The sequence below is a fragment of the Nocardia niigatensis NBRC 100131 genome (assembly GCF_000308655.1).
Taxonomy (GTDB): domain Bacteria; phylum Actinomycetota; class Actinomycetes; order Mycobacteriales; family Mycobacteriaceae; genus Nocardia; species Nocardia niigatensis.
Genome location: NZ_BAGC01000063.1, coordinates 1 through 57,144, shown reverse-complemented (window position 1 = coordinate 57,144; position 57,144 = coordinate 1). Strand labels below are relative to the sequence as shown.

The following is a 57,144-nucleotide window of genomic DNA, read 5'->3' as shown; positions in this document are numbered from 1 at the left end:
TTCGGCGGACTACCAGGCCGCCGCCGAGGCCATGACCACCAAGCTCACCGAGGTGGAGGCCGAGTACGCCAAGAACATCGCGGGCGGCGGCCCGGACAAGATGGCGCGGCACCGCAAGCGCGGCAAGCTGACCGCGCGCGAGCGCATCGAACTGCTCATCGACGAGGACTCGCCCTTCCTGGAGCTGGCCCCGCTGGCCGCCTGGGGCAGCGATTTCCATGTGGGCGCCAGCGTGATCGCGGGCATCGGCATCGTCGAGGGCGTCGAGTGCATGATCGTCGCGCCGGATCCGACCGTGCGCGGCGGCACCTCCAATCCGTGGACGCTGCGCAAGAACCTGCGCATGAACGACATCGCGCTGGAGAACCGGCTGCCGGTGATCGGCCTGGTCGAGTCCGGTGGCGCGGATCTGCCCACGCAGAAAGAGGTGTTCGTTCCCGGCGGCCGCATGTTCCGGGACCTGACCCGGCTCTCCGCGGCCGGAATCCCGACCATCGCACTGGTTTTCGGCAACTCCACCGCCGGCGGCGCGTACATCCCGGGCATGTCCGACTACACGGTCATGATCAAGGAGCGCTCCAAGGTGTTCCTCGGCGGCCCGCCGCTGGTGAAGATGGCCACCGGCGAGGAGTCCGACGACGAGTCGCTGGGCGGCGCCGAAATGCACGCCCGCACTTCGGGTCTGGCCGACTACCTGGCCGTTGACGAGCAGGACGCGATCCGCTTGGGCCGATCCATCGTGAAGCGCCTGAACTGGCAGAAGCAGGGGCCGGCGGCTCGTCCGGTCGATCAGATCATCGAACCGCTGTACGACCAGGAAGAACTGCTCGGCATCGTGCCGGGCGACCTCAAGATCCCGTTCGACCCGCGTGAGGTCATCGCCCGCGTGGTGGACGGCTCCGATTTCGACGAGTTCAAGCCGCTCTACGGTTCCAGCCTCGTCACCGGCTGGGCGGAGCTGCACGGCTATCCGGTCGGTATTCTCGCCAACGCGCGCGGCGTGCTGTTCTCCGAGGAAGCGCAGAAGGCCACCCAGTTCATCCAGCTGGCGAACCAGTCGAACACGCCATTGCTGTTCCTGCACAACACCACCGGCTACATGGTCGGCAAGGAGTACGAGCAGAAGGGCATCATCAAGCACGGCGCGATGATGATCAACGCGGTGTCGAATTCGAAGGTGCCGCACATCTCGCTGCTGATGGGCGCTTCCTACGGCGCTGGCCACTACGGCATGTGCGGGCGCGCCTACGACCCGCGCTTCGTATTCGCCTGGCCCAGCGCCAAATCCGCCGTCATGGGCGGTGCGCAGCTGGCGGGCGTCATCTCCATCGTGGGCCGGGCCGCCAACGAGGCGCGCGGTATTCCGTTCAACGAGGAGCAGGACGCCGGATTGCGCGCCATGATCGAGGCGCAGATCGAGGCCGAATCGCTGCCCATGTTCATGTCGGGCCGGCTCTACGACGACGGCGTCATCGACCCGCGTGACACCCGCACGGTCTTGGGAATGGCCCTGTCCGCCATCCACAATTCCCCGATCAAGGGCGCCGAGGGCTTCGGCGTCTTCCGGATGTGAGGCCAGAAATGACAGTATCGCGAAGCGATTTCCACCGGGGTGGCGGCGGAGCGACGGGTGGGCTCACCAACGTTCTGGTCGCCAACCGTGGCGAGATCGCGCGGCGCGTGTTCGCGACGTGTCGTCGGATGGGTATCGCGACGACCGCCGTCTACTCGGACGCCGACGCGAACGCACCGCATGTGGCCGAGGCCGACGCCGCGATTCGCCTGCCGGGCAACACACCTGGCGAAACCTATCTCCGCTCCGAGCTGATCATCGAGGCCGCGCTGGCCGCCGGTGCCGACGCGATCCACCCCGGCTACGGATTCCTGTCCGAGAACGCCGAATTCGCCAAGGCAGTGCAGGCCGCCGGGCTGACCTGGATCGGTCCGCCGGTCGCGGCCATCGAGCAGATGGGCTCCAAGGTCGAGTCCAAGAAGATGATGGACGCCGCCGGCGTCCCCGTCCTGAAGCAGCTGGATCCCGACGAGGTCACCGCCGACCTGCTGCCGGTGCTGATCAAGGCGTCCGCCGGTGGTGGCGGTCGCGGCATGCGCGTGGTGCGTGAACTGTCCGAGCTGACCGGTCAGATCGAGGCCGCGCAGCGGGAAGCCCAGTCCGCCTTCGGCGATCCGACCGTCTTCTGTGAGCGCTACCTGGAGACCGGCCGCCACATCGAGGTGCAGGTCATGGCCGACACCCACGGCACCGTGTGGGCGGTCGGCGAGCGCGAGTGCTCGATCCAGCGCCGTCACCAGAAGGTCGTCGAGGAAGCGCCCTCGCCGCTGGTCGAGAAGATCGACGGGATGCGGGCGCGGCTGTTCGAGGCGGCCCGGCTGGCCTCGGAGGCCATCGGCTACGAGGGCGCGGGCACCGTCGAGTTCCTGGCCGACGAGCAGGGCGACTTCTTCTTCCTGGAGATGAATACCCGTCTGCAGGTGGAACATCCGGTCACCGAGCAGGTCACGGGCCTGGACCTGGTCCGTCTGCAGCTGCAGGTGGCCGCCGGTCGCCCGCTGCCCGCGCGGCAGCCGGAGATGCGCGGCCACTCCATCGAGGTGCGCCTCTACGCCGAGGATCCGGCCCACGACTGGCAGCCCCAGTCCGGCCCGGTGCACAAGCTCGACATCCCCGGCACGCTGGGCGAATTCACCGTCCTGACCGAGCCGGGCGTGCGCCTGGACACCGGCGTGGTGGACGGCTCCGTGGTCGGCGTGCACTACGACCCCATGCTGTCGAAGGTCATCTCCTTCGCCGAGACCCGCGACGAGGCGGCGCATCTGCTGGCGAGCGCGTTGCAGCGGGCCAAGATTCACGGCCTGGTCACCAACCGCGACCTGCTGGTCCGTGTGCTGCGGCACCCGGCCTTCCTGGCGGGCGAGACCGATACCGCCTTCTTCGCCACCCACGACCTCGAAAAGCTCTCCGCGCCTCTGGTTTCCGAGGCGGACGAGCAGCTGTCGATCGTGGCCGCCGCGCTCGCCGACGCCGCTGCCAATCGGCGGGCGGCCCGGGTCGGCCGTGGCCTGCCCAGCGGCTGGCGCAACCTGCCCTCGCAGGCCCAGTCCAAGTCCTACGAGTCGCGCCTGACCGGCAAGCACGAGGTGCGCTACCGCCTCACCCGGGCGGGTCTCCAGGTCGAGGGCCTCGAGGGGCTCGAATTGCTGGAGGCCACACCGGATCTGGTGATTCTCCAGGTGCCCGGCGAGCGCGGCCCGGTGCGCCGCCGCTTCGAGATCGCCCGCTACGGCGACCTCGTGACGGTGGACTCCCCGCTCGGCCCGGTGGCCGTGCGCCGGCTTCCGCGCTTCGAGGACCCGGCCGACCAGGTGGCCGAGGGCTCGCTGCTGGCCCCGATGCCGGGCGCGGTCATCCGCGTGGGCGCGGCCGTCGGCGACCGGCTGGAGAAGGGCCAGCCGATCCTGTGGCTGGAGGCGATGAAGATGGAGCACACCATTGCCGCCCCCGTCGCGGGCGTGCTCACCGAATTGAACGTTTCCGCCGGCCGCCAGGTCGAGGTCGGCGCGGTACTCGCCGTGGTCCACAGCGAAGATCAGGAGTAGGCAATGAGTTTCATCGAGACCGACGAGCAGAAGGCGCTGCGGTCCGCGGTGGCCAAGCTGGCCGCCAAGTACAACTTCCGCGACTACGCCGGTCCCAAGGCCCGCCGCAACGAGCCCTTCGACGAGCTGTGGGACGAGGCCGGCAAGCTCGGCTTCCTGGGCGTGAACCTGCCCGAGGAGTACGGCGGCGGTGGCGCGGGCATCTACGAACTCGCGCTGGTCCAAGAGGAATTGGCGGCGCAGGGCTGCGGCCTGCTGCTCATGGTGGTGTCCCCGGCCATCTGCGGCACCATCATCACCAAGTACGGCACCGAGGCGCAGAAGCAGCACTGGCTGACCAAGCTGGCCGACGGTTCGTCGAAGATGGTCTTCGGCATCACCGAGCCGGACGCAGGCTCCAACTCGCACAAGATCACCACCACCGCCCGCCGCGACGGCGAGGACTGGATCCTCAACGGCCGCAAGATCTTCATCTCCGGCGTGGACCAGGCCGAGGCGGTGCTCATCGTGGCCCGCTCCGAGAACGCCAAGACCGGCAACCTGCAGCCCGCCCTGTTCATCGTGCCCACCGACACCCCCGGCTTCGTGAAGACGAAGCAGGAGATGGACATCCTGGAGCCGGACAACCAGTTCACGCTCTTCCTCGACGATGTGCGACTGCCCGCCACCGCCCTGGTCGGCCAGGAGGACGCCGCCATCGCGCAGCTGTTCGCCGGCCTGAACCCCGAGCGCATCATGGGCGCGGCCATGGCGGTCGGCATGGGCCGCTACGCCATCGACCGGGCGGTGGCCTACGCCAAGGAACGCGCGGTGTGGAAGGGCGCGCCGATCGGCTCGCACCAGGGCATCTCGCATCCGCTCGCGCAGGTGAAGATCGAGCTGGAACTGGCCAAGGTCATGATGCAGAAGGCCGCGTTCCTCTACGACTCCGGTGACGACTTCGGCGCGGCCGAGGCCGCCAATATGGCGAAATACGCTGCGGCCGAGGCCAGTATCAAGGCGCTGGACCAGGCGATCCAGACCCACGGCGGCTCCGGCCTGACCTCCGACGTGGGCCTGGCCGGCATGCTGGCCGCCGCCCGCATCGCGCGGGTGGCCCCGGTCAGCCGCGAGATGATCCTCAACTTCGTCGCGCAGCACTCGCTGGGTCTGCCGAGGTCCTACTGATGGCCGACGCGCACCAGGGGCCGTTCGTCCGCTACCAGGTGGCGGACGGATTCGCCACGCTCACACTGGATTCCCCGCACAACCGCAATGCCCTGTCGTCGAAACTGGTGACCGAGCTGCTGGCGGGCCTGGAGCGGGCGGCGTCCGACGATGCCGTGCGCGGCGTGGTGCTCACCCACACCGGCAACACCTTCTGTGCCGGAGCGGATCTCAAGGAGGCGGTGGACGCCGATCCGGCGGCCGCCGCCGATATGCGGACCCGCTGGATGATCTCGGTGCTGCGCGACATCCTCGTCATGCCCAAACCCGTGGTGGCGCAGGTCAACGGGAATGTGCGCGCGGGTGGCATGGGCATCATCGCCGCCTGCGACCTGGTCGTCGCCGGGCGGGACAGCAGCTTCGGGCTCACCGAGGTGCGGATCGGGCTGGCCCCGTTCATGATCTCGCTGACCCTGCTGCCGCGCATGTCCGCCCGGGCGGCGGCGCGCTATTTCTCGACCGGCGAGACCTTCGACGCCGCCGAGGCCGAGCGGGTCGGGCTGGTCACCGTGGCCGCCGACGATCCGGCGGCCGAAGTGGCGCGCCTGCGCGCGGAACTGCGCAAGGGCGCCCCGCAGGGCCTGGCCGAGGCCAAGCGACTGGTCAATGCCGAGCTGCTGGCGGCCTTCGACCTGCGGGCCGAGGAGCTGGCCAAACGTTCGGCGAGCTACTTCGGCACCCCCGAGGTGATCGAGGGCATGACGGCCTTCCTGCAGCGCCGCCCCGCGAGCTGGGCAGAATAGGCAACCATGGCGACACCCCACGAACCCAAGCAGGACCGCAGCCGGGCCACCCGGCAGCGGCTGCTGGAGGCGACCATCGACTGTCTGGCCCAGATGGGCTGGGCGGCCGCCACGGTCGCCGTGGTGGCCGAGCGGGCCGGGGTGTCGCGTGGTGCCGCCCAGCATCATTTCCCCACCCGGGAAGATCTGATCACCGCCGCGCTGGAGTACATGTTCGAGGCTCGGATGGACCAGTCCAAGGCCGACGCCCTCGCGATCGCCGAGGTGGCCGAGGGTGTCGCCCGCACCGAGGCGGTGGTCGCGGGTCTGGTCGAGTCCTACACCGCCCCCATCTTCAAGGCGGCGCTGCAGGTGTGGACCCACGCCGCCGCCGACCCGGTGCTCCGCGAGCGCATCGTCCCCATGGAGGCCCGCTTCGGCCGCATCTCCCATCGCATGGCGGTGGAAGCCCTCGGGGTGGACGACGCCGACCCGGTGGCCCACCACCTGGTCCAGGCCACCCTGGACCTGGCTCGCGGCCTCGGCCTGGCCGACGTCCTCACCGACGACTCGTTGCGCCGCAAGGAGATCGTCCAGCAGTGGGCCGCCACTCTCCACACCGCCCTGTCCGCGACCCGCTGAACGCGGTGATCGCTCAGCGGTAGCCGATCGATCTCAAATTCTGACTCACGTTCATTTCGGAATTGGGTCTGCGGGGGGCTCGATCGTGATGTAATGCTCGCCGATCGGTGTGCCTCAGCGCCTCGGCGATGACGTCGAGGGACACCCCGTGAATGTGGGAGAAACGATGCTCGACAACAGAATTCAGCGGGCGGGCGGCGCGGTGGCCGCGTTCGCGGCGGCGGCCGGTTTCGCGATCGCGGCGATGCCCGGCACGGCGACGGCCGCGTCGGGAACGGTCACCTGGACCGATGGGAACAGCAAGTTCACCCGGACCGTGTCGGACACCAATCCGATCGCAGGCGAGGTCGTGACCGTCTCGACGATGTTCGAGCGGACCGGCATCCCGGTGGAGTACATCTACTCCATCCAGGACCAGCATCCGGCCTGCCTGACTCCGGTCGCGGGCTCGGCGAAGATGGGCGGCGACCAGGTCCAGATCGACACCTCGAACCCGACCGCGGTCAGCGCCTCGTTCAGCATCGTCAAATACCCGGTCTACCCGAACATCTCGCCGAAATCGCAGACCTTCGAGGTGCAGTACACGGTGGGCGTCAACTGCGCCCGCGACACCGCGCTGCCGACCTCCATGAACTACAGCGGCTCCCTCGGCAGCGGCAACTACACGGACAAGGGCCCGGCCATCACGGTGTCCAGCGACGCGGTGTCGACCACCGTGCTCACCGATGTGACCGGAGCCCAGGTCGGCAAGGCCGTCACCTTGGAGGCGACGGTGTCACCGGCGGCGGCCGGCGGCACCATCCAGTTCAAGGCGGGCGACCAGGTGCTCGGCGATATCCCCGTCGCCGCGACCGGCAAGGCCACGATCGTGTGGACCCCGGGTGCGGCGGGCGCGTACACCATCGGCGCGAACTTCTCCGGCCGTACCGGCGTGGCCGCCTCGTCGACCACCAAGGTGGTGAACGTGGCCGACGTGTCGACCGATCCCGGAACCGGCGGCGGCAAGCCCAGCACCGGATCCTTCGGGTTCTGACCTGCTGATCAGAAGCCGAAAACCTCTGCCAGACGGATAGATTCGTCGTCCCAGCGGCGTTCTATGGCCTCACGTTCGGCGGCCGGCAGGATCGGATCCCATCCTGCCCGGCGCCAGAAGGCTTCTCGATGCTCATCGCTGAGGGGATGCGGCGTGCTCATGGCGGATTCCCTGAATAGTGACGATCGTCACATCGATGGTAGCGAGAAGCGCTGTGCCGCATACGGAAAGCGCGGTGCCATCGTGTAAAGAACCGAGCGCTCGGTCCCTATCGGGTCCGGGCGCTCGGTCCTGTGGTGGCGGTGGCAAGCCTGCCGGTTATGTGGTCTTCGGTGCGGTCAGGTCGTAGAGGGTGATGCCGTCCACGTCCTGGGAGTTGAAGTGCTCCTTCACCCACGCCGTGATCTGTGAGCTCTGGCTCTGGGCGCCGCCGTCGCCGCCGCGATCACCGCCCATCTGACTGCCGGCGATGAAGTAGTGGATCCGGCCGACCTGCACGTACTCCTGGAACTGGGCCAGCGTCGGCGACGGGTCGCTGCCGTTGAACCCGCCGATCGGCATGACCGGCAACTGGGTCGCCAGCTGGAATCCGGCCGCCGAGTTGGAGCTGACGGTGGCCGCCACCCAGGTGAAGTCGGAGCCGTCGGCCTTCAGCAGCGCGGTGACCTTGTCGCTCGGGTTGCTCGCCATCATCATGTTGCCCGCGGCGCCGCCGAATCCGCCCGGACCGCCCTCGTTTCCGGTGGCGCCGCCGGCCGGGGTGTCGCCGTGATTCATGCCCATGCCGTGCTGGCCGCCGCCCGGCTGCCCGCCGGGCATGCCGTTCCAGTTGCCGTTCCCGGCGCCGGGCCGCCCGCCCGGCCGATCACCGCCGCCGTGCGGGCCGCCCGGACCCCAGCCGCCGCGGACCGCGGGCCCCGCCGAGGGCATCGGGCCCTGATGCGCGGTGGCCAGTCCGTTCACGGTGTAGGCGATGGGTCCGCCCAGTCCGACCAGGACCGCGGCCCCCGCGGCGACCAGTGCGGCCTTGCGAGGCAGGCGGATCAGCAGCAGCACGGTCGCGACGATGCCGCCGACCAGCACCACCCAGCGCAGCCACGGCACGAAGGATGTGCTGCGGGACAGGAAGATCCACGCTGTCGCGGTGGTCAGGCCGAGTGCCAGGGCCGCCGCCGGGCGCACCCACAGCCGGTCGCGGTGCTGCCAGGCGAGCACCGAGCCCGCGCCGATCAGCGCCGCCACCGCCGGGGCCAGCGCCACCGTGTAGTAGGGGTGGAAGATGCCCTTCATCAGGCTGAACACCAGCCCGGTGCCGACCAGCCAGCCGCCGAACAGGATGAGCGTGGCGCGCTGCGGATCGGTGCGGGTCAGCTTGCCGCGCAAGGCGATTCCCGCCACCAGCAGCACCAGGGCGGCCGGGATGAGCCAGGCGATCTGACCGGCCTGCGCCGGTTCGAACAGCCGCCCGATGCCGGGCGTGCCCCACATGCCGCCGCCACCGGCCGGCATCTGCTCGCCGCCACCGCCGCCGAAACCGCCGACGCTGCCGCGCTCATTGCCGTCGAGACGGCCCAGGCCGTTGTAGCCCAGGGTGAGCTCGATGATCGAATTATGCTGCGAGCCACCGAAGTACGGGCGGTCCGAGGCCGGCCACAGTTCGGCCACCAGCACCCACCAGCCCGCGCCCGCCACCATGGCCGCGGCCGCGCCGAACAGCTGCGCGATCCGCTTGCCCAGTTCGGGCGGGCCCGCGATCAGGTAGGTCAGCGCCAGCGCGGGCACCACCAGCAGCACCTGCAACTGCTTGGCCAGGAAGCCGAGCCCGATGAACGCGCCGGTGAGCAGCACCCAGCGCCAGCGGCCGTCGGCCACCGCGCGGGTCATGGCCCAGGCCGCGGCCAGCATGAGGAACACCAGCATGGCGTCCGGGTTGTTGAACCGGAACATCACGGCGGCAATGGGAGTCACCGCCAGCACCAGGCCGGCCGGCAGGCCGGCGCTCGCGCCGAAGTTGCGGCGCACGATGGCCCACAGCAGCGCCACCGACGCCACGCCGAGCAGGGCCTGCGGGAGCAGCATGCTCCAGCTGTGCAGGCCGAAGATCCGCACCGAGATCTCCATGGGCCACAACGACAGTGGCGTCTTGTCCACGGTGATGGAGTTGGCCGCGTCGGAGGACCCGAAGAACATGGCCTTCCACGACACCGAACCCGCCTGCACGGCGGCCGCGTAGAAGGAGTTGGCCCAGCCGTTGGCGGACAGGTTCCAGAGGTAGGCGAGGGCGGTGCCGATCAGCAGGGCCGCCAGCGCCAGGTACTCCCGGCGGCCGGTGCGGGCCGCGGGCGCCTCGGCCGGGGGTGGGGCGAGCCGGGGCTCGGTCAGTGTCGCGGTCATCGGTCGCCTCCTCGGTCGGCTCGATCGGTGTGGATGTCGGCGGGAGCGGTCCAGAACGGCAGGTCGCCGTGTTCGGGGTGGCAGCGGCCGCGAAAGTCGACCCGCACCAGCCGGAAGCCGTCGTTCGGAAGCGCCTGCGGCGCAGGGAAGATCACGGTCATCGGACCGGATCGGGCACGGGATGCTTGCCGGCGTTGCGGAACACCCAGCGCAGGCCGACGAAGCGCAGCAGGGTGGCGACCAGGTTGGCGATCACCAGCACCAGCAGTTCCAGGTGCACCGCGGCGTCGGGCGTCCAGTGGTGCAGCGTGTAGAGCGAGCCACTGGTCAGCGCCAGGCCGACGCCGAAGATGATCAGACCCTGGAAGTGGTGCGACATCGCCTGACTGGACCCGCGCACCCCGAAGGTGAAGGCTCGGTTGGCGGCGGTATTGCCGATCGCGGTGATCAGCAGGGCCAGGAAGTTGGCGGCCTGTGCGCCCGTGATGCCCTGCAGCAGCACGTAGAGCACCAGGTAGGCCAGGGTCGAGGTGATGCCGACGATGCCGAATCGGACCAGCTGCCCGACCATGCCCAGCGGCACGCCCTCCATGAGCGGCTCGCGGCCGATGGCGGCGCGCAGCTCGTTGATGGGCAGCCGGCCGGTGGTCAGCGCGCGGCCGACCCGCCAGATGCCGAGCAGGTCCTTGCGGGCGGTGTCGACGATGTCCACCCGGGAGTCCGGGTCGTCGATCCAGTCGACCGGCACCTCGTGGATGCGCAGCCCGATGCGCTCGGCCAGCACCAGCAGCTCGGTGTCGAAGAACCATTCGCCGTCCTCGACCAGCGGCAGCACCAGCTTGGCCACCTCGCCGCGCATGGCCTTGAAGCCGCACTGCGCGTCGGAGAACTTGGCCTGCAGGGAGGTCCGCAGGATGAGGTTGTAGCAGCGGGAGATGATCTCGCGCTTGGGTCCGCGCACCACCCGCGAGGAGGAGGCCAGTCGGGTGCCGATGGCGACATCCGAGTGGCCCGACACCAGCGGTGCGACCAGCGGTAGCAGCGCGTTGAGGTCGGTGGAAAGGTCGACGTCCATGTAGGCGACGACCTGGGCGTCGGAGGTCTGCCAGACTTCGCGCAGGGCGCGGCCGCGGCCCTTGCGGTCCAGGTGCACGACGCGCACGCCGTCCAGCTGGGACGCCAGCTGCTTCGCCACCTCGAGGGTCCGGTCGGTGGAAGCGTTGTCGGCGATCGTGATTCGCGCCGTGAACGGGAAGTTCAGCGTCAGGAAGGCGTGCAGTCTGCGCACGCAGGGGCCGAGGTCGACCTCTTCGTTGTAGACCGGAACGACCACGTCCACAACGGGCGCGGTCACTGCTTCTGCGGGTTCCGCCTCCCGGACGGCGGTCACGGTGTCGTTCATGGTGACCAACTTCGATCACCGAACTCACATCAGGCTGCGGCCTACCTGGGAGCTTCCTGGGAGACGAGATCCGTGCTAGTTCGATCCGAGATGCAGCCGCCACAGCGGAGAGACCGGTCCGTGTCCCGCGCCCAGGTCATAGGACGCTTCCAGGCAGCGGAAGGTCCACTCCTTGGCGAAGGCGACCGCGTCGGGCACCGAGTAGCCGTGGGCCAGCGCGCAGCAGATGGCCGCGGCCAGGGTGTCGCCGCCGCCGTGGTCGTTGCCGGTGGCGAGCCGCTGGGCCGGGAGCTCATGGAAGGTGTCGCCGTCGAAGAGCAGGTCGGTGGACTGCTCGGAGGTGCGCAGGTGCCCGCCCTTGACGATGGCCCACTGCGGTCCCAGCGCGATCAGGGCCTCGGCGGCCTTGCGGGCCGAGGCGTCGTCGACCACATCGACGCCGGTGATGAGCCGGACCTCGTCGAGGTTGGGAGTGACCACGGTGGCCAGCGGAATCAGGGTGTTGCGCACCGCGTCCAGGGCCTCGGCGTGCAGCAGGGCGTCGCCGTGCATGGAGGCGGCGACCGGGTCGACCACCAGCGGGATGCCGCCCTGGCGTCCGATGCCGACCTCACGGCAGACCCCGGCCACCGCCTCGATGATGGCGGTGGAGGCCAGCATGCCGGTCTTGGCCGCGCCGATTCCGATGTCGCCCACCACGGTTCGCACCTGGTCGGCCACGATCTGCGGCGGGATCTCGTGGAAACCGTTGACGCCGAGGGTGTTCTGCACGGTGACCGCGGCGACGGCCACGCACGCGTGCACCCCGCACAGGGCCATGGTGCGCGAATCGGCCTGGATGCCCGCGCCGCCGCCGGAGTCGGTGCCCGCGATGGTGAGGGCGCGAACCGGGGTGGTGCCGTTCGGGGCAAGCGGTAGGAGTTCCACGTCACAGACCCTAGTTGGGCGGAATCGCACGCCGGAAACGGCCCTGAATGAAAAGGATTCCTATTAGCGCGGGGCCGGTTGGACGGTCGCCGCGGTCGCCGGTGTCTCGAGGTCGTCTCGGATCTCGCGGCCCATGCCGGGGTCAGCGATCGCACGCTCATTCGGCGGTTCAACGAGCAGGTCCGCATGACGCCGAACGAATGGCTGCGGACGGTCCGGGTCCGGCAGTGTCGGGAGTTGCTGGAGACCACGGGCGCCACCATCGAGAGCATCGCCAAGCAGACCGGGTTCGCCTCGGTGGCGGCGTGGCGCAAGGCGTTCCGGAAAACGGTTGGGGTGACTCCGCAGTCGTACCGGAAGGCCTTCGAATAACGCTGCCCATAACCGGACCGCCCGCATGTGCGGGACCCGCTGAACGCCGCGCTGCTCACCGCCACCGAGCTGGCGGCCGGGCCGCAGGCCTGGCTGCGGTACCCGGGTCCTTCCCGTCCTGGGGCGCAGCGCACGAGCACGCCTGACCCCGAATCAGCCCAGGCTCGCGAAGAATTCGCGAATATCGGCGACCAGGACGTCGGTCGCCTCGTGCGCGGCGTAGTGCCCCGCCGCGTCATTGGCGCCGGTGGAGCGCATCGAGTTCACGTCGTACGCGTGCCAGCTCACGATGTTCGCGTGATCGCGCTCGGCGAAGCGGCGGATGGACTGGAAGTCGCCCTCGAACATCGCCAGTCCGGTCGGGGTGGTGGTGGGGCCCTGCGGCACGTCGGTGGCGTGAGCGTCCTCGTAGTAGAAGCGCATGGACGAGGCGGCGGTGCCGGTCAGCCAGTAGAGGGCCACATTGCCGATCACGAAGTCCGCGTCGGCGCTCTCGGGGAACAGCTGGGAGTTCCAGCCCAGCAGGCCCACCGGCGAATCCGCGAGGGCGAAGGCCAGGGTCTGCGGCTGCTGGCTCTGCAGGGTGTTGAAGGCCATCTTGTTGTCGTAGAACCACTTCAGGTGCGCCAGCCCCGCCTGGTCCGCGGCCGACAGGCCATCCATCTCCGCCGGATCGCCGGAGGGGAACGAGAACAGTTGCGTCACATGGACTCCCAGCACCCGGTCGGGGGCGATGCGGCCCATTTCGGGGGAGATCATGGAACCCGCGTCATTGCCGATCGCGCCGTAGCGCGCATAGCCCAGCCGCTCCATCAACTCCACCCAGGCGCGGGCGGTGCGCCAGCGGTTCCAGCCCGTGGACCGGGTCGGACCGGAGAATCCGAAGCCCGGCAGGGACGGGATGACCAGGTGGAAGGCGGGATCGTCGGCGGATTCGGGCTCGGTGAGCGGCGCGATCACGTCGAGGTATTCCAGGATGGAACCGGGCCAGCCGTGGGTCAGGATGATCGGGGTGGCATCGGGCCGTGGGGACCGCACGTGCAGGAAGTGGATGTCCTCGCCGTCGATCCGGGTGGTGAACTGCGGGTAGGCGTTGAGCTCGGATTCCAGTGCCCGCCAATCGAACTTCTCGAGCCAGTACTCCGCGAGGCCGCGCACCCGGTCGCCGGGGACGCCGTAGGCGTCGCCCACGTCCGGGAGCTCGTCCGGCCACAGTGCCCGGCGCAGCCGCTCGGCCAGATCGTCGAGCTCGGCCTGGGGAACGTCGATGCGGAAGGGGTGGATCGCGGTCATCGTTCTCTCCTTGTTTGGAACGGAATGTTTTGTTCTGTTCCAAACGTAACGGAACGGATCATTCCGTTCAAGTGGTAAGCTCGGATTCATGCCGAAGACAGCCGAACCCGCAGCTCAGCGCGCCCTCCCCGGCCGCAAGGCGCAGGCCGCGCGCAATGACGAGCTCATCCTGGCCGCCGCCCGGGACGTATTCCTGGCCGAACCCAAGGCCCCGATCGCGGCTGTCGCCGAGCGCGCCGGGGTCGGCATCAGCGCGCTCTACCGCCGCTATCCCGGCAAGGAGGACCTGCTGCGCACCCTCTGCTACGACGGACTGCGCCGCTACAACGCGGAAGGCGAAGCGGCCCTGGCGAACTCCGATGGCTGGGCGGCCCTGGTCGATTTCCTGCAGCGTGTGGTCGACGCCGACGTGCACTCGCTGACCGTCCATCTGGCCGGCACCTTCACCCCGGACGAGTCGATCCTCCCGGACATCCAGCGCTCGGCCGAACTCAATGACGAACTCCTGCGCCGGGCTCGCGAATCCGGGCGGCTCCGGCCCGGAATCACCACCGCCGACCTGGGCCTGATCCTCGAAGCCTGCGCGACGATTTCCCTACCCGACGCCGAACGCACCGCCCAGCTCCGCCGCCGGGTGCTGGCCTTGCTGATCGACGGCCTCACCGCCACCGGCGATCTGCCCGGGCCGCCACCGGTTCCCGGTGAATTCGCTCAACGCTGGCAGCGCCGTGACCAGTGAACGGTAGCGTTCGGCCCGACCACTCCGACATTCGTTCGTCACCGTAATCGACTCGAGGAGTTGCCATGTGCTGGATCCGACCGCTGCTCGCCCTGCCGCTGGCCGTGGGCGCGCTGTTCGCCGCCACCGGTACCGCCGTCGCCGATCCGGTCACCACCTTCACCCCCGCTTACACCGCCGGCGGCGGTGCGTTCCCCTGCTTCGGGCAGATCCAGGCGTTCCACGACCCGCAGAACACCTACCTCGGCAAACAAACCGTCTGGGTGCGAGCCGATTTCACCTTCCTGCCCGTACCGTCCGGAATGTGCAGTGCCACCGCCACACTCAGCTGGCGGAATCTGGATAGCGGCGCGAGTGGCAGCTTTCCGCCGGTCTGGCTGGGCGACGCCACGCCGTTCGGGCCAACGAACGCCCTGTGGGTCCCCGAGACCCTTCCCACCGGCCCCGGCCGGGTGGAGGTCACCATCGATACGGACTTCCCGCACCTCGCCGGCAAGGGGACGTTCTACTCGCCGGAGTGAGCGCGGCGGGGCGGGCGGCCAGAAAGCCACCCGCCCCGAATGGGATTCGGTGTCAGGAGACGACGGGCAGGTACACCTTGCTGCCCGCGTCCGCGAACTCCTGGGACTTCTCGGCCATGCCCGCCTCGATGGCGTTCACGTCGGTGAGCCCGTGTTTCTCGGCATACTCGCGCACGTCCTGCGAGATACGCATGGAACAGAACTTCGGACCGCACATGGAACAGAAGTGGGCGGTCTTGGCGGGCTCGGCCGGGAGGGTCTCGTCGTGGTACTCGCGGGCGGTGTCGGGGTCCAGCGAGAGGTTGAACTGGTCGGTCCAGCGGAACTCGAAGCGGGCCTTGGACAGCGCGTTGTCGCGGTCCTGGGCGCGCGGGTGCTGCTTGGCCAGGTCGGCGGAGTGGGCGGCGATCTTGTAGGTGATCACGCCGACCTTCACGTCGTCACGGTTGGGCAGGCCCAGGTGCTCCTTGGGCGTCACGTAGCAGAGCATCGCGGTGCCCGCCTGCGCGATGATGGCCGCGCCGATGGCCGAGGTGATGTGGTCGTAGGCCGGTGCGATATCGGTCGCCAGCGGGCCGAGGGTGTAGAACGGAGCCTCTTCGCAGAGTTCCTCCTCCAGCCGCACGTTCTCGACGATCTTGTGCATGGGCACGTGGCCCGGGCCCTCGATCATCACCTGCACGCCATGGGATTTCGCGATCTTGGTGAGTTCGCCCAGCGTGCGCAGCTCGGCGAACTGGGCTTCGTCATTGGCGTCCGCGATGGAGCCGGGGCGCAGGCCGTCACCGAGGGAGAAGGTGATGTCGTACTTGGCCAGGATTTCGCACAGCTCGGCGAAGTTGGTGTACAGGAACGATTCCTGGTGATGCGCCAGGCACCACGCCGCCATGATGGAACCACCGCGCGAGACGATGCCGGTGACGCGCTTGGCGGTCAGCGGCACGTAACGCAGCAGCACGCCGGCGTGCACCGTCATGTAGTCGACGCCCTGCTCGGCCTGCTCGATCACGGTGTCGCGGTAGATCTCCCAGGTGAGCTTGGTGGGATCGCCGTTCACCTTCTCCAGCGCCTGGTAGATCGGCACGGTGCCGACCGGGACGGGGGAGTTGCGCAGGATCCACTCGCGGGTCTCGTGAATGTTCTTGCCGGTGGACAGGTCCATGATGGTGTCGGCGCCCCAGCGGGTGGCCCACACCATTTTCTCGACCTCCTCGGCGATGGAGGAGCTCACGGCCGAATTGCCGATGTTCGCATTGATCTTCACGGCGAACTTCTTGCCGATGATCATGGGCTCGGATTCGGGATGCATGTGGTTGGCGGGTATCACCGCGCGACCGGCGGCGACCTCGTCGCGGACCAGCTCGGCCGGCACGCCCTCGCGCGCGGCGATGTAGCGCATCTCGTTGGTGATGACTCCCTGGCGGGCCCAGTTCAGCTGGGTCGGCGGGCCGTCGACCTGCGGCTTGTCCCAGGTGTCGCGCAGCTTGGGCAGCCCCGCGTCGAGATCGATGGTGGCGGTCTCGTCGGTGTACGGACCGGAGGTGTCGTACGCGTCGAAGTGCTCGCCATTGGTCAGGTTGATGCGCCGCACCGGAACCCGCAGGGTCGTGCCATCGGCCTCGACCTGCTCGTAGTGCTTGACGCTGCCCTCGATGGGACCGGTGGTCACGGTGTCGACCGGTGTGGAGTTGCTCGGGACGCGACTGGATGACATGGGTGAATCCTCCCTACGCCGGCATTACCCGGTCAGGTTCATACGGTCGACGGCCCACTAGCCGTCCTCTCAGCCCGCTGGTGCGAGCCCCCGTTGGCATACGTACTTTTCCGCAGCCGACCATACCCGCCCCCGGGGCGCCGAGTCCCCGGGACCGTGGAATATACGATCCGGTCTGCTCAGTGCTCCCGGGGTCCGATGGGCAGGCCGAGCGCCCCGGAAGCGGCGTTCAGTTCGATCTCGGTGTGTGGCGAGCGCGGCGAGGCTGCCGCGCATGGTGACCACATCGTCGGTGTGGCAGCCGGACGGGCGGCCGCGCCCGGGGCGAGGCGGGACCTGATCCAGTTGAACGCGTCGGCCATGCCGAGGGTGGTCAGGGTCAGATGCTCGCTGAGGTCGGAACTGTTGCGAGACCAGTGGTCGACCATGAGAAGTGTTGGCCCCCTCCGGAATCGCCACCGTGGTGGCCCCGACCGCCGGCTGTCCGAACAGGTCGGTGGTGCGGTACCGCGGCTGCCGCGACCGCACGTGCACCGGCAGCCCCTTCATCGACGTGACGGCGGTTGCGGCACGGCAACCAGTTGCCAGCAAGATGTCTTTCTGAAATGAGCTTGGCTATCGTTTAGTCATGTCCCGCAGCAAATCTGCCGCGCCGACCGACCGGACTCCCGTGCGGCGTCGCATCCGCGGCCTGGACGCTGACGAGCGCAGCGCCCAGCGTCGCCGTCAGCTGCTCACGGCCGCCGCCGAACTCTTTGCCCGGCAAAGCTATTCGGGCACCTCGATCGAGCAGATCTGCCAGCGCGCCTACGTCGGCACCAAGGGCTTCTACGATCACTTCGACAGCAAGGAAGCCTGCTATACGGCCCTGCTGGAACAGATCACGACGGGCATCCAGCAACGCGTGTCCGAGGTCGCCGCCGACACCGCCGGCGCCGACTGGCCGACCCGCCGCAATGCCGTCATCGCCGCCTTCGTCCACGCCATCGCCGACGACTCGCGCCTGGCGAAGGTGACCTTCGGTGAGGCGGGCGGCATCTCGCCCGCCGTCGAGGCCATGCGCCGCTCCAACCGCTACTGGTCCGCCGAGTTTCTGAAACGACAATGGCTGCAAGCTGATCCGCAGGAGTCGCCGCGCATGCCGGCGCTGGCCCTCGCGACCATCGGAGGCATGTTCGAACTCGTCGCCGAATGGCTGCACCACCACGACGACGGTGGCGCCCCCGACTCCGTCGACACCCTCATCGCCGACCTGGAGCAGTTCGTCAACGTCATCGACGCGGGCCGCACCGCCTCCCCCTAGCCACGGTCCGCGATCACCGCCCGCGCGGGTCCCGCACCGTCAGGGGGCGGCGCTCACCACGCGGTCGTCCTCGACGGCAAGGGGTCCGGTCCCGGCATCCTCGGTCTCCGGCGCGGCCGGCTCCTCCTCCAGTCCGATCCGCTTGTGCAGCGCGGCGAGCGGTTTCGGCGCCCACCAGTTGCCGGTCGACATCAGGCGCATGAGGGCCGGGGCCAGCAGCCCGCGGATGATGGTGGCGTCGGAGACCACGGCCAGCGCCAGGCCGATGCCGAACAGCTTCATGGGCGCGACCTCGGAGGTGGCCACGGCCAGCAGCACCACCGCCATCAAACCCGCGGCGGCGGTGAAGATCCGGCCGGTGCGGGCCACGCCGAGGGCCACCGAGCGAGTGTTGGCGGCCGGGCCGCGATCGGAGGCCAGCCACTCCTCGCGGATACGGGACAGCAGGAAGACCTCGTAGTCCATGGACATGCCGAAGGCCAAGCAGAACATGAGGATCGGCATGAACAGGTCGAGGCTGCCGGTCGAGGTGAAGCCCAGCGGGCCGGACAGGTGACCCTGCTCGAAGACCCAGATCATGGCGCCGAAGGTGGCGGTCAGTGACAGCATGTTCAGCAGTAGCGCCTTCACCGGGAGCACCACGCTGCCGGTGAACAGGAACAGCAGGATCAGGGTGATGACGGCGATGAGCCCGGCCGCCAATGGGATTCGGCTGATGACCGAGTCCATGGTGTCCTTGTTCAGGGCCGCCGCGCCGCCGAACAGCACCTCGCCGGGAGCCGGGATGGCCCGCAGCTCGGCCAGCTGCTGCTTGCCCGCGGCGGAATAGGGCGCGACCTTGGTGCCGACCGAGAGGTAGGCGCCGTTCGGGCCGGCCATCTGCGGGACGCCGGCCGCGACGCGCTTCCCGGTAGCCGGGGCGCCCTCGGCGGGCGGAATCGCCAGGTAGACGCCGTCGCTGGACAGCACCGCCGCGACGCCCGGCACCTCCGACAGGCTCTTGGCGTACGCGCCGATTTCGGTGGTGGTGCCGTGGAATTCGGGCAGCACGATCACCGCGCTGGCGGCCATATCGGCATTGAAGTCCTGCCGCAGCGCGTCACCGACCTGGCGGCTGGACGCGAAGGTGCCGATCACCCGATCGTCGGGTGTGCCGAAATGCGCCTTCAGGAAAGGGGATCCGAGCGCCAGCAGTGCCGCCGCGGCGATCACCGCGACCGGCAGCGCCCGCCGCATGACCCCGGTGACCAGCCGATACCAGAAGGTCTGCTCGACCGGTCTGGGTGCGGGCTCGCCGCGTCCGAGCAGGCGGCGCACCGGTTTCCGCAGATCCCAGGCATTCACCCGACCGCCGAGCAGCATCAGCGCCGCGGGTAGCAGCAGCACCGACGCGCCCACGGCCGCGACGACGACCGCGACGCCGGCGTAGGCGAAGGACTTGAAGAACGGTTGCGGGAACACCGCCAGCGCCGCGAGAGCCAGTGCGACGGTCAAGCCGGAGAACACGACGGTCCGGCCCGCGGTCTGCACCGAGCGCAGAATGGCCGCCCGGGTATCGCGGCCATTGGCCAGCTCCTCGCGATATCGGCTGACAATGAACAGGCTGTAGTCGATGGCCAGGGCCAGCCCCAGCGCGCTGGTCATGTTCAGCGCGAAGATCGACACATCCATGACCGTGGTCAGCCCGCGCAGAATGCCCAGCGTCGCCGCGATCGCGAACAGGCCCACGCCGACCGGCAGCAGCGCGGCGATCACACTGCCGAACACCAGCACCAGCAGCAGCGCCGACACCGGCACCGCGATGGCCTCGGCCAGCAGCAGGTCCTTCTCCACCTGGTGATTGATGTCGGCGAAGGAGCCCGCCATGCCGCCGACCCGCACCCGCACGCCGTCGTGGTCCCCGTTGAGCTGGTTCGACAGGTCGGCGGCCCGGTTCTGCACCTCGGTGTCGGTGCCGGTGACCGTGGCCATGATGAGCCCGCGCTGCCCGTCCTTGCTCTTCAGCGCGGCGGCCAGATCGGGCCGGGCGGCGAGGCTGGTCCAGTACGACTGCACGCCGGTCACGGCCGGGTCCTGGCTCAGCTCGTCGGTGACGCGCTGCGCCTGGTCGCGCACCTCGGGGTTGTTGACGCCCCCGTCACCGCTGACCATGACGATGAGGTTCGGGTTGCCGCCGGGGAAGTTCTTCGTGATGAAGTCATTGGCGCGCACCGACTCCAGCGAGTCGGTCAGGTAGCCGCCGCCGACCATGTGGGACTTGACGGTGGCACCGAAGCCACCGCACACGAGCATCAACAGGAGCGCGGCCACCAGGACGGCGCGCGGGCGTGCCATGGCGAACCGGGCAGTACTGGTCAACATGGACGCCACCCTCCGAAGTCTTCAGACGTTCGGAACGGTAACGTTCCTGATCTACCGGTCGGTAGGGTCCGTGACCATGGTCATGGCGATAGCTGATGGCTATGGGTGGGTAGTGTGCGGGTAGGCAAGGGTCTCAGCCCTTCACGATTCGCCCGCGCACCTCGCCCAGTTCCAGGTGGCCACCCCCGACGGCCGGCGCCGTGGCCGTGATGACCACCTCGTCGCCGTCCTGGAGGAAGGTGCGCTGGACCCCATTGAGCTCGATGGGCTCGGTCCCGCCCCAGCTCATCTCCATCAGTGACCCGCGCTCGGCGCGGTCGGCCCCGGAGATGGTGCCGGAGGCGAAGAGGTCGCCGGTGCGGGTCGAGGCGCCGTTGACCGTCAGGTGCGCGAGCATCTGTGCCGCCGACCAGTACATCCGCCGGAACGGGGGAGTGGAGATGAGTTGGCCGTTCCACTCGACCCGCAGCTTGATATCCAGCCCCCAGGCCGTGTCGTCCCGGAGATAGGGGAGCGGCTCGGGATGCTGCGGCGGTAGTGGGATCCGCGCGGCGGCCAGCGCGTCCAGCGGAGTCACGAACGCGGACAGGCTGGTCGCGAAGGACTTGCCGAGGAACGGGCCCAGCGGTTGCCCCTCCCAGGCCTGGATATCCCGGGCGGACCAGTCGTTCACCAGCGCCACCCCGAAGACGTGCTCGGCGAACTCGCCGGTTCCGACGGGTGTGCCGAGCCGCGAGCCCGCACCCACCACGAAGCCCAGTTCGGCCTCGATGTCGAGGCGGCGACTCGGTCCGAAATCCGGTGTGCCGGAATCGGTCCGGCGCTGCCCGTGCGGCCGCACGACCTCGGTGCCCGACACCACCACGGTGCCCGCGCGCCCGTGGTACCCCACCGGCAGATGCCGCCAATTCGGCAGCAGCGGTTCTCCGTCCGGCCGCAGCATCCGGCCCATGGCGGTCGCGTGATCGAGGCTGGCGTAGAAGTCGACGTAGTCGCCGATCTGCACCGGAAGGTCCAGCCGCACCGCCCGCACCGCATGAACCGCCGCCGCGGGCAGCTCCGAGTCGGCCGCCGCACGCACCTGCTCGCGCACCTCCCGCCAGCACTGCGGGCCCTGGGTCATGAAGGCATTGAGGCTGGGCTGCGCGAACATCGGATCATCCAGCGCCACCGCCAGATCGATGATCGAATCGCCCAGCCGCACCCCCACCCGTGGGTCCCGGCCCAGCGGGCGGAACACGCAGTAGGGCAGGTGAGCCGGGCCGAAGCCCGAATCCGCGGGGACCTCGATGTGCACCCGACTGTTCATTTCCACACCACCCGGTCCCCTGTCGCCAACCCCTGCACCGTCACGCCACCCGGACTCAGATCCACTCGGACGGCCCCCGTCCCGACCAGGTCCAGGCATACCGGTCGTCCTCGCACGCCAGCGCGCCCTCGCCCAGCTGCAACGGGTGGAAGGTGTCCACCATGACCGCCAGCTCGTCGAAGAAATCGATGCCGATACTGCGCTCGTAGGCTCCCGGCTGCGGCCCGTGCGCGTACCCGCCCGGATGCACCGACACCGAGCCCTGCCCGATCCCGGATCCCTTGCGCGCCTCGTAGTCTCCGCCGCAGTAGAAGAGGATCTCGTCGGAGTCGACATTCGAGTGGTAGTAGGGCACCGGAATCGACAGCGGGTGGTAGTCCACCTTGCGCGGCACGAAATCGCAGATCACGAAGTTCTGCCCCGCGAAGGCCTGATGCACCGGCGGCGGTTGATGCACGCGCCCGGTGATCGGTTCGAAGTCGGCGATATCGAAGGTGAACGGATACAGGCAGCCGTCCCAGCCCACCACGTCGAAGGGGTGGGTGGCGTAAACCATGCTGGTGCCGACGATCTCACCGGCGGGACGATGCTTGACCAGCACCTCCACATTCTCGCCGTCGCCCTGCGTCAACTCGGTAGGCCCGTGCAGATCCCGTTCGCAGTAGGGCGAGTTCTCCAGGAAATGGCCGTATTTCGAGAGATACCGCTTCGGCGGGGTGATGTGCCCGGAGCCCTCGATGACGTAGGCGCGCAACGGTTCCGGTCCGTCCGGAATCCAGCGGTGAGTGGTGGAGCGCGGCAGCAGCACCTGATGTCCCTGCCGCACCGGCAGCGTCCCGAAGACGGTTTCCACCCGCCCCGACCCGGATTCGATATAGACCAGCTCATCACCGATGGCATTGCGGTACAGCGCCGATTCCCGCAGCGCCGCCACATAGGAGATGCGCACATCGGTATTGCCCAGCAGCAGCCGCCGCCCGGTCACCACATCGCTGTCGGCCGGCTTGTCGCCGAGGAACAGTTCGTGCAGCTTCAGATGCCGGTGCCGCAGTGGGTGATTCGGGTACAGACGCTGTTCGGGCAGCACCCACACCGACGAATCCACAATGGCCGGAGGCAATCCCCGGTGATACAGCAGCGAGGAATCGCCGGAGAAGCCCTCTTCTCCCATCAGCTCTTCGTAATAGAGCCGGCCCTGCTCATCCCGATGCTGCGTATGCCGCTTGGGCGGCACCGAACCAACCTGCCGATAGAACGTCATGGCGGCCTCCCGCTGACCGATGGTCCCTTTCCCATCGTAGCCATCGGATAACGGGAGAACCCCGGATTCCCGGGCGTGGCGCCGGGCCGGTCAGGCGTGGCGCAGCGCCCGATACACCGCCGCGCCGACGAATTCGCCCAGCGTGTCCGGGGTCCATTCGCCCGGATCGGTGAGCAGCGTGCGCACCGCGCCCTCGCCTGCCGACACCCACAGTTCGACCAGGGCCGGCAGCTTGTGTTCGGCATGCGCGGTGCCCCAGGCCTTCAGGGTCGGGCGCAGCCGGCGGGTGCAGCGCTCGACGGCCAGCAGCCGGCCCTTGCCGAACGAATCCGCCACGGCCGGATCGGGATTGCCGTACAGCAGGCGCCAGGTGTCGGGCCGCTGGGCGACGGTGTGCAGCAGAGCGCGGAAGCCCGCCACGAAGACCGCCTCGTCGGCTTCGACCCGGCGGCGCGGCAGCGTGTCCAGCACGCCCTGGATGAGGTAGTCCTCCTCGCGCCGGATGAGCGCTTCGAGGAGTTCCACCCGATCGGCGAAGCAGGCGTAGACGACCGGGCGGGTGACCTTCATACGGTCGGCCACGGCGGCGATGGTCACCGCCGCGATGCCGTCGGCGACGGCGATCTCGAGCGCGGTGTCGAGCACCTGCGGGCGGCGGCGTTCGGGACCCAGATGCCGCGCGCGCTGGCGTGGTCGTATCGCCGAATCGGTGCCCATGCGCACCGACGATAGCAGCGGCCCGAGGGTAGGGAATGGCAGGTTGCGGCCGGTCACGAGCACATGCGAGCCGGGGTTACCGCGAATCCGGGTGACGGTTACTCCGGCGCAGGCCAAGGAGCTGGTTCGGCGGCGGCTCCCGGTCCGGTGCATAACGGCGGGGTTAACTTTTCGGGATCCGACCCGGTCGGATGAGCCTTTTCGGGTAAAGAGGCGTACCTACGCTTGCGTAACAGGACGGGCGTACGGCAACCTCGCCTTGATCTTCGAGATCTTCGATCAGATATCGCTATCGCTCGACCAGTTCACACTCAGCCGAGGAGGCCCTTCCGTGTCCCACTACAAGGCGAACCTACGAGACATCGAGTTCAACTTGTTCGAAGTTCTGGGCATCGGGGAACTGCTGGACCAGGGCGCCTACGGCGACCTCGACAGCGACACCGCGCGGGAAATGCTCGCCGAGGCCAAGCGCCTGGCGGAAGGGCCGATCGCCGAGTCGTTCGCCGACGCCGACCGCAACCCGGTCGAGTTCCTCCCGGATCAGCACACCATCACCGTGCCCGAATCGCTGAAGAAGACCGTGGCCGCGGTCAACGAGGCCGGATACTCGGGCCTGGGCATGAACGAGGAGATGGGCGGCGTGCCCGCGCCGAACGCGCTCATCTGGAGCATCCAGGAAATGCTGGTGGCCGCGAACAACTCGGCCTCCTTCTTCAACATGGGCCCGCTCATGCACAAGGTGCTCTTCAACGAGGGCACCGAGCAGCAGCAGCGCTGGGCCACCCACGCGTGGGAGAACCGCTGGGGCGGCACCATGGTGCTCACCGAGCCCGACGCCGGCTCGGATGTCGGCATGGGCCGCACCAAGGCCATCGAGCAGCCCGACGGCACCTGGCACATCGAGGGCGTGAAGCGCTTCATCTCCGGCGGCGACGTGGGCGACACCGCCGCCAATATCTTCCACCTGGTGCTGGCCCGCCCGGAGGGCGCCGGCCCCGGCACCAAGGGTCTGTCGCTGTTCGTGGTGCCGCGCTTCCTGTTCGACACCGAGACAATGGAACTCGGCGCCAAGAACGGCGCGCTGGTCACCGGCGTCGAGCACAAGATGGGCATCAAGTCCTCGCCCACCTGTGAGATCACCTTCGGCGGCGACATCCCGGCCGTGGGCTACCTGGTCGGCGGGGTGCACAACGGCATCGCGCAGATGTTCAAGGTCATCGAGAACGCGCGAATGATGGTGGGCACCAAGGCTGCCGGCGCGCTGTCCACCGGCTACCTGAACGCCCTCGAGTACGCCAAGCAGCGCGTGCAGGGCGCCGACCTGACCCAGATGACCGACAAGGCCGCGCCGCGCGTCACCATCACCCACCACCCGGACGTGCGCCGCTCGCTGGCCGTGCAGAAGAGCTACGCCGAGGGCCTGCGGGCGCTCTACATGTACTGCGCCTCGTACCAGAACGCCGATGTGGCGCAGGCCAATTACGGCGTCGACGCCGAGCTGGCCGAGCGGGTCAACGACCTGCTGCTGCCGATCGTCAAGGGCTGCGGCTCCGACCGCGCCTACGAGTCGCTGACCGAATCGCTGCAGACGCTGGGCGGCTCCGGCTACCTGCAGGACTACCCGATCGAGCAGTACATCCGCGACTGCAAGATCGATTCGCTGTACGAGGGCACCACCGCCATCCAGGCGCAGGACTTCTTCTTCCGCAAGATCATTCGCGACAAGGGCGTGGCGCTCGCGCACGTCGCGGGCCTGATCCAGCAGCTCGTCGACGGCGGCCCGGACCAGTTCAAGATCGAGCGCGGACTGCTCGGCGCGGCGCTGGCCGACGTGCAGGCCATGGCGGCCACCCTCACCGGCTTCCTGATGGCCTCCCAGCAGGAGATCGACGAGCTCTACAAGGTCGGCCTCGGTTCGGTCCGATTCCTGTACGCCGTGGGCGATCTCGTCATCGCGTGGCGACTGCTCGAGCAGGCCGCCATCGCGCAGGCCGCGCTGGACCGCGGAGCCGACGAGAAGGACAAGTCCTTCTACACCGGCAAGGTCGCTGTCGCCTCCTGGTTCGCCAAGAACAAGCTGCCCCTCCTCAGCGGCGTCCGCTCGGTCGTCGAGAACCTCGACAACGACATCATGAAGCTGGACGAAGCGGCCTTCTGATCCGTCGGAACACGAACCGGCCCCGCACCTTCCGGTGCGGGGCCGGTCCTGTCGACGGGTGGGGGCAGCGGCGGTCACGGTGATGTCGACCGCGGGCAACCGGAATCAGTCAGGCAGCGCACCGCGCTGCGCCCCCGCCGACGGGCTCCCCGAGGCGGTGCCGCCCACCGCTCTCCGTCGCGGCGGGAAACACGTCCGTCGGCGCGTCCAGGGCGGCGTGCAGGCGAGCGCAGAAGGCATCGATGGTGCCGTAGCGCGTGAGGATCTCGGCGAGCAGCCGGTGCGTAGTCGAGCCTGTCGGATTGTTCATCTCGCCCCTTCGATGTCCGCGACCGGCCGGAGCCGGTTCTGACCGGCATTCTGCACGAGATAGTCGACTGTGTAGCTACTTTGGGGATATCTGTGACTTTCTGTGCCGCGAGCACTCTCGGTTTGTGCCATCGGCGCAGGATCCGTGCCGCTCCAGCGCCAGATCACAGTACTGTTCACGATGGGTGAACACAGTGGGGAAATGCGGCGTTGCTCGGGATTGGTTACTTCGCCGCACTCCTGATTCGGATTGCTCTCCGGGGGAATGGTCTCGGCCCCGGAATCCGGTGCACTGCTTCGCCAACCCCGGGCGGTGCGCCATGCGCGGAAGTCGCTCGACGGCCGGGTGGATCGGCACCGCAGACTCCTACGATCCACCCGGTTCGGGAAACGGGCTCTCCGACACGCACATTCGAGCTATGACCCGCGGTGCGTGTCGTTCCCAGCGGGTACAACTACGGCATGGTCTACCCGGTTACCTTCGGCTGGATCCAGATTCTGCTGCTGGTGCTCGGCATCGCGGCGATCGGATTGCTGGTCACAGCCGTATCGAAGGCGCGCAAAGTCGGCTGGCGGGCGCTGGCCGGCCGGGGCGCGGGAGCGGCCGGGCTGGTCCTCGTCGCCGTCGTCATCCTCTGGATCACCACGCTGCTGCAGACCTTCCTCGGGCTCACCGGGGAAGTGAAGGCGGCGCACATCGAAGCCAAACCCGTTGCGGGGCAGGAGCACATGATGACGGTGGAACTCACCCTCTACGGCGACTCGGGGCACGGCGACCAGCACCAGACCTACCAGGTCGAAGGCGACATGTGGGTGCTGCAGGCCAATATCGTGGAGCTCGAATCGTGGGTGAACGCCCTCGGCTTCCACTCCGGATACAAGGTGACCCGGCTCTACGGCCAGCGCCTGGACGGCATCGCCACCAAACAGAACCAGATCTTCCTCAATGGCGGCGACGCCGACTTCTTCCAGGACATGAAGAATCGGTCCTGGTACACACAGCCTTTCGTGCGCTCGGCCTACGGCAACGCGGTCATCGCCACCGCGGGCGCCTACGACGTCTTCATCTCCCGCGACGCCATCAAGACCCGGCCCGTCTAGCCGGCGAGCTCGGCCACCACGGGCGCATGATCACTGGCGCCCTTGCCCTTTCGCTCCTCGCGGTCCACGTTCGCCTCGATGACACGGGCCGACAGCGCGGGCGAGCCCAGGATGAAATCGATGCGCATGCCCTCCTTCCGGGGGAAGCGCAGCTGCGTGTAATCCCAGTAGGTGTAGACGCCGGGGCCCGGGTGGAAGGGCCGCATCACGTCGGTGAAACCGGCCTCGCCGAAGGCGTCGAAGGCGTCGCGTTCCGGCTCGGACACGTGCGTCTTGCCCTCGAAGAACTCCGGTGACCAGACATCCAGATCGGTCGGCGCGATATTCCAGTCGCCCACCAGCGCGATCTGTGCGTCCGGATCCTCCGACAGCCACTTGCTGCCCGCACCGCGCAGCGCCGCAAGCCATTCCAGCTTGTAGGCGTAGTGCGGATCGTCCAGCGCGCGGCCATTGGGCACGTACAGGCTCCACACCCGGACCCCGCCGCAGGTCACGCCGATCGCGCGCGCCTCCACCACCGGCGCGCTCAGTAGCGACTCCCCGGCGTCCTTGTCGAATCCGGGCTGATCCGGGAAGCCGATCTCGACATCCGCGATCCCGACCCGGGAGGCGATGGCCACGCCGTTCCACTGGTTGTGGCCGACGTGCGCGACCTCGTAACCGGCCGCCTCGAAGGCCTCGAACGGGAACTGCTCGTCCTTGCACTTGGTTTCCTGCATGGCGAGCACGTCGATATCGGCGCGGTCCAGCCACGCCAGCACCCGATCCTGCCGGGTGCGAATCGAATTCACGTTCCAGGTAGCGATGCGCACGAGCGGTGAACCTTTCCGAACCAGTGTCTCTCGAATATGGATGGCGCGCGATCAGGGCGCGGCGTACCGGTAGCCGTGGTGCTCGACGAACCCCATCTCCTGATACAACGCCAAGGCGGCGTCATTGTCGGCAGACACCTGTACATAGGCGTGCGTGGCCCCGTGCGACTGCCCCCAGCGGATTATCTCCGCGCACACCAGCGCGCCGAGCCCGTGCCGCCGATGCCCGGCCGCCACCGCCACGCAGGTCAGGCCCGCCCAGCGGCGGCCGTCCGGGGCCGTGGTGACCGCGATCCGGCCGATGGCCAGCGGGGTCGGCAAACCCAGTGTCGCGAATGCGACCTCGCCGTCGCGCACCGCCGTGAGCACATCCACCACCGGGGTCGACCCGAGTTCGGCGTCCCCGCCGCGATGCCGGTGCATGGACAGCCACGCCCCGTCCGGATCCTGGGTGAAGCGGACCATCGGCGGTCCGGACGGCAGCGCCATGGTCTCGATGTCGACGGCCAGCACCCGGGTCTCGTTCCAGCTGCGCCAGCCCGCGGGCGCGGTGGCCAGCCGGTCGGGCAACTGGAACTGCGCGGGCAGCCCGTGCGCGGCGTACCACTCGCCGATCCGGTGCAGGGTTTCGGTGTCCATCAGCGCGGGTCCGTCCGTACCGCCCAGCGGCACCGCGGAATTCGCGCGATTGGTGTACCCGTCCCCGGCGCGCAACAGCCAGCCGCCGATCCAGGACCGGTGCATGCCCGGCCAGCCGTCGGCCGCGGCCGCCTCCAGGGAACGGATCTCGCTGGTCCGAATGGGCCTGGGCCCCAGCGGTTTCCAGGCCACCACTTGATCCCGGGCGATGGAGACCACCTGGCCGTCGGCGGTGCGCACGGTCAGCGGATCGGTGGCGGTGAGTTCGCCGATCACATCCGTCAGCGGTTGCGGATAGCCCGCCGGCAGGCGGTAGCGAACCACCACCCGCTTACCGATCGGCGGGAGCTCGGAATCGGTCATACCCGATCAGTCGTCGAGATCGTCGTCGTCGTGTCCGAAGGGATCCGGCACGGTGCCCGGAACCCAGCTCAAACCCGGCTTGCCCCAGCCGTTTCGCTTGATCGACTTCTTGGCGGCTCGGGCATTGCGGCCCATCAGCACGTCGACGTACAGGAACCCGTCCAGGTGCCCGGTCTCGTGCTGCAGCATGCGAGCGAAGAAGCCGTGGCCCTCGAGCTCGACCGGCGCCCCGTGCTCGTCGGTGCCGGTGACCTTCGCCCAGTCGGCGCGGCCGGTGGGGAACTGCTCGCCGGGAACCGACAGGCAGCCCTCCTCGTCGTCATCGGGATCCGGCATGGACTCCGGGATCTCGGAGGTCTGCAGCACCGGATTCACGACGCAGCCGCGGCGGCGGGCCATCTTGCCGTCCGCGGTGTCGTCGGGGCAGTCGTAGACGAACAGGCGCGGCGACGCCTCGTCCTCGTCCTTGATGATGACCTGGTTGGCGGCCAGGCCCACGCCGTTGGCGGCGTCCATGGTCTCGTACATGTCCGCGATCAGCTCGGCCAGCTCCTCCGGGGACTGCGTGACCGGAGTGGTCGCGCGGTGCAGAACCGGGTCGCCGACAATGCGAATCGGGAGAATAGCCATGCTGAGCAGCCTACTGGGTGATTACCGGGCTGCTCACGGTGCCCGTGGGCGGGGGCCGGCGCCCGGCGACACGCCGTGGGCTTCGGCACAGAACACGCCGAACGGTACGCATCGGGAGCGGTCTCGCGCGTGGTTGAATGAGCGGCGACCACAAGCACCATATTCGTCTGGTGACCACTCGGCGAGGGAGCACTATGGACAGCGCAGCGGCACGCGACATTCCCGCAAGCGAGGACGGCCCTTCCGACGAGGATGGCACACACGGGCTTTCCCGCCGCGAGGTCGACATTCTCGACTTCGAGCGCAAGTGGTGGAAGTACGCCGGTGCGAAAGAGGAGGCCATCCGTGAGCTCTTCGACCTCTCGCCCACCCGCTATTACCAGGTCCTGAACGCGGTCGTCGACAAGCCGGAGGCGCTCGCCGCCGACCCGATGCTGGTCAAGCGCCTGCGCCGGCTGCGCGCCAGCCGCCAGAAGACCAGGGCAGCACGTCGTCTCGGTTTCCAGGTGTGACCCGCATCCGGAAGGTGAGGCAGCTCCCACCGTCGCGTGCGTCCGCGCTTGATCCCGCGCGGGCGCCCCTTCACCCATTAGGCTCGACGCCGTGAGCAACCCGAATTCGTCGGCCGGCGGTCCGCCGCTGCGGGCCCTGGCGATGGTCCTGATCGCGCTGGCCATCGTGTTCGCCGGGCTGGGCGCGATGTCGCTGTCGAGTTCGGACTCGTCGAGCAGCAGCGCCGACTCGACAAGTACCGCCGCGTCCACCACCACTGCGGCACAGCAGAATTCGGCCCAGGCCACCACCGCCTCGGCGGTCGTGCCGACCACCACCGCGGCGCCGGCCACGACCACCCCGCCCGCGCCCACTACCACCACCGCGGCCGCGGGCGTCGACAAGACCGTTCCCGTACGGGTTTACAACAACGGCACCGTGGCCGGCCTGGCCAAGAAGACCGGTGACCAGCTCACCTCCGACGGTTTCAACGTGACCGAGGTGGGCAACTACCCGAACGGCGTCATCCCGAAAACGACCGTGTACTACGGCAGTTCGCCCAAGGAACAGGCGCTGGCCCAGGCCATCGCCGCCGAACTGGGCTGCGCGGCCGAACCCCGATTCCCCGGCATCTCCGACTCGCCCACGGGCGTCATCGTCATCGTCACCGGCAACTGAACAGCTGGTGGTCCAGGCGCCATAATCGCAGCTGGCACGGCATCGAGGCGCCGCTCGAAAGAAACCGCGCGGCCCCTCCACGGAACAGACGCACGGCTCTGGCATCATCTTGTCCGGTACGAACTATGTCCGCCCTGCTTTCCCGATAAACTCGGACTCGTAAAGGAGTTCCCCGATGGCCTCGTCCTCAACTCGTCGCCCGTCCTGGTGGACTGTTGCTCCGGTGCTCGCGGTCGCGGCTCTGGGACTCACCGCCTGCTCCAACAGCCAGGAATCGAGCGACGTCAAGGGGACGACCCCGCCGGTGTTCACCAGCTCGCCCGCGCCCGCGGGCAGCGCCCACAACACCGAGGGCGGCAACGCCCCCGAAGACTCCTCCAGCGTCACGCTGAAGGATCCCAGCGGCGGCACTGTCGGAACCGCCACCATCGCCAAGGTCGGCAACCATCTCGAGGTCACCGTCGAAGCGCACGGCCTCAAGCCCGGCTTCCACGGCCTGCACTTCCACAGCGTCGGCAAGTGCGAGGCCAATTCCGCGCCGCCCGCCGGTGGCGCCCCCGGCGACTTCCTCTCGGCCGGCGGCCACCTGCAGGTCGGCGAGCCGAACGCACACCCCTCCAGCGGTGACCTGACCTCGCTGCAGGTGCTCAAGGACGGCACCGGCAAGCTGGTCACCACCACCGACTCCGTCACCCTGGACGAACTCAAGGGCAAGGCCCTGATCATCCACGCCGGTGCCGACAACTTCGGCAACATTCCCACCCGGTACGCGCCCGCACCGGATGCGGACACCCTAGCGACCGGCGACGCGGGTGCGAGGGTCGCCTGCGGCGTCGTCGCCTGAACTCTCTCGAGGTGAGCAATGGCCGGGGCAGGCAGAACGAAGGTCCACTTCAATTCATCGCCCCGGCCCACGCTCGGCGTGGAATGGGAGATCGCGCTCGTCGACAAGCGCACGCGCGATCTGTCCAACACCGCCGCAGCGGTTTTCGAAGCCTGCGGTGATCTGCGCGCCTGGGACGGCACCCCGCAGATCACCAAGGAACTGCTGAAGAACACCGTCGAACTCGTCTCCGGCAAGCACGACACCGTGAGCGAGGTGGTCGACGAACTGCGCGCCACCCAGGACACCGTGCGCCGCGCCGCGGACCAGGTCGGCGTCGACCTCTTCTGCGCCGGCACCCATCCCTTCGCGCAGTGGTCCACCCAACAGCTCACGCGCAGTGCGCATTACGACGAACTCATCGCGCGCACCCAGTGGTGGGGCCGCCAGATGCTCATCTGGGGCGTGCACGTGCACGTCGGAGTCTCCCACCCGGACAAGGTCTTCCCCATCCTCAACGGCCTGCTGCGGTCCTATCCGCATCTGCTGGCGCTGTCCGCCTCCTCACCCATGTGGGCAGGCGTCGACACCGGATACGCCAGCAACCGGGCGCTCATGTTCCAGCAGCTGCCCACCGCCGGACTGCCCTTCCAGTTCGAGAACTGGGACCAGTTCGAGGGTTTCGTGCACGACCAGATGAAAACCGGTGTGATCGAACAACTCGGTGGCATGCACTGGGACATCCGGCCCGCGCCCAAGTGGGGCACCATCGAGGTCCGCGTCTGCGACGGCACCCCCACCAAGGCCGAACTGGCCGCCATCGTGGCGCTGATCCACTGCCTGGTGGTGGATCTCGACCGCCGGGTGGAATCCGGCGAGACCATGCCGGCCATCCTGCCGCCCTGGCATGTGCAGGAAAACAAGTGGCGCGCAGCGCGATACGGGCTCGACGCCATCGTCATCACCGATGCCGACAGCAATGAGCGGCTGGTCACCGACGACCTGATGGAAATGCTCAACCGGCTGGAACCGACCGCCAAGAGCCTCGGCTGCGAGAACGAGCTCGCCATGGTCGCCGACATCCCGAAGAAGGGCGCGTCCTATCAGCGCCAGCGCCGGGTGGCCGCGGCCACGCATGGCGATCTGGTCGCGGTCGTCGATTCCCTGGTCCACGAACTCGAATACTGACGGGCGCCTCGCCCGGCAGTCGCGAACAGTCTTGCGCGGCTGTGATTTCGATTACGACCGGAACCGTACGGTGTACGCGTGGCCAGCAGCGATGCCGTGCTGACCGGGGCCTGTTCATCTGCGGAGATGGGCGGCGTTCAACTACTCACCGAGCTGGCGTTCATGCGGCGTTTACTATGGCTGGATGCTGCTCGACGATCCGTACTCCCGAATCGGCGGCGGGGCACGCCGATACGGGTTGCGGATGCCGTCGCCGCGCGCCGGTGTGACCGCCGCGCTGTCCATCGGTGCGGCGCTGCTCATCGTCCTGCAGATCGTCGCATCGCACCACCATTTCACCGGTCCGCTCGAGAGCATCTGGGCCGACTTCGCGGGTGACGCCAAATCCTTCACCGTGCCGTGGGCCGGACTCGGGCTCGCGCTCATCGGACTGAGCTGGCAACGGCGGTTCATCGCGGTCGGTGCGGCACTCGGCCTCGACCTTGCGTACCAAGCGGTTCGGACGTTGTCCGGCGGACCGCTCGCCATGGGCAACGGTCCCGTGCTCGTCCTGCTCGCCATCATCGGGCTCGCGCTCTGGAAGTGGGAGGGCAAGGACCGCCGTAATGCGCTGCACGCCGCGGCGCTCGGCATTCTGCTGGTGCTGTCCAGCAAGGTCGCCGACGTCTGGCTCGGCATCACCGTGCTGGCCGGGCCCCGGGTACTCGACGAACACGTCGTGCTGGTGGACCACGCCCTCGGCGACCCGTCCTGGATGATGGGCCAGCTGCTGAACTGGCTGCACCCCATCGCTTCCGCCGTCCTGCACTGGGTCTACATCGAACTGCCCGTCGGCGCGATGATCGTGACCATCTGGCAGCTGCGCAATGTGGTGCAGACAGGGGAGTGGCCGCGGCACTACCTGGTGCGCACCTTCCTGGTGCTCGGCCTGATCGGGCCGCTCTTCTACGTCGCGTTCCCCGTCGCCGGGCCGATGTTCGCGTTCGGCGCCGACGGGCACGCCTTCTCCCTGGGCGCGTACTGGCCGAATTTCGTGCCGCCGGTGGACCTCGCGCCCGGCTCGATCGCCTTCGACCACTACACGCCCCGCAACTGCATGCCGTCGCTGCACACCGCGTGGGCGCTGTCGATCTTCATCCACTCCCGCCGCGACCCCTTCACCGGTGCGCCCGCTCCCGTCTGGCTGCGCTGGGGCGGGACCTTCTGGCTCCTCGCCACCCTGGCGGCCACCCTCGGCTTCGGCTACCACTACGGCGCTGATCTGGTCGCGGGTGCGGTGCTGTGCCTGACCATCGAATCCGCGCTGCGCGCACCGGAACGCGGCTGGGACCGCACCCGCATGCAGCTGGTGTCCACCGGGGCGGCGCTCTTCGCCGGGCTGCTGCTGTCCTACCGGTACCTGTCGACCGGCTTTGCCGAGCACCCGGTGCCCGCCGGCATCGTCGTGCTGGGCCTGCTGGCGGGGTATGTGACGGCCTTCTATCGCTCCTGGTTCGGCGACGCCGTGACCGAGGCCCCCGCCGCTCTCGAATCCGCGGTGCGCGCCTGACCGGTCGCCGGGCCCGGCGCTTTCGCGGGTTCAGTCGGAGGTAACCGTGCCATTCCAAGATTCCGGCGAATCGGGTGTTTCGTCGATGGTCGCCGGAACCGGCTTGCGACTGCGCCGCAATAGATAGATCCCGGCCAGGCAGCCACCGGCCACCATCACCGACGTCCAGCCCGGGGCCGACGCGCCCCCGGAATCCACCGAGCACGTCAGCGCGTGGTCGGTCGACTCCATGGCGTCGGCGTAGTTGCCGCGCGCCACGTAATCGCGCATGCCCAGCACCGCCGACGGGACGAACAGGACCATCGTGCCCAGCACCCGGCTCGGCACGTAGCGTGGCCGGGTCGACAGCAGCGCGTAACCGAGGATCCAGGACTCTACCGCCGCGCTGCCCACGACCAGCCACGCCCCATTCGAATCGGACGTGCAGGCGGTGAACACCCCGAGCACTATGCCGGCCACCAGTGCGGCGATCGGTGCGCCGCGTCTGCTGCCCGCCCACATGCCCAGGGCCGAGGCCAACGCCAGCACCGGGATCGACCAGGCCGGCATCTCGGCCGCGATGGTCGCCGCGCCGACCGCGCCCAGGCCCACCGCCAGCAGCACGATCTCACCGTCCCGGCCCGGCAGCAGCATAGCCGCGATGATCGCGGTTCCCACCGCCGTCACCACGGCGAGACTGATGCCCGCCTTGCTGTCACCGTGCCGGGCCAGCCATTCCGCGCTGGCCAGCGTCACCAGCACCAGCACCACGCCCGCCAGGATCGGGGCCAGCGGCAGATCCGCCGAGAGCCGTTGCGCCGTCGGCCGCTTGCGATTGGTGAGGAAACCGAAGCCGGTCAGGATCACCGACAGCACGATCATCCACAGCGGCGGCAGATCGGTGGGGTGCCAGTGATCGCCCGACGTCGTGTCGATACCGCCGCCCACCCGCGGCACCGGATTCACCGAGCCCAGCAGCAGGCTGAGCAGAATGCCCAGAGTCCAGGCGAAGGCGGGCAGCCTACGGTGCAGCACCGCCGCCCCCAGCGCGCCCAGCACGATTCCGCCCGCGAGCGAATCGATGAAGTTCAGGGTGGACAGCGACGAATTCGCGGTGGTGGCATGGCCGAACACGTGATTGGCGAGCAGCGCCAGCAGTCCGCACAGCGCGGTCGCCCACGCCGCGGTGGGGCTTCCCAGCGTGGTGATGAGGACCGCCGCGATCATGGCGATCAGCGCGCCCGCCGAAACGGCGCGGGGCAGGCTGTAGGCCAGCAGATCCAGCTGCAGCGCCGCGGACCGTGAGGTCCAGCCGAAGTCGATGGGCAGGGCCAGCGCCAGGCCGGCAACCGTGGCTGCGACCAGCGCCGTGATCGTCTCCCCGGCTACCTGATACGACCTCACCAGCGCAAAATTACCGGCGATAGGCGGACCGATTGGTACGACTCGCCTATTTTGTATGGATTCGGCGTGCGACCGGCAGTCCTGGCGAACGCGCCGCGAAACCGGCAGTGCAACAGACTAATCGGTCTCTTATCGCCCGGCGGCGGTCCTCAGACGTAGCCGGACGGGTCCCCGGGCGGCGTCGGCGACTCGCGCTGGGCGGCATACTTCCGCAGGGTCTCCACCTGGCCCGGATCCAGCGACGGCCGCACGGCCTTGCGGGCCGCGGCCACATCCGCGGCCGTCACCTCCCCGGCCTCGACATCGCGCCGCATGGCGGCCAGCGCCGCCTCGCGCAGCAGCGCCGCGCAGTCGGCGGCCGAATAGCCGTCCAGATCGCGGGCCAGCAGCTTCATATTGACATCCGTGGCCAGCGGAACCGAGCGGGCCGAGGTGCGCAGGATCTCGGCGCGGGCGTCGGCATCCGGCGGCGGCACGAACACCAGTCGCTCCAGCCGCCCTGGCCTGGTCAGCGCCGGATCGATGAGTTCCGGCCGGTTGGTCGCACCGATCACCACCACATCCCGCAGCGGCTCGATGCCCTCCAGCTCCGTCAGCAACGCGGCGACCACCCGATCCGAGACGCCCGAATCGCTGGACTGCCCGCGCCGGGGCGCCAGCGCGTCCACCTCGTCCAGGAAGATCAGCGAGGGCGCGGAATCCCGTGCGCGCTGGAACAACTCGCGCACCGCCCGCTCCGACGAGCCGACCCACTTGTCCATCAGCTCCGCGCCCTTCACCGCGTGCACGCTCAGCTGACCCGATCCCGCCAGCGCGCGCACCAGGAAGGTCTTGCCGCACCCCGGCGGCCCGTACAGCAACACCCCGCGCGGCGGTTCGATACCCAGCCGCTCGAACGAATCCGGATGCTCGAGCGGCCACAGCACCGCCTCGGTGAGGGCCTGCTTGGTCTCGGCCATGTCGCCGACATCGTCGAGACTCAGATTCCCGATGACCAACTCCTCGGATCCGGACCGCGACAACGGCCGAATCACCTCCAGCGCGCCGGCCAGATCCTCCTGCAGCAACACCGGGCTCACGTCCTGACCGCTGTCGTGCTGCTCCCGGCCGGCGCGGGCCGCCGCCCGCAACGCCGCCTCGCGCACCAGCGCCGCCAGGTCCGACACCACGAATCCGGGTGTCCGCGAGGCGATCTCGTCCAGCTGCAGTCTCTCGGTGGGGGTCCTGCGCAACAACTGCTCCAGCAGCGCGGCCCGCACCCCCGCCGTGGGCAGCGGCAGCGACACCTGGCGGTCGAAAAGATCGGGACTGTGCAGCCGCGGGTCCAAACGGACCGGATTCGACGTGGTCGCCAGCACCGCGACCGCGGGCAGCGCCACCGCGCGGCGGATCTGATCCAGGATCATCGTGGCCACCGGCTCGGGCTCGGCCGGCAGCAGCGCATCGATATCGGTGATCAGCAGCACTCCGCCTGCGCCCGAACCGATCTCCTTCATCGTGTTCCCGACCATGCACAATCGATCGGGGCTGTCGGTCGCGCCCACCGATGGGCCGTCGAGTTCCACCAGCCGGCGCGAGCCCACCACCGCGCGCGCCAGCGTCGCCTTGCCGACACCCGCCGGGCCCGTGATCAGCACGCCCAGATGTGAGCCGGCGCCCAGCGCCTTCAACAGCTCGGGCTGGTCCAGCGACAGACTCAGCCATTCCTTGAGCTTGGCGGCCTGAGCCTGGACCCCGGCCAGATCCGCCACCGCCACCATCGAGGTGGGCGCGGCCGAGGACGGCCGCTCCGGCGCCGCGATGGCCGGGGACCTCAGCGGTGTGTCGTCGTCGAGCATTCCGTGCGGCGTATCGGTGGCGCCGATGAGCATCCCCATCGTCACCGCGGTACTCGGCCGGATGGTCACCGGTCCGGAGGGCGGATCGGTGGCCGCGACCTTCAAGACCTCCGTGGTCCAGGCGATGCCCAAGCCCTGCAGCGCCTTTCGGGCGGCGGCCGGATTGTCGCTCGGCAGCAGATCGCGGGGCAGCAGGGTCACGGTGTCGCCGATGGTGACGATCTTTCCCAGCAGCGCCTGCCGCAGCGTCGACTCCGGAATGGCGGCCGAGGCCAGCGACGATCCGGTCACCGAGACCCGGCGGGCATCGGCTTCGGCCGCGGGCGCGATGGTGATGTCACCGCCCTCGCGCACCTTGGCGTTCGACAGCGTCACCTCGTCGAGCAGCGCGACGCCGGTGCCGAAACCCTGCGTCGGCTTGAACGCCCCGACCACCGCGGTGGTGTGCCGCCCGCCGGTCAGCGTGACACCCTGGCCGGCGTTCAGCCCCAGCGCCATCAGAACTTCGGGGTGCAATCGCACCAAGCCCCAGCGGGCGTCGCCACCCGAGGAGTTCCGGCGCGCAATCAGCTTGATTTCCGGCACCTGTCAATTCTGCCCGGGCGAACCGTTCACCGACGTCACCGCCGGTGAATTGCGGCCCAACCGTGGGTTCGAACCGGCGTCCGGCCGCGGGTGTGCCTCGCGGCTCCGGCGTTGGTCTCAGCGCTGGGCGTGATCGGTCACCCGATCGCGTGGACCACCCGGGCGGCGCAGCCGCAGCCGTGCCGTCGACACCCGCGGCACCCGCCCGGCCAGCGGGCGCTGGCGGCGCTGAGCCTTGCGCTGGGCGCGGCGCTCGGCGGGCTTGTGGTTCCAGGTCTCGGGCCGGGCCGCCACCCAGCGCGCGGAATGCACCGCGAACGGGATGTGACCCAGGTACAGCACGACCAGCGCCATCATCAGGATCAGCGGGTAGGTGACCAGCAGCGCGGCGGCCAGGGCGACCAGCACCAGCAGGAGGGGCGCGGTACGCGGAGGCACCGACACCGACTTGACGGCCAGCGTGGGCAGCGTGCTCACACACAGCAGTCCGGTCAGCACCGTCCACACCGCCACCACCGGGAAACTGACCCACCAGCCGTCGCCGAACTGCTCGGACAGCGCGATGGGCGTCAGCACGATCAGCGCGCCCGCCGGCGCGGGCACCCCGGTGAAGTACTCCCGCTGCCAGTCCGGGCGATTGTCGTCGTCCATCAGCGTGTTGAAGCGGGCCAGCCGCAACACCATGCAGACCGCGAACATCAGCGCCAGGATCCAGCCGATGCTGTCGGCGTGCAGGAAGGTCACGTACAGCACCAGGGCGGGCGTGACGCCGAACGCGATGGCGTCCGACAGCGAATCCAGTTCCGCGCCCATCTTGGTGGTGGCGTCCAGCATGCGGGCGATGCGCCCGTCCAGCATGTCGAAGACCGCGGCCGCGCCGACCAGCGCCAGCGCGATCCCCAGCTTGCCCTCGATGCCGAACTTCACCGCCGACAGGCCCGAGCACAATCCCAGGATGGTCACCATGCTCGGCAGCAGCCGGATCGTGCGGTTGCGGCGACGCGCGTTCGGCGTGGGCGCGAGTTGCTCCATCATGAATCCAGTTCGGCCAGCACCGTTTCCGCACCGATGGTGCGCTGTCCGGGGGTGACCAGCGGCCTGGTCCCGGCGGGGAAATAGGTGTCCACGCGTGAACCGAACCGGATCAGGCCGTAGGTGTCGCCGATGTTCAGCTTGTCGCCGGCCGTGGCCTCGCACACGATGCGGCGCGCCAGCAGCCCGGCGATCTGCACGACCACCACGCGCTGCCCGGAGGCGGTCTCGATGACCACGCTGTTGCGCTCGTTGCGGTCGCTGGCCTCGGGCAGGTCGGCCGAGACGAACTTGCCCTTCTGGTAGACGACCTGCTCCACCAGGCCGCTCACCGGCACTCGCTGCACATGCACGTCCAGCACCGACAGGAAGATGCTCACCCGCGGCAGCGGCGCGTCGCCCAGGCCGAGTTCGGCCGGCGGCACCGCGGTGTCGACCAGGGCGACCTCACCGTCGGCGGGGGCCACCACGACACCGGCGCGGTTCGGCGGCACCCGGTGCGGGTGCCGGAAGAAACCGGCGCAGGCCGCGGCCGCCAGCAAACCTGTGCGACGCAGCCACTTTCGCCGATAGCCGAGCGTGGCCACCGCCAGTGGTGCGGCCACGAACGGCAGACCTGCCGGATGCAGCGGCGGAACGGCTTTGCGGACCAGGTCGGCGACGTGGCCGAGGCCGGTCTGTTCCGGAGTGCCGGGCGGGGTGGGTCGGCGGGCCACAGGCTCCTCTTTCATGCGCGGGTAGATGCGGTCAGGGACCGCGATCACACGATACGGGAAGCGGGTTCGACGCTCGCGTTCTCGGTGACCGAACGCCCGTACGGGGCCTCCGGAGAGCCTGTGCGCCAACCGGTGGGACCCCTCGATTGTGATCGGAACCACTCGCATGAGAGGCTAACGCGATTAAGATGAGGGAGCCTCATGTCTGCGGCATCGTGGGTCCGCGGGGGGTGAGGAACCCGATGAAGGTCACGTTCGACGCGCAGTACATAGGAGAGAACCAATGGCTGCTCGAATCGCCTCGATCAACGGGGCAGAGCACACGGCAATGCTCGGGCTCGGCGTGTACCGGCCGGAGCGGATCGTCACCAATGACGAGGTGGCGGGGCCGATAGATTCCAGCGATGAGTGGATCCGGACGCGCTCCGGCATCCGCACCCGGCGCTTCGCCTCCCCCGAGGAGACGATCGTCAGCATGAGCGCCGCGGCCGCGCGCGACGCCATCGAGGCCGCGGAGATCGACGCGAGTCAGATCGACTGCGTCATCGTCGCGACATCCACCTGGCTACTGCTCACGCCCGCCGCGGCGCCGCAGGTAGCCACCGCGCTCGGCTTGAACACGGTGGCCGCCTTCGATGTCTCGGCCGGCTGCGCAGGCTTCTGCCACGCGGTCGCCGTGGCCTCGGATCTGGTCAAGGGCGGCACCGCCCGGTACGTGCTGGCGATCGGCGTGGAGAAGCTGACGCAGACGGTCAACCCGAAGGATCGCGGCACCGCCTTCCTCTTCGCCGACGGCGCGGGCGCGGTGGTCATCGGCCCCTCCGACGAACCGGGCATCGGCCCGACCGTCTGGGGATCCGACGGCACCCAGCACCACGCCATCCGCCAGGACAAGGACTGGATGGAGTTCTTCGCCGAGATCGAGGAGAAGGGTCTCGACGCCGTCCGGCCCTACCTCGCCATGGAGGGCACGGCCGTCTTCCGCTGGGCCGCGCACTCTTTGGAGAAGGTCTGCCGGAACGCCATCGAACGCGCGGGCCTGACCACCGACGATCTCGACGCGATGGTTCCGCACCAGGCCAACGGGCGCATCATCGAGATCATGGCGCGGGTGCTGAAACTCCCCGAGAGTTGCGCGCTCGCCAATGACATCGAGGAGGCCGGCAACACCTCCGCGGCCTCCATCCCGCTGGCCATGGAGTCCATGATGCGCAAGGGCGACGCCAAACCCGGCGGCACCGCTCTGCTCATCGCCTTCGGGGCGGGGCTGTCCTGGGCCGCCCAGGTGGTTCAGCTGCCCAACTGGAAGTAGACCGCAGCTAGCCCAGGTCCCAGACGGCGGTCACCGTGAACGTGACCGTCTGCTGGCCTGGCTCGAGATTGACGTTGGGCGCCGCCCCCGGGGCGGTGTCCCGGTACATCGGTGTCGGCGTAGGCGTTGCGCCGCTGCCGTTTTCGCTGATGGTCTTGACCGTTTTCAGCTTCAGCCCGGCCAGGTCCGCGTACTGCTGGGCGCGGTTCCTGGCGTCGTCGAAGGCCCGGGCGCGCGCGTCGGACAGCAGCTTGGTGTTGTCCTCCAGCCCGAAGGCCACCGAGTTGACGCGGGTGTCGTTGCCGCCCGCCTGCACCGCCGCCGACAGGATGCCCGAAGCCTTCGCCAGATCCCGTACGGCCACGTGCATGGTGTTGGTGGCGCGATAGCCGGTGATGTTGTGCCCGTCGGTTCCGTAGCTGGGCTGCACGGACAGGTCGCTGGTCTTGACGTCCTCGCGCTTGGCCCCGGCGGCGACCATGGCGTCGGTGATCGCCTTGGCCTTGTCGTTGGCCTGGTTCACGGCCGCGGACACGTCGGTCGCGCTCACCTCGGTGCCGAGGTCGGCATTGAGCACATCCGGTGTGCCCTGGACCTTTCCGGTACCGGTGACGGTGACCGTGCGGTCGCCCGACGAGCCGGAGCTGCCGCAGCCGGTGAGTACGAGCGCGACACCGGCCGTGGCGGCGCAGATCGCTGTCAGTCGTCGCATGGGCCCGAACCTACGCTCAGCGCTCCACGGTTTGCTTGATCTTCCCGAGGGTTTCGTGCATGCCGTCCACGAGCGCGCCTTCGAAGGGCTGCTCACCGCCGAAGACGGTGTCGATGGTGAACTGCAGCCACCGGGGCAGCTTGCCGTTGGGGACGTCGCGCCGCTGAACCAGTCTGGTGCCGCCGTCCGCGGTGGGCTCGAGGGTGTAGCTCCAGACGGTCCGGTTCTCGGTCATGCGGAAGGCGATCACGTGATTCGGCTCGAATCGCACCACCTTGGACGTGGTCGGGTAGACGTAGCCCTTGGCCTTGTTGAGGTTCACCGTCCAGGTGCCGGTGTGCACCCCGCGGCCCAGCGGCTGCATGCGCAGGGTCTGCGGGCTGAATTCGCGGATGCGCTTGAGATCGGAGACGACGCTCCAGACCTGTTCCGGTGCTGCCGCAATGTCGATGCTGGCTTCGAGAGTGTTCGGCAACGTTGCCTCCGGGGATGTGACGGTCGGTACCACGCATCCTAGATCGGGTGGCGTGGATCACCTCGGGTCCGTGGCGTGGATCACCACTCCCCACCGGCACGTATCGGATGTACCCCAGGTTCATTTCGCGGTTGAAACCCAACTAGATCACATTACGGGGGTGTTGATGTCCGAAATGTAATGAGCGGCGCACAATATCGGATAGACGAAGCAACAGACACCGCCACCAGCTTCCGATTGGGAAACGTGAGGTGATCGGCCGTGAACCTGCGTTCGCTCCTGCATCTCGAGACCAACACGGTCCCGCTCCTTCCTGCCGAAGAGTCCGGTACCGATGCGGAGTCCATGACGCCCGACAAGTCTCCGAACGACAAGTCCCCGAAGCGCACCCGGCGCAAGGGCAATGGCGACCTCGAGGAACGACTCGAACGATTACTCACGCCGACCGAAATGGATCTCGTTCAGCACCACCGGATTTGAATCCGAGTGCTGGTGACGCTGGCTTCCCCGCGACCAAGCCGTTTGTGCTTGTCGCGAAATTGGCATGGTCTGGCCTTCGCGGGCTTGCCCCGTCATTCCATACTCGATAGGTGACTTCACCAGCTGCCGCGAAGCCGGCCATCCTCAGCGTCGACGACGATCCTGGCGTCTCGCGCGCGGTCGTGCGGGACCTGCGCCGCCGGTACGGGGCGGACTACCGGATTCTGCGGGCGGAGTCCGGTGCCGACGCGCTCGAGGCGCTCCGTGAGATGAAACTGCGCGGCCAGCCGGTCGCGGTCATGATCGCCGATTACCGCATGCCCGGGATGAACGGCGTCGAATTCCTGGAGCAGGCCATGGACCTGCACCCGTACGCGCGCCGCGTGCTGCTGACCGCGTACGCGGACACCAATGCCGCCATCGAGGCCATCAACGTGGTCGACCTGGACCACTACCTGCTCAAGCCGTGGGATCCGCCGGAGGAGAAGCTCTACCCGGTCGTCGACGCCCTGCTGGAGGCCTGGCGCGGGGACGAGCACAAGCCCGTGACCGAGACCAAGGTGGTGGGCCACCGCTGGTCGGCCCGCTGCTCGGAGGTGCGGGAGTTCCTGGCGCGCAACCAGTTGCCGTATCGCTGGTACCAGGTGGACGAGCCCGAGGGGGCTCGGCTGCTGACCGCCGCCAATGCCACCGAGGACCAGTGCCCGGTGATCATCAACCCCGGCGGCGAGGTGCTGATCATGCCCACCGACGCGCAGCTGGCCGAGGGGGTCGGCCTGAACACCGACGCCTCCAGCGACTTCTACGACCTGATCGTGGTCGGTGGCGGCCCGGCCGGTCTCGGCGCGGCGGTTTACGGCGCGTCGGAGGGGCTGCGCACGGTGCTGGTCGAGCGCACCGCCACCGGTGGTCAGGCCGGGCAGAGCTCCCGCATCGAGAATTACCTGGGCTTCCCCGATGGCCTGTCCGGCGCGCAGCTGGCCGACCGGGCCCGCCGGCAGGCCGTGAAGTTCGGGGCCGAGCTGATCACCGCGCGGGAAGTGGTGGCCCTCGAGGCGTGCGGCGCCGCGCGCGTGGTGCGCTTCGCCGACGGCGGCAGCGTCGCCGCGCACTCGGTGCTCATCGCCACCGGCGTCAACTACCGCCACCACCCGGCGCCCGGCGTGGACGAGTACACCGGCCGCGGAGTCTACTACGGCTCGGCCATGACCGAGGCCAGCGACTGCGCCGGCAAGGACGTCTACATCGTCGGCGGCGCGAATTCGGCGGGCCAGGCGGCGGTGTTCCTGTCCCGGCGGGCTCGCACCGTGCACATCCTGGTGCGCGGCGCGTCGCTGGAAGCCTCCATGTCGCACTACCTGATTCAGCAGATCGCGCAGATCCCGAACATCCAGGTGCACACCCGCACCGAGGTGGTGTCCGCCGACGGCGACGACCACCTGGAGCGGATCGTGTTGCGCGACAACACTACCGGCGCGGAAGAAAAGGTGGACGCCGAGCGTTTGTTCCTGTTCATCGGCGCGGCCCCCGAAACCGACTGGCTCGAAGGCATCGTCAAGCGCGACGAAGCCGGCTACGTGCTGGCCGGACCGGATCTCATGGTCGACGGCGAACGGCCCGCGGGCTGGGAATTGCCGCGTCCCCCACAGCATCTGGAGACCAGCGTGCCCGGCGTGTTCGTGGCCGGCGACGTGCGGTCGGAATCGGCGAAGCGGGTGGCCTCCGCGGTCGGCGAGGGCGCCATGGCCGTCATGCTGGTGCACCGCTGGCTCGCGAAACAGTAGGAGTAGCGCACATGGGCAACACCCGATTGATCTGTGACCCGAACGAACTGCGCAAGCTGTTCCTGTTCGAGCAGCTCGACGACGAGCAACTGGCCTGGTTGTGCAAGGACGGCCGGGTCGAGATGTTCGAGCCCGGACTGGTTTTCCGCGAGGGCGACCCGGCCACCTGCTTCTACGTCCTCATGGACGGCGAGGTCCGGATGACCAAGATGTCGGGCGGCGAGGAGATCGAACTCGTCCACACCGAGCACGTCGGCTCCTACTCGGGCGCGTGGACCGCCTACATGGGCGACAAGGTCGAGCAGACCTACACCGCCTCGTTCTACGTGACCCGGCCGTCCAAGTTCTTCGTGCTGGACGCCGGGACCTTCGCGAAGATGATGCAGGAATGGTTCCCGATGGCGCTGCACCTGCTGGAGGGCGTCTTCTTCGGCAACCGCAATGCCAATGAGCGCATCGGCCAGCGGGAACGGCTGCTGGCGCTGGGCTCCCTCTCGGCGGGCCTGACCCACGAGCTGAACAATCCGGCCGCCGCCGCGGTGCGCGCCACTTCCTCGCTGCGCGAGCGGGTCGCGGGCATGCGGCACAAGCTGAAAATGATGGCGCACGGCAAGTTCAACTCCGAGACCCTGGAGGCGCTGGCGCAGCTGCAGGAGGAGGCGGCCGCGCAGGTCGCCAAGGCTCCGGCACTGACCCCGCTGGAGGCCGCCGACCGCGAGGACGAACTGGGCGACTGGCTCGAGGACCACGGCGTCTCCAACGGCTGGGACATCGCGCCGAACTTCGTGCAGGCGGGTTTCGACATCGACTGGATGGAGAAGGTGCACGGCACCCTGTCCGGTTGCGGCGGTGACGTTTTCGAGGCGGCCATGCGCTGGCTCAACTACACGGTCGAGACCGAGCTGCTGATGAACGAGATCACCGACTCGACCAACCGGATCTCCTCGCTGGTGAACGCGGCCAAGCAGTACTCGCAGATGGACCGGGCCCCGTTCCAGGTGGTGGACCTGCGGGAACTGCTCGACAGCACGCTGGTCATGCTGGCCCGCAAGATCGGCGACGACATCACGGTGGTCAAGGAATACGATCCGGCGCTGCAGCAGGTGCCGTGCTACGCCGCCGAGCTCAACCAGGTGTGGACCAACCTGATCGACAACGCCGTCTCCGCCATGGGCGGGCGCGGCACCCTCACCGTCCGCACCTACCGTGAGAACGACTGCGCCGCAGTGGAAATCGGCGACACGGGTCCCGGCATCCCGGAGGAGATCCGCACCCGGATCTTCGAGCCGTTCTTCACCACCAAACCGGTGGGCGAGGGCACGGGGCTCGGGCTCGACATCTCGTTCCGGATCGTGGTCAACAAGCATCACGGCGACATCCGCGTCGAATCCGAGCCCGGGAACACGCGTTTCATCGTCCGGCTGCCGCTCGAGGCGACCGCGCCGGAAGCGACCCAGTCCACTCTCGAAGCAGCGCAGTCCACTACGGAAGGCCTCTGATGACCGAACAGATCGAAGGCATCGACCCCAGCGTCGCGCCCAGCGGATCCGGTTGCGTCGAATGCGATGCCGCCGGCGGCTGGTGGGTGCATCTGCGCCGGTGCGCGCAGTGCGGGCACATCGGCTGCTGCGACATGTCGCCGAATCAGCACGGCACCAAGCACTTCGAGAGCACCGGGCACCCGTTCATCCAGAGTTTCGAACCGGGTGAGGATTGGTACTACAACTTCCAGAACAAGGAGATGTACGAGGGCGGTCCGGAACTCGCGCCGCCACACGCGCATCCACTCGACCAGCCGGTGCCCGGCCCGCAGGGCCGGGTGCCCGCCGACTGGCAGCGGCACCTGCACTGACCAAACCGATGGGTCTGGACTTCTTCTTCCGGGAGTTGCCGGGGGCGGGTACGCTGCTGCGGACGCCGGACCGGTCCGGTGCCTGGCACTCTCGGGAAAGTTCGGAAAGCAGGGTATGAAGCGTCTTTCGATCGTCGCCCTCGCCGCCGGTGCGATGGCGTTGACTCTCGCCGGTTGTGGTTCGGACAAAACCAGTGATGCGAACAGTCTCGAGCAGGCCGGGACCACCACGGCGGCCAGAACCGCCGGCGCGGTCGCTTCCACCACGGCCGCGCCCCCGGTACAGCCGCCCGCCGAGGCCCCCGCCAGCGCCACGGCCGCCAAGAAGACGACCGCGCCCGCCGGCGCCCAGACCACCTGCGGCGACTTCCGCGATCTCAGCGATGACGCGGAGAAGCAGGTGATCGACCAGGTCCTGGCCGCCAACCCGGGGTCGTTCCTGGACGGCAGCCCGAACGTGGCGCTGGGTACCGCCAAACTGGCCTGCCTGGCCTCGGCGTATTCGAATACGCCGGTCGCCGTGGCGATCCGGGTGGCGCCCAAGTAGCGATCCGCGTACCGGTTCCGCGCGCTCTCGGCCGGTCGTCAGTGCTTCGTCGGTCGCGGGGCGCACGGTGGGCGCGTGTGGATGCTCACCGTCTCGGCGGCCGGTCGGAGGCGTATCGTCCTCAAACGATTGCGTACGACGAGGACTGGGGTACGGATGGATGCCGATGGGCTGGTCGAATTCGAGCGGCATCGGCCGAGGCTGTTCGCCATGGCCTACCGCATGCTCGGGTCGGCCGCCGAGGCCGAGGACGCCGTCCAGGAGACCTACCTGCGCTGGGACGGCACCGACCGCGCCGACATCCGCTCCGCCGAAGCCTGGTTGACCACCATCCTGGTGAATCTCTGCCGCACCTGGCTGGATTCGGCCCGCGCCCGCCGCGAGACCTACGTCGGCCCGTGGCTGCCAGAACCGGTCCCGACCGGCCACGGGCAGCTCGGCCCGCTGGAATCGGCCGAGCAGCGGGAACTGGTGTCGATCGCCTTCCTGACGCTGGCCGAGCGACTCAGCCCCACCGAACGCGCCGTCTTCGTGCTCCGCGAGGCCTTCGGCTACGCGCACCGTGAGATCGCCGACATGCTCGACCTCACCGAGGCCAACTCGCAGCAGGTGTTCCGCCGCGCCACCCACCGCGTGCACGAGGAGCGGCCGCGCTTCGAATGCGCGCCCGCGCACGCGCGCGAATTGGTCGAGAAGTTCCTCGCCGCAGCGCAATCCGGTGATCTGGCCGCGCTCGAGGCCATGTTCACCGCCGATATCGTGGCCGTGGCCGACGGCGGCACGAAGGTCCACGCGGCCAAGCGGCCCATCGTCGGCGCCGCGAACGTGGCCCGCTACCTGCTGGGGCTGTTCACCAAGATGCGAGGCCTCACCTTCACGGTCGAGGAGGTCAATGCCGCACCGGCCTTCGTCGCCCGCCTGGACGGGACCGTGATGGGCATCGTGTCGGCCGATTTCGCCGGTGCCTCGATCGCCTCGATCCAGCTCGTGGTGAACCCGGACAAGCTGGCCCACTTCGCCCGCGCCGAACGGGCACTCACCGACGAAACCGCCGGATAACGGCGGTTTCCGCGCCGCGAATCGGCATGTGACGCAGGACATGGCCGGGACCTGTCAGGGATCGCGGGGCCGTCCGGTCTAGAGGGTGTCGGCCACCGAGCGGGGCCGGGAAGCAAGGAGCACTCTCATGACCGGGCAACATCGAATCGTCGTACTGGGCGCGGGTTATGCGGGGCTGGCCGCGGCGCAGCAGGCAGTGAAGGCCAAGGGCGCGCGGGTCACCGTGATCGACCTGCACACCGAATTCGTCGACCGGGTGCGGCTGCACCAGGTCGTCGCCGGCCAGCACGTGCCGCGCTGGGAACTGCGAAATACCCTGGCCGCCAAGGGCATCGAGTTCGTCAACGGCCGCGCCGAGCGCATCGACACCGCCGCCCGCCGGGTCGAACTCGCCTCCGGTGACGCCGTCGAATACGACTCGCTGATCTACGCCCTCGGCAGCCGCGCCGATCTCGGCATGGTGCCCGGCGCCGCCGAATTCGCCTGCACGATCGCGACTTCCGAAGACACGCACCGGATTCCCGCGCTCAGCGGCCGGGTGGCGGTGGTGGGCGGCGGCGCGACGGGTATCGAGGCCGCGACCGAACTGGCCGAATCGCGCCCCGACCTCGAGGTGCTGCTGGTGAGCTCGGACGAGCCGGGCGGCTGGCTGATCCCCAAGGCCGTCGCGCACATTCGCGCCACCCTGGACCGCCTCGGCGTCCGGGTGCGCGTCGCCAAGGTGGCGGCGGTGACCGCGACGGGTCTCGAACTGGTGGACGGCGACCGCGTCGACGCCGACACCGTGCTCTGGACAACGGGTTTCACGGTCCCCGAGGTGGCGGCTCGCTCCGGCCTGCCGGTGGACGCGCGCGACCGGGTCCTGGTCGACGAGCGGCTGCAGGTGCGGGGCCTCCCGGACGTGTACGCGGTCGGTGACGCGGCGGTCATGCTCGGGCACAACGGACGCGAGGCGCGGATGTCCTGCCAGGCCGCGCAGCCGGCGGGCAAGTACCTCGGCGCGGCCGTGGCCGCCCGGGTGCGCGGCAAGCAGCCCGCGCCCTACCGGGTCCGCTTCGTGCTGACGTGCATGAGCCTGGGCCGCCGCGACGGGCTGGTCCAGCTCATGAAGGCCGACGATTCCAACGGCAGCACGGTGCTGACCGGTCGCACGGCGGCCTGGATCAAGGAGCAGATCGTGAGCGGGGTGGGGCGGGCCGCGAAACCCTGATCGACACGACCAGGCGGATCGTCAACCAATGGTTGACCAATGCATTATAGTCAACCTAGAGTTGACGCATGACGAACTCCATCCGCCTCGACGACCTGATCGACGGCATCAAGCAGGCCCGGCCCGGCGACGTGCTCGAACAGCTCTCCGACGCCGTGGTCCTCGGCAACCACATCGGCGAGGTGGCCGACCATCTGATCGGCCACTTCGTCGACCAGGCCCGCCGCTCCGGCGCCTCCTGGACCGATATCGGGCAGAGCATGGGCGTCACCAAGCAGGCCGCCCAGAAGCGCTTCGTGCCGAAGACCCCCGCGGACGCGAGCCAGGCCGCCGTCCTCGACCCCAATGCCGGCTTCGCCCGCTTCACGCCGCGCGCCCGCCACGTGGTGATGGCCGCCCAGGAGGAGGCCCGGGCCGTCGGCAATCTCGAAACCCGCCCCGAACACCTGGTGCTGGGGTTGCTCGCCGAACCGGAATCGCTCGCGGTCAAGGTCATTCAGTCCAGGGGCATCTCGGCAGACGCCGTCCGCCGGGTGGCCGTGGCCGCCCTGCCCGCCGCCACCGGTGACCCGGTGCCCGCGCTCATCCCATTCGACGCGCAGGCCCGCAAGGCCCTCGAGCTGACCTTCCGTGAGGCGCTGCGGCTGGGCCACAACTACATCGGCACCGAACACCTGCTGCTGGCCCTGCTCGACCAGGAGAACGGTTCCGGCGTCCTGTCCGGTCTGGGCCTGGACAAGGATTCCGTCCAGGCCGATATCGCGGAGCTGCTGGATTCGCTGCCGGTGCCCGGAGTGACGGCGCCCGCCCCGGACGCGCAGTAGTCCGCGTGTCGCTCCGCCATGCTGCCGACCTGGTGATGTAGGGCGCGCGCCCGCTCCCGCGTAACCGGGTCCCCTGGTGTGCGTGATGCGGCAGATACGATTGTGGAATGCCGGGCGACGAGGGTTCCGACCTAGTTGCGGGGGAAAAGCGCGCCGATCTGCTGCGCGCGCTCAGTCATGTCTCCACCGAGGACGCGCCGGACGGCGGCTACATCGTGAACGGAGACCTCCCGCCCGAGGTCGCGCCACCGTTCATCCGGGCCATCATGCGCATCGAGGCCGAACTTCTCCTGCAGGATGCCGAACTCGTCACTGTCGAGCACGGCGAACCCCGCACCCCGGAGGAACGCCGCACCGACGCCCTGATCGCGCTCCTGCTCCGCGTAGACGACCGTTCCCACTTCTCGTAGTCCTCACGAGACCCGGCCGCCGAGGCGACTCGTGCGGCCATTCTCCGGTTCCCGGGCAACCTCGCGACTGGTTCTCCACAACCTTGCACTCGTCGGGGGTGAGTGCTAGAAATGGTTTTGGCACTCCATACCTGTGAGTGCTAGGTCGGAACGGTGAGGCCGGGCTGTATTTCACCAAATGAGCCGGGTCGTCCGTCGCGGGCACCGAACCTGACCAGATCATGCCCATCCCTGATCTGGAGGATCTCAACGCAATGGCCAAGACAATTGCGTACGACGAAGAGGCTCGCCGCGGACTCGAGCGTGGCCTTAACAGCCTCGCCGACGCTGTCAAGGTGACCCTGGGCCCCAAGGGCCGCAACGTGGTGCTGGAGAAGAAGTGGGGCGCCCCCACCATCACCAACGATGGTGTCTCCATCGCCAAGGAAATCGAGCTCGAGGACCCGTACGAGAAGATCGGCGCGGAGCTCGTCAAGGAAGTTGCGAAGAAGACCGACGACGTCGCGGGTGACGGCACCACCACCGCCACCGTGCTGGCCCAGGCGCTGGTCCGTGAGGGCCTGCGCAACGTGGCCGCCGGCGCCAACCCGCTCGGCCTGAAGCGCGGCATCGAGAAGGCCGTCGAGGCCGTCACCGCCTCGCTGCTCGACACCGCCAAGGAGGTCGAGACCAAGGAGCAGATCGCTGCCACCGCCGGTATCTCGGCGGGCGACTCGTCCATCGGTGAGCTGATCGCCGAGGCCATGGACAAGGTCGGCAAGGAAGGCGTCATCACCGTCGAGGAGAGCAACACCTTCGGTCTCCAGCTGGAGCTGACCGAGGGCATGCGCTTCGACAAGGGCTACATCTCCGGTTACTTCGTGACCGACCCCGAGCGTCAGGAAGCGGTCCTCGAGGACCCGTACATCCTGCTCGTCGGCTCGAAGATCTCGACCGTCAAGGACCTGCTGCCGCTGCTGGAGAAGGTCATCCAGGCCGGCAAGCCGCTGCTGATCATCGCCGAGGACGTCGAGGGCGAGGCCCTGTCGACCCTGGTCGTCAACAAGATCCGTGGCACCTTCAAGTCCATCGCCGTCAAGGCCCCGGGCTTCGGTGACCGCCGCAAGGCCATGCTGGCCGACATCGCCATCCTGACCGGTGGCGAGGTCATCAGCGAAGAGGTCGGCCTCTCCCTGGAGACCGCCGGTCTGGAGCTGCTGGGCCAGGCCCGCAAGGTCGTCGTCACCAAGGACGAGACCACCATCGTCGAGGGCGCGGGCGACCTGGAGGCCATCAAGGGCCGTGTCGCGCAGATCCGCACCGAGATCGAGAACTCGGACTCGGACTACGACCGTGAGAAGCTGCAGGAGCGCCTGGCCAAGCTGGCCGGCGGTGTTGCGGTCATCAAGGCCGGTGCCGCGACCGAGGTCGAGCTCAAGGAGCGCAAGCACCGCATCGAGGACGCCGTCCGCAACGCGAAGGCCGCCGTCGAAGAGGGCATCGTCGCCGGTGGTGGCGTGGCGCTGCTGCAGGCCGCCCCGGCCCTCGATGCACTGTCCCTGTCGGGTGACGAGGCCACCGGCGCGAACATCGTCCGCGTCGCGCTGTCCGCCCCGCTGAAGCAGATCGCCTTCAACGCCGGCCTGGAGCCGGGCGTTGTCGCCGAGAAGGTCTCGAACCTCCCGGCGGGCCACGGCCTGAACGCCGAGTCCGGCGAGTACGTCGACCTGCTGGCCGCCGGCGTTGCCGACCCGGTCAAGGTCACCCGCTCGGCCCTGCAGAACGCGGCCTCCATCGCGGCCCTGTTCCTGACCACCGAGGCCGTCGTCGCCGACAAGCCGGAGAAGGCCGCCCCCGCGGGCGACCCGACCGGTGGCATGGGCGGCATGGACTTCTAGTCCTCGCCTCCGGCAACGGTTTTGAACACACTGGGCCCGGTCACCTCACGGTGACCGGGCCCAGTGCTTCGAAGATCCGGGTGAGAGGGATGGCGACAGTGAGCGGGCCCAGCTCTTTTCACGCTCGATACGAGGGTGTCGGTGGTCGCCGTTGGTCTCGCGGTGTGAGTCGGTCCTACCCATCCGCGCGATCAGGCCCGGCAGCTCTTCTCGACTCCAGTTCCACTCGAATTGCGCTACGGCCGTGATGATCTCGGCCGCACCCTCGAGAGATCAACCCGCAGATATCCTCGGCTACGAGGGTGGCGAAGAACTCGCCGTCGTGACCATGGCGGCGCTGCGGAAGCTGCTGCCCGGTGTTCCGGCTGATCTGCGCTACAAGGCATGGTCCGGAACGCGCCCGCAGCGGCTCCACAGCATCCGATTCGGATTGCCGGATAGCTGACCGCGGGTTCGTCTTCCGAAGGCGAAGGGTTAGTTCATTTTTCCTTCCATGCCGCTGTAGATTTCGGTGGCTTCGGCGAAGCCGCCGCCTATGCGTTCCGCGAGGGCGAAGGCTTCGTCCCATTTGCGGAGGGACAGGGCGGTGTCGGCGGGTTCGTCGTAGGTGTGCGCGAGGTGGGTGTGGTTGGCGCGCAGGATGGTTCGGGTGGTGGTGATCGCGGTGGGGGCGACGTAGCCGCCGACCATATAGTTGGCGGTGATGGTGGGGTCGTAGTCCCAGTCGAGGTGGGGGAAGATCTGGGGTAGCGCGCCGAGGAGCGGGGAGTTGGAGCCGAAGCCGGGCGGGTAGCCCATCTCCGCTTCGATGGTCAGGGCGGTCGGCCAGATCCGGCCGCGGTCCATCCAGCCGGGCAGCAGGCGGGAGACGAATTCCAGCAGCGCGAATTGCAGATTGCCGGTCAGAATGTCGGCGGCGTCGTGCATTTCGTTCTCGAAAGGGTGGAGGACTTCGGTTTTCCCGGTCCGCAGCGCCGAGGCGGCGTCGCGCAGCAGCCGAATCTTCCAGGACACCATGGTTCCCAGCTGCTCGTCCGGGGGCAGTCCGCCGCTGAGATCCGGCTGGGTCACGCGCGCCAGCGCTGGATCCCATTGATGCAGTGCGGTTCTCGCGAGCTCGTCCACGTTCGCGGCCGAGCACTGGGTGTAGCGGATCACCCAGTCCGCGACGTCCTCGGGTGCTTGCGCGGTGATCAGGAACGGCCGTCCCCAGACGTAGAGCTGGCCCTCGAACCCGCTGTCGAAACCCGCGGCCTCCAACGCGCCGAGTGCCCACGCCTTGGCGCGGAACCGAACCTTGGTCTGTTCGGCCGCGAATCCCACCAGGTCGTCGAGGTCCCGATCGCCGCCCGCGCCACTGAGATACGGCAACACGCGTTGCTCGATCAGACGCATGTCCACGGCGTGATAGCTGGTGTCATAACCCACGATTCGCACAGTATCGGCGGACGCGGACGGGCACGGAGCGGTGAATAGGCCTTCGTATCAGTCGATCACATGCCGCGGCGGAAGCGCGCGCTGCGGATGCTGTCGGCGCGTTCGGGCAGCACGCTGTCGAGCAACGCGGTCACCCGACCCATGACCGGGGCGAGGCGGCGGGGACGGTCGATGATGGCGTCGCAGATGATCTGGCCGCCTTCTTCCGGAGTGAGGGCATTGGCCGTGGCCTGCTGGTAGACGGGGTTGGCGGTGATCATGTCGGTGCGGACGAGGGGGAGGTAGATGGAGGTGAATCGCAGGTTCTCGGTGTGGGTTTCGGCTTGGAGGCTGGTGCTCAGCGAGTCGAGTGCGGCCTTGGAGGCGACGTAGGCGGCGTAGCCGGGACCGCCGTAGAGGTTGGCCAGGGACAGGATGTTGATGATTTGGCCGTCGCCGCCGGCGCGCATGGCGGGGGCGAAGGCGAGGATGAGCCGCACCGCCGCGAAGTAATTGAGCCGCATGGTGCGCTCGTAGTCGTGGAAGCGGTCGTAGGACTGGTCGAGTGTGCGGCGGATGGAGCGGCCGGCATTGTTCACCAGGATGTCCACGTGACCGTGGTCGGCGAGCACCTGCGCGGCCATGGCGTCGAGGGCGTCGAAGTCATTGAGATCGCAGGGGTACGCGACAGCCCTCCCGCCCTGGGCCTCGATCTCCGCGACGGCCTGCTCGAGTTCGCCGGCGCGGCGTGCGACCAGGAGCACGGTGGCGCCGGCCGCGCCGAGTTTCGTGGCGGCGACCCGTCCGATACCGGAGGAGGCCCCGGTGATCAGGACGATGCGTCCGGCTACGGCGTCCGCGAGCGTGCGGTGTCGCCGCAGCCGCGCGAGGCTCACCTGGGTGTCGAGGCCGTGCTTGATCTTGTGAATCAGCCCGCTGATGTCCTGCATGGTGAGAGATGCTAAGTGCCGCAGATTGATTCGGGGCTGTTTCGGATTCCGTGTCAGTGGCGGGCGCAGGTATAGGCGAGGACCGCGGCGCCGTCCCCGCCCCCGGGCAGGGCGCGGCAGTGTTGCCGGATCCAGACCACGCGGTCGTCATCGGTGGGAGTCAGCAGCACCAGGCCGACCTCGCCGTCGTCGACCATGCGGGCGACCTCGGCGGTGGTCGGCACCGGGGCCGCGCCGGTGAAGCCGCCGATGGTCGGCACCTGCCTGCCGCTGGACAGAATGAACGGCGAGCCCAGCGCCGAGGTGTACGTGACCAGCGGATATTTCACGTGGCCGGGCATTTTCGCGACCTGTGCGTCGAGTTCCCGGGCCGAGGTGAGGGCGGAGGCCATGAACCCCCGCGTGACCTGACGGGCCTGCGCCGATTCATAGGGGGTGTCGAGTGGTCCGTAGCCGTCCGCGACCACCGACATCGCGGCCGTCGTAGGCGCGGCGAGTGCCGTGCCGAGGAGCAGTGCGGTTGCCCAGGATTCGCGGACACGCAGCGCGGCCATGATCAGCACCATGGCGACGACCACGAGCCCGGCCCGCACCCAGCCCGGCGCTGCCGCCGACAGCCACCAGCCGTAGCAAGCGGTCGCGGCCACCGCGAGCATCCCCAGCCCGCGCACCCGGCGGTCGTCGGTCTGCCGGTACGCGTTGGCCCCCATACCGATCAAGGCCCCGATCGCGGGTGCGAGCACCGCCAGGTAGTAGGGGTTCACCGTCCCGATCACCAGGAAGACCGCGAGATGGACGACGAGCCAGCCACCCCACAGCACGAGCGCGGCGGTCTCGCGATCAGTGCGCGGCCGTCGCCGGGCAGCCCAGGCCAGTGCGATCAGGCAGATGAGCGCGAGCGGAATCAACCACCCGGTTTCCCGTCCACCTCCACCTCCGAAAAGATGGTCGAACCGACTGTCCGGCCCCAACACCAGTTCCGCGCGGAACCCCGTGCCCTTGCCGCCGGTGGTGAAGTTGGCCGATCCCACACCGAATCCGTCATTGGCGCGACTGGCCGCGTTGTAGACGAAGACCTGCTCGAACAGTGAGTTGTCGTGACTGCCGTCCACGTACGGCCGCTGCCCGGCGGGCAGCAGACTGACCAGGGACATCCAGCTCAGCGACACCACCAGCGCGGTCGCGCTGAACCAGCCCAGGCCGGTGATGCGTTGCCGCAGTTCGGTTCTCGGCGCGGCGACCAGTATCGCCGCCGCCACGACCGGGACGATCAGCCAGGCCTGCACCATCTTCGCCTGGAAGGCGAGGCCGATGCAGAGTCCGCACAGGATCAGATTCCGCGTCTTTCCGGAAACGATCGCGGCCGCCGCCTGATCCGCGGCCAGTACCAGCAGCAGGATCAGCAGGGTGTCGGAGATATTGCCGCGATCGAGCGCGACCACCGCCGGTGCCAGTGCCGCGACCGCCGCGCCGACGAGCGCCGCGTATGGACCGGACAGTCGCCGCACCGCCCGATAGAGCACGAGCACAGTGAGGATGCCCTCGATGACCTGCGGCAAGAGATACGCCCAAGTGTGCGCCCCGAAGATCCGCGCCGACAGCGCTTGGATCCAGATCGCGCCCGGCAGTTTGTCGATGCTGATGGTCGCGTCCGGGTCCAAGGCCGCGTAGAAGAAGTTGTGCGGGCTCATGCTCATCGAACGGGCGGCGGCCGAGTAGTAGAGGTGTGGTGTCTGCGAGCTGATGCCCCACGCGTAGAGGACTCCGGCGGCGACGGCGATGCCCAGTAGTGCGGGCCGGGCCCAGCGTGGTTGGCCGGCCGGCCCGCGCAACCACCGTGACCAGTCGATTCCGGATCGTTCGGGACGTGTGATTACCCATGTCACAGCCCTAATCTGGGCTCGTACCCGGTGCCAGTCAACGGAATTCCACCCGAAGGCGGAGGGCTCCCGGCGGGAATCGTCCGCACGGCGTATCGGGACCCACCCGGGGGTGGACGGCTACGCCGGGTCAGCCGTTGGGGTGTCGCGCCGAGAGGGTGGCGGCCGCATCGATGGGCCGGATGCCCAGCTGTTCGGCGATCGCGCCGATGGTGGCGTGAATGTCGGTCTCGGCGGGATGGGCCGGGGCGAGGAGAAGCTCGGCCAATTCGATGGCGGCGATCGCCTGGGCGCGGGTGAGCACTCGGCCCGGCAGCCAACTAACGCGCCAGTCGGTTTCTTTATGACCGGGAAGCCGTTCCGCGAACTCGTCGACGACAGAACTGGTAACCGACCACCCGCAGACGTACGCACCACCAAAGGTCGTGCACCGCTCAGGCGAATGCAACACCCCGGGCCTTACTCGAGCAAGCCCGGGAACAATGCGGCGAGTAGATGCGGCGGCATGCGCGAATTGCGGCTCTGA

55 protein-coding genes and 1 riboswitch (1 of these 56 only partly in view) are annotated in these 57,144 nt (G+C 68.6%); of the genes, 29 read left to right on the top strand and 26 right to left on the bottom strand.

Annotated features, from left to right (window positions below; all coding sequences use genetic code 11):
* From ON33_RS28790 to ON33_RS28765, 6 genes are all read left to right on the top strand, one after another.
* Positions 1-1,573 carry the 3' portion of an acyl-CoA carboxylase subunit beta gene (locus tag ON33_RS28790; RefSeq protein WP_040862252.1) on the top strand. 32 nt of this gene lie to the left of the window's left edge, so only the last 1,573 of its 1,605 coding nucleotides appear in the window; the start codon falls outside the window, past its left edge; it ends in the stop codon at positions 1,571-1,573.
* Positions 1,574-1,581: 8 nt separating this feature from the next.
* Positions 1,582-3,618 (top strand): acetyl/propionyl/methylcrotonyl-CoA carboxylase subunit alpha, encoded by a 2,037-nt coding sequence (locus tag ON33_RS28785; protein ID WP_051152981.1) that lies wholly within the window; start codon positions 1,582-1,584, stop codon positions 3,616-3,618.
* Between the two features lie 3 nt (positions 3,619-3,621).
* Positions 3,622-4,785: an acyl-CoA dehydrogenase family protein gene (locus tag ON33_RS28780; protein ID WP_040862251.1), complete on the top strand. Its 1,164-nt coding sequence runs from the start codon at positions 3,622-3,624 to the stop codon at positions 4,783-4,785.
* Positions 4,785-5,567, top strand: coding sequence for an enoyl-CoA hydratase family protein (locus tag ON33_RS28775; RefSeq protein ID WP_040862250.1), 783 nt, complete (start codon positions 4,785-4,787; stop codon positions 5,565-5,567). Before ON33_RS28780 ends, ON33_RS28775 begins: the two co-directional genes overlap by 1 nt.
* A 6-nt stretch (positions 5,568-5,573) precedes the next feature.
* Positions 5,574-6,188 carry a TetR/AcrR family transcriptional regulator gene (locus ON33_RS28770; protein ID WP_040862249.1) on the top strand — a complete coding sequence of 205 codons (615 nt, stop codon included), beginning with the start codon at positions 5,574-5,576 and terminating at the stop codon, positions 6,186-6,188.
* 166 nt (positions 6,189-6,354) lie between these two features.
* Positions 6,355-7,221: an Ig-like domain-containing protein gene (locus tag ON33_RS28765; protein ID WP_051152979.1), complete on the top strand. Its 867-nt coding sequence runs from the start codon at positions 6,355-6,357 to the stop codon at positions 7,219-7,221.
* Between the two features lie 8 nt (positions 7,222-7,229).
* Here ON33_RS28765 and ON33_RS42350 read toward each other — a convergent pair whose 3' ends face one another.
* The 5 genes from ON33_RS42350 to thiD form a co-directional block, all read right to left on the bottom strand.
* Positions 7,230-7,382, bottom strand: a complete 153-nt coding sequence (locus ON33_RS42350) for a hypothetical protein (RefSeq protein ID WP_169336850.1) — start codon at positions 7,380-7,382, stop codon at positions 7,230-7,232.
* A 157-nt stretch (positions 7,383-7,539) separates the two neighbouring features.
* Complete coding sequence (locus ON33_RS28760; RefSeq protein WP_040862248.1) at positions 7,540-9,615, bottom strand: glycosyltransferase family 39 protein; 2,076 nt, start codon at positions 9,613-9,615, stop codon at positions 7,540-7,542.
* A complete protein-coding gene (locus tag ON33_RS41745) occupies positions 9,612-9,776 on the bottom strand; it encodes a hypothetical protein (RefSeq protein WP_157184776.1) in 165 nt (54 codons plus the stop codon). The genes ON33_RS28760 and ON33_RS41745 overlap by 4 nt, the downstream gene beginning before the upstream one ends.
* Positions 9,773-11,017: a bifunctional glycosyltransferase family 2/GtrA family protein gene (locus ON33_RS28755; protein ID WP_051152985.1), complete on the bottom strand. Its 1,245-nt coding sequence runs from the start codon at positions 11,015-11,017 to the stop codon at positions 9,773-9,775. The genes ON33_RS41745 and ON33_RS28755 overlap by 4 nt, the downstream gene beginning before the upstream one ends.
* A 75-nt stretch (positions 11,018-11,092) precedes the next feature.
* Entirely contained in the window at positions 11,093-11,944 is an 852-nt protein-coding gene (gene thiD, locus ON33_RS28750; RefSeq protein ID WP_040862247.1) for a bifunctional hydroxymethylpyrimidine kinase/phosphomethylpyrimidine kinase, read from the bottom strand.
* A gap of 78 nt (positions 11,945-12,022) precedes the next feature.
* Here thiD and ON33_RS28745 point away from each other — a divergent pair, with 78 nt between their 5' ends.
* Positions 12,023-12,316, top strand: a complete 294-nt coding sequence (locus tag ON33_RS28745) for a helix-turn-helix domain-containing protein (protein ID WP_040862246.1) — start codon at positions 12,023-12,025, stop codon at positions 12,314-12,316.
* A 153-nt stretch (positions 12,317-12,469) separates the two neighbouring features.
* Here the strand turns inward: ON33_RS28745 and ON33_RS28740 are convergent, their stop codons facing one another.
* Positions 12,470-13,609 carry an epoxide hydrolase family protein gene (locus ON33_RS28740; RefSeq protein ID WP_157184775.1) on the bottom strand — a complete coding sequence of 380 codons (1,140 nt, stop codon included), beginning with the start codon at positions 13,607-13,609 and terminating at the stop codon, positions 12,470-12,472.
* A gap of 88 nt (positions 13,610-13,697) precedes the next feature.
* Here ON33_RS28740 and ON33_RS28735 point away from each other — a divergent pair, with 88 nt between their 5' ends.
* On the top strand, positions 13,698-14,348 hold the full coding sequence (locus ON33_RS28735; protein WP_040862245.1) for a TetR/AcrR family transcriptional regulator: 651 nt from the start codon (positions 13,698-13,700) through the stop codon (positions 14,346-14,348).
* A 65-nt stretch (positions 14,349-14,413) separates the two neighbouring features.
* The gene (locus ON33_RS38665) at positions 14,414-14,869 is read left to right on the top strand and encodes a hypothetical protein (RefSeq protein WP_051152977.1); all 456 of its coding nucleotides are present in this window, start codon (positions 14,414-14,416) and stop codon (positions 14,867-14,869) included.
* Between the two features lie 52 nt (positions 14,870-14,921).
* Here ON33_RS38665 and thiC read toward each other — a convergent pair whose 3' ends face one another.
* On the bottom strand, positions 14,922-16,583 hold the full coding sequence (gene thiC, locus ON33_RS28725) for a phosphomethylpyrimidine synthase ThiC (protein ID WP_051152975.1): 1,662 nt from the start codon (positions 16,581-16,583) through the stop codon (positions 14,922-14,924).
* A riboswitch (TPP riboswitch) is annotated at positions 16,577-16,687 on the bottom strand. It overlaps the preceding gene by 7 nt.
* 75 nt (positions 16,688-16,762) lie before the next feature.
* A complete protein-coding gene (locus ON33_RS28720; RefSeq protein WP_040862243.1) occupies positions 16,763-17,011 on the bottom strand; it encodes a hypothetical protein in 249 nt (82 codons plus the stop codon).
* Between the two features lie 200 nt (positions 17,012-17,211).
* On the opposite strand from ON33_RS28720, the gene ON33_RS28715 reads away from it, so the two are divergent.
* On the top strand, positions 17,212-17,886 hold the full coding sequence (locus ON33_RS28715) for a TetR/AcrR family transcriptional regulator (RefSeq protein ID WP_051152973.1): 675 nt from the start codon (positions 17,212-17,214) through the stop codon (positions 17,884-17,886).
* 39 nt (positions 17,887-17,925) lie between these two features.
* Here the strand turns inward: ON33_RS28715 and ON33_RS28710 are convergent, their stop codons facing one another.
* From ON33_RS28710 to ON33_RS28695, 4 genes are all read right to left on the bottom strand, one after another.
* Positions 17,926-20,247 carry an MMPL family transporter gene (locus ON33_RS28710; RefSeq protein ID WP_051152971.1) on the bottom strand — a complete coding sequence of 774 codons (2,322 nt, stop codon included), beginning with the start codon at positions 20,245-20,247 and terminating at the stop codon, positions 17,926-17,928.
* A 133-nt stretch (positions 20,248-20,380) separates the two neighbouring features.
* Entirely contained in the window at positions 20,381-21,556 is a 1,176-nt protein-coding gene (gene fahA, locus ON33_RS28705; RefSeq protein WP_040862242.1) for a fumarylacetoacetase, read from the bottom strand.
* Positions 21,557-21,611: 55 nt separating this feature from the next.
* The gene (locus ON33_RS28700; RefSeq protein WP_040862241.1) at positions 21,612-22,817 is read right to left on the bottom strand and encodes a homogentisate 1,2-dioxygenase; all 1,206 of its coding nucleotides are present in this window, start codon (positions 22,815-22,817) and stop codon (positions 21,612-21,614) included.
* A 90-nt stretch (positions 22,818-22,907) separates the two neighbouring features.
* Positions 22,908-23,534: a TetR/AcrR family transcriptional regulator gene (locus ON33_RS28695; protein ID WP_040862240.1), complete on the bottom strand. Its 627-nt coding sequence runs from the start codon at positions 23,532-23,534 to the stop codon at positions 22,908-22,910.
* A 331-nt stretch (positions 23,535-23,865) separates the two neighbouring features.
* On the opposite strand from ON33_RS28695, the gene ON33_RS28690 reads away from it, so the two are divergent.
* Positions 23,866-25,692 (top strand): acyl-CoA dehydrogenase, encoded by a 1,827-nt coding sequence (locus ON33_RS28690; protein ID WP_040862239.1) that lies wholly within the window; start codon positions 23,866-23,868, stop codon positions 25,690-25,692.
* A 109-nt stretch (positions 25,693-25,801) separates the two neighbouring features.
* On the opposite strand, the gene ON33_RS28685 is transcribed toward ON33_RS28690, so the two are convergent.
* Positions 25,802-26,002: a hypothetical protein gene (locus ON33_RS28685; protein WP_040862238.1), complete on the bottom strand. Its 201-nt coding sequence runs from the start codon at positions 26,000-26,002 to the stop codon at positions 25,802-25,804.
* Between the two features lie 461 nt (positions 26,003-26,463).
* Here ON33_RS28685 and ON33_RS28680 point away from each other — a divergent pair, with 461 nt between their 5' ends.
* Positions 26,464-27,102, top strand: a complete 639-nt coding sequence (locus ON33_RS28680; RefSeq protein WP_040862269.1) for a hypothetical protein — start codon at positions 26,464-26,466, stop codon at positions 27,100-27,102.
* Here the strand turns inward: ON33_RS28680 and ON33_RS28675 are convergent.
* From ON33_RS28675 to ON33_RS28665, 3 genes are read right to left on the bottom strand one after another with little or no spacing between them, the layout of a single operon-like run.
* The gene (locus ON33_RS28675) at positions 27,099-27,914 is read right to left on the bottom strand and encodes an exodeoxyribonuclease III (RefSeq protein WP_040862237.1); all 816 of its coding nucleotides are present in this window, start codon (positions 27,912-27,914) and stop codon (positions 27,099-27,101) included. The genes ON33_RS28680 and ON33_RS28675 overlap by 4 nt on opposite strands.
* A 51-nt stretch (positions 27,915-27,965) precedes the next feature.
* Positions 27,966-28,916 carry an N-acetylglutamate synthase, CG3035 family gene (locus ON33_RS28670; RefSeq protein WP_051152969.1) on the bottom strand — a complete coding sequence of 317 codons (951 nt, stop codon included), beginning with the start codon at positions 28,914-28,916 and terminating at the stop codon, positions 27,966-27,968.
* Positions 28,917-28,922: 6 nt separating this feature from the next.
* Entirely contained in the window at positions 28,923-29,546 is a 624-nt protein-coding gene (locus ON33_RS28665) for a peptide deformylase (RefSeq protein WP_040862236.1), read from the bottom strand.
* A 194-nt stretch (positions 29,547-29,740) separates the two neighbouring features.
* Here ON33_RS28665 and napA point away from each other — a divergent pair, with 194 nt between their 5' ends.
* The 5 genes from napA (at position 29,741) to ON33_RS28640 (ending at position 34,276) form a co-directional block, all read left to right on the top strand.
* The gene (gene napA / locus ON33_RS28660; RefSeq protein WP_040862235.1) at positions 29,741-30,058 is read left to right on the top strand and encodes a nucleoid-associated protein NapA; all 318 of its coding nucleotides are present in this window, start codon (positions 29,741-29,743) and stop codon (positions 30,056-30,058) included.
* Positions 30,059-30,149: 91 nt separating this feature from the next.
* Complete coding sequence (locus ON33_RS28655; protein WP_040862234.1) at positions 30,150-30,716, top strand: LytR C-terminal domain-containing protein; 567 nt, start codon at positions 30,150-30,152, stop codon at positions 30,714-30,716.
* Between the two features lie 175 nt (positions 30,717-30,891).
* Positions 30,892-31,560 (top strand): superoxide dismutase[Cu-Zn], encoded by a 669-nt coding sequence (sodC, locus tag ON33_RS28650; RefSeq protein ID WP_040862233.1) that lies wholly within the window; start codon positions 30,892-30,894, stop codon positions 31,558-31,560.
* Positions 31,561-31,578: 18 nt separating this feature from the next.
* Entirely contained in the window at positions 31,579-32,727 is a 1,149-nt protein-coding gene (locus ON33_RS28645; protein ID WP_040862232.1) for a glutamate--cysteine ligase, read from the top strand.
* Positions 32,728-32,911: 184 nt separating this feature from the next.
* Complete coding sequence (locus ON33_RS28640; RefSeq protein ID WP_040862231.1) at positions 32,912-34,276, top strand: phosphatase PAP2 family protein; 1,365 nt, start codon at positions 32,912-32,914, stop codon at positions 34,274-34,276.
* A gap of 30 nt (positions 34,277-34,306) precedes the next feature.
* On the opposite strand, the gene ON33_RS28635 is transcribed toward ON33_RS28640, so the two are convergent.
* The 4 genes from ON33_RS28635 to ON33_RS28620 form a co-directional block, all read right to left on the bottom strand.
* The gene (locus tag ON33_RS28635) at positions 34,307-35,659 is read right to left on the bottom strand and encodes a hypothetical protein (protein ID WP_040862230.1); all 1,353 of its coding nucleotides are present in this window, start codon (positions 35,657-35,659) and stop codon (positions 34,307-34,309) included.
* Positions 35,660-35,808: 149 nt separating this feature from the next.
* Positions 35,809-38,082 carry an AAA family ATPase gene (locus tag ON33_RS28630; RefSeq protein ID WP_040862229.1) on the bottom strand — a complete coding sequence of 758 codons (2,274 nt, stop codon included), beginning with the start codon at positions 38,080-38,082 and terminating at the stop codon, positions 35,809-35,811.
* A 117-nt stretch (positions 38,083-38,199) separates the two neighbouring features.
* Positions 38,200-39,117: a CDP-diacylglycerol--serine O-phosphatidyltransferase gene (gene pssA / locus ON33_RS28625; protein WP_040862228.1), complete on the bottom strand. Its 918-nt coding sequence runs from the start codon at positions 39,115-39,117 to the stop codon at positions 38,200-38,202.
* Positions 39,114-39,830, bottom strand: coding sequence for a phosphatidylserine decarboxylase (locus ON33_RS28620; protein ID WP_040862267.1), 717 nt, complete (start codon positions 39,828-39,830; stop codon positions 39,114-39,116). The genes pssA and ON33_RS28620 overlap by 4 nt, the downstream gene beginning before the upstream one ends.
* 283 nt (positions 39,831-40,113) lie before the next feature.
* On the opposite strand from ON33_RS28620, the gene ON33_RS28615 reads away from it, so the two are divergent.
* Complete coding sequence (locus ON33_RS28615) at positions 40,114-41,142, top strand: beta-ketoacyl-ACP synthase III (protein WP_040862227.1); 1,029 nt, start codon at positions 40,114-40,116, stop codon at positions 41,140-41,142.
* Between the two features lie 7 nt (positions 41,143-41,149).
* Here the strand turns inward: ON33_RS28615 and ON33_RS28610 are convergent, their stop codons facing one another.
* Together ON33_RS28610 and ON33_RS28605 are read right to left on the bottom strand one after the other, a co-directional pair.
* Positions 41,150-41,854, bottom strand: coding sequence for an SIMPL domain-containing protein (locus tag ON33_RS28610; RefSeq protein WP_040862226.1), 705 nt, complete (start codon positions 41,852-41,854; stop codon positions 41,150-41,152).
* Positions 41,855-41,870: 16 nt separating this feature from the next.
* Positions 41,871-42,329 (bottom strand): SRPBCC family protein, encoded by a 459-nt coding sequence (locus ON33_RS28605; RefSeq protein WP_040862225.1) that lies wholly within the window; start codon positions 42,327-42,329, stop codon positions 41,871-41,873.
* 261 nt (positions 42,330-42,590) lie between these two features.
* Here ON33_RS28605 and ON33_RS28600 point away from each other — a divergent pair, with 261 nt between their 5' ends.
* The 11 genes from ON33_RS28600 (at position 42,591) to ON33_RS28550 (ending at position 52,817) form a co-directional block, all read left to right on the top strand.
* Positions 42,591-42,809, top strand: coding sequence for a hypothetical protein (locus ON33_RS28600; RefSeq protein WP_040862224.1), 219 nt, complete (start codon positions 42,591-42,593; stop codon positions 42,807-42,809).
* Between the two features lie 110 nt (positions 42,810-42,919).
* Entirely contained in the window at positions 42,920-44,593 is a 1,674-nt protein-coding gene (locus ON33_RS28595) for an NAD(P)/FAD-dependent oxidoreductase (protein WP_040862223.1), read from the top strand.
* Between the two features lie 11 nt (positions 44,594-44,604).
* Complete coding sequence (locus tag ON33_RS28590) at positions 44,605-46,092, top strand: ATP-binding protein (RefSeq protein WP_040862222.1); 1,488 nt, start codon at positions 44,605-44,607, stop codon at positions 46,090-46,092.
* On the top strand, positions 46,092-46,445 hold the full coding sequence (locus tag ON33_RS28585; protein ID WP_040862221.1) for a UBP-type zinc finger domain-containing protein: 354 nt from the start codon (positions 46,092-46,094) through the stop codon (positions 46,443-46,445). Before ON33_RS28590 ends, ON33_RS28585 begins: the two co-directional genes overlap by 1 nt.
* A 115-nt stretch (positions 46,446-46,560) precedes the next feature.
* Positions 46,561-46,992 carry a hypothetical protein gene (locus ON33_RS28580; RefSeq protein WP_040862220.1) on the top strand — a complete coding sequence of 144 codons (432 nt, stop codon included), beginning with the start codon at positions 46,561-46,563 and terminating at the stop codon, positions 46,990-46,992.
* A gap of 156 nt (positions 46,993-47,148) precedes the next feature.
* Complete coding sequence (locus tag ON33_RS28575; RefSeq protein WP_040862219.1) at positions 47,149-48,051, top strand: RNA polymerase sigma-70 factor; 903 nt, start codon at positions 47,149-47,151, stop codon at positions 48,049-48,051.
* 85 nt (positions 48,052-48,136) lie between these two features.
* Complete coding sequence (locus tag ON33_RS28570) at positions 48,137-49,261, top strand: NAD(P)/FAD-dependent oxidoreductase (RefSeq protein ID WP_373281071.1); 1,125 nt, start codon at positions 48,137-48,139, stop codon at positions 49,259-49,261.
* Positions 49,262-49,329: 68 nt separating this feature from the next.
* Positions 49,330-50,085 (top strand): Clp protease N-terminal domain-containing protein, encoded by a 756-nt coding sequence (locus ON33_RS28565; protein ID WP_040862217.1) that lies wholly within the window; start codon positions 49,330-49,332, stop codon positions 50,083-50,085.
* A gap of 107 nt (positions 50,086-50,192) precedes the next feature.
* Positions 50,193-50,495: a hypothetical protein gene (locus ON33_RS28560; RefSeq protein WP_040862216.1), complete on the top strand. Its 303-nt coding sequence runs from the start codon at positions 50,193-50,195 to the stop codon at positions 50,493-50,495.
* A gap of 254 nt (positions 50,496-50,749) precedes the next feature.
* Positions 50,750-52,372, top strand: a complete 1,623-nt coding sequence (gene groL, locus ON33_RS28555; RefSeq protein WP_040862266.1) for a chaperonin GroEL — start codon at positions 50,750-50,752, stop codon at positions 52,370-52,372.
* A gap of 244 nt (positions 52,373-52,616) precedes the next feature.
* Entirely contained in the window at positions 52,617-52,817 is a 201-nt protein-coding gene (locus ON33_RS28550) for a hypothetical protein (RefSeq protein ID WP_157184774.1), read from the top strand.
* Positions 52,818-52,846: 29 nt separating this feature from the next.
* Here ON33_RS28550 and ON33_RS28545 read toward each other — a convergent pair whose 3' ends face one another.
* The 4 genes from ON33_RS28545 to ON33_RS42885 all read right to left on the bottom strand — a co-directional run.
* A complete protein-coding gene (locus tag ON33_RS28545) occupies positions 52,847-53,800 on the bottom strand; it encodes a hypothetical protein (RefSeq protein ID WP_157184773.1) in 954 nt (317 codons plus the stop codon).
* A 65-nt stretch (positions 53,801-53,865) separates the two neighbouring features.
* Entirely contained in the window at positions 53,866-54,738 is an 873-nt protein-coding gene (locus tag ON33_RS28540; RefSeq protein WP_040862213.1) for an SDR family NAD(P)-dependent oxidoreductase, read from the bottom strand.
* Positions 54,739-54,791: 53 nt separating this feature from the next.
* Positions 54,792-56,624 (bottom strand): glycosyltransferase family 39 protein, encoded by a 1,833-nt coding sequence (locus ON33_RS38660; protein ID WP_157184772.1) that lies wholly within the window; start codon positions 56,622-56,624, stop codon positions 54,792-54,794.
* Between the two features lie 124 nt (positions 56,625-56,748).
* On the bottom strand, positions 56,749-57,144 hold a 396-nt coding region (locus ON33_RS42885), incomplete at its 5' end, for a hypothetical protein (RefSeq protein WP_218001525.1).

Coding starts and splice junctions, on each gene's coding strand:
- ON33_RS28735 (WP_040862245.1), top strand. CDS start 13,698: ATGCCGAAGACAGCCGAACCCGCAGCTCAGCGCGCCCTCCCCGGCCGC.
- ON33_RS28540 (WP_040862213.1), bottom strand. CDS start 54,738: ATGCAGGACATCAGCGGGCTGATTCACAAGATCAAGCACGGCCTCGAC.
- ON33_RS28665 (WP_040862236.1), bottom strand. CDS start 29,546: ATGGCTATTCTCCCGATTCGCATTGTCGGCGACCCGGTTCTGCACCGC.
- ON33_RS41745 (WP_157184776.1), bottom strand. CDS start 9,776: ATGACCGTGATCTTCCCTGCGCCGCAGGCGCTTCCGAACGACGGCTTC.
- ON33_RS28590 (WP_040862222.1), top strand. CDS start 44,605: ATGGGCAACACCCGATTGATCTGTGACCCGAACGAACTGCGCAAGCTG.
- pssA (WP_040862228.1), bottom strand. CDS start 39,117: ATGATGGAGCAACTCGCGCCCACGCCGAACGCGCGTCGCCGCAACCGC.
- ON33_RS28755 (WP_051152985.1), bottom strand. CDS start 11,017: ATGAACGACACCGTGACCGCCGTCCGGGAGGCGGAACCCGCAGAAGCA.
- sodC (WP_040862233.1), top strand. CDS start 30,892: ATGGCCTCGTCCTCAACTCGTCGCCCGTCCTGGTGGACTGTTGCTCCG.
- ON33_RS28760 (WP_040862248.1), bottom strand. CDS start 9,615: ATGACCGCGACACTGACCGAGCCCCGGCTCGCCCCACCCCCGGCCGAG.
- ON33_RS28765 (WP_051152979.1), top strand. CDS start 6,355: ATGCTCGACAACAGAATTCAGCGGGCGGGCGGCGCGGTGGCCGCGTTC.
- fahA (WP_040862242.1), bottom strand. CDS start 21,556: ATGAACAGTCGGGTGCACATCGAGGTCCCCGCGGATTCGGGCTTCGGC.
- napA (WP_040862235.1), top strand. CDS start 29,741: ATGGACAGCGCAGCGGCACGCGACATTCCCGCAAGCGAGGACGGCCCT.
- ON33_RS28680 (WP_040862269.1), top strand. CDS start 26,464: ATGGTCTACCCGGTTACCTTCGGCTGGATCCAGATTCTGCTGCTGGTG.
- ON33_RS28645 (WP_040862232.1), top strand. CDS start 31,579: ATGGCCGGGGCAGGCAGAACGAAGGTCCACTTCAATTCATCGCCCCGG.
- ON33_RS28710 (WP_051152971.1), bottom strand. CDS start 20,247: ATGTTGACCAGTACTGCCCGGTTCGCCATGGCACGCCCGCGCGCCGTC.
- ON33_RS28685 (WP_040862238.1), bottom strand. CDS start 26,002: ATGAACAATCCGACAGGCTCGACTACGCACCGGCTGCTCGCCGAGATC.
- thiC (WP_051152975.1), bottom strand. CDS start 16,583: ATGTCATCCAGTCGCGTCCCGAGCAACTCCACACCGGTCGACACCGTG.
- ON33_RS28700 (WP_040862241.1), bottom strand. CDS start 22,817: ATGACGTTCTATCGGCAGGTTGGTTCGGTGCCGCCCAAGCGGCATACG.
- ON33_RS28560 (WP_040862216.1), top strand. CDS start 50,193: ATGCCGGGCGACGAGGGTTCCGACCTAGTTGCGGGGGAAAAGCGCGCC.
- ON33_RS28785 (WP_051152981.1), top strand. CDS start 1,582: ATGACAGTATCGCGAAGCGATTTCCACCGGGGTGGCGGCGGAGCGACG.
- ON33_RS28720 (WP_040862243.1), bottom strand. CDS start 17,011: ATGGTCGACCACTGGTCTCGCAACAGTTCCGACCTCAGCGAGCATCTG.
- ON33_RS42350 (WP_169336850.1), bottom strand. CDS start 7,382: ATGAGCACGCCGCATCCCCTCAGCGATGAGCATCGAGAAGCCTTCTGG.
- ON33_RS28695 (WP_040862240.1), bottom strand. CDS start 23,534: ATGGGCACCGATTCGGCGATACGACCACGCCAGCGCGCGCGGCATCTG.
- groL (WP_040862266.1), top strand. CDS start 50,750: ATGGCCAAGACAATTGCGTACGACGAAGAGGCTCGCCGCGGACTCGAG.
- ON33_RS28770 (WP_040862249.1), top strand. CDS start 5,574: ATGGCGACACCCCACGAACCCAAGCAGGACCGCAGCCGGGCCACCCGG.
- ON33_RS28740 (WP_157184775.1), bottom strand. CDS start 13,609: ATGACCGCGATCCACCCCTTCCGCATCGACGTTCCCCAGGCCGAGCTC.
- ON33_RS28610 (WP_040862226.1), bottom strand. CDS start 41,854: ATGCGACGACTGACAGCGATCTGCGCCGCCACGGCCGGTGTCGCGCTC.
- ON33_RS28780 (WP_040862251.1), top strand. CDS start 3,622: ATGAGTTTCATCGAGACCGACGAGCAGAAGGCGCTGCGGTCCGCGGTG.
- ON33_RS28670 (WP_051152969.1), bottom strand. CDS start 28,916: ATGACCGATTCCGAGCTCCCGCCGATCGGTAAGCGGGTGGTGGTTCGC.
- ON33_RS28585 (WP_040862221.1), top strand. CDS start 46,092: ATGACCGAACAGATCGAAGGCATCGACCCCAGCGTCGCGCCCAGCGGA.
- ON33_RS28580 (WP_040862220.1), top strand. CDS start 46,561: ATGAAGCGTCTTTCGATCGTCGCCCTCGCCGCCGGTGCGATGGCGTTG.
- ON33_RS38665 (WP_051152977.1), top strand. CDS start 14,414: ATGTGCTGGATCCGACCGCTGCTCGCCCTGCCGCTGGCCGTGGGCGCG.
- ON33_RS28615 (WP_040862227.1), top strand. CDS start 40,114: ATGGCTGCTCGAATCGCCTCGATCAACGGGGCAGAGCACACGGCAATG.
- ON33_RS28715 (WP_051152973.1), top strand. CDS start 17,212: ATGTCCCGCAGCAAATCTGCCGCGCCGACCGACCGGACTCCCGTGCGG.
- ON33_RS28775 (WP_040862250.1), top strand. CDS start 4,785: ATGGCCGACGCGCACCAGGGGCCGTTCGTCCGCTACCAGGTGGCGGAC.
- ON33_RS28565 (WP_040862217.1), top strand. CDS start 49,330: ATGACGAACTCCATCCGCCTCGACGACCTGATCGACGGCATCAAGCAG.
- ON33_RS28575 (WP_040862219.1), top strand. CDS start 47,149: ATGGATGCCGATGGGCTGGTCGAATTCGAGCGGCATCGGCCGAGGCTG.
- ON33_RS28640 (WP_040862231.1), top strand. CDS start 32,912: ATGCTGCTCGACGATCCGTACTCCCGAATCGGCGGCGGGGCACGCCGA.